Raw genomic sequence first — 57,671 nt, 5'->3', positions numbered from 1 at the left:
AACCTCTGGCTAATGCAGCGTAAGATTGATCATATGGGACAAGCTGCTTCAGAGAACCGAACTGTTCGGACTTTAGGAACCTTTTCAAGGTTTGCTGCTGCAGGTCTAGCCATTCTTATTGCACTTCAATATTCACAACATTTCCACTTAATTGCAGTCGTTATTGGATTAATGACAACGTACGTTGTTATTATGATAGAATTTTTAATCTCTAGATTTAGAGATACACAAGATTAGCCCGAGGAAGAGAGGTGAAGAATTTGGATCACAAACAACCTATGGTTACAGATGTACTTGGCATATCCTGGCTGGATTTCAACATGTCCAACGTGCTAATGATTATTGTCAGCGCTGTTATTGTTTTCATTTTGGCTGTGTCAGCAACGTCCAGCTTAAAACGGAAGCCAACAGGGATGCAGAACTTTATGGAATGGATTATTGATTTCGTGAAGGGGATCATTGGGAGCAACATGGACTGGAAGACAGGGAAGCAATTTTTGCCTTTGGGATTAACATTGCTACTGTTCATCTTTGTGTCAAACGTGCTTGGGGTTGTGACAATGATTAGTGTTGATCACACAATTTATTGGAAATCACCAACGGCGGATCCTGGATTAGCACTTACACTCGCAACAATGGTAGTTGTTCTTTCACACTACTACGGAATTAAGATGAAAGGGGTAAAAGAGTACGGGAAAGATTTTCTCCGTCCGATGCCTTTCTTATTTCCACTAAAGATTATTGAGGAGTTTGCTAACACCTTAACACTTGGACTCCGTCTATTTGGTAATATTTTTGCTGGGGAAATCTTGTTAGGATTACTTGCAGGATTGATGACCTCTGGTATAGGAGGGTTCTTTGGCGGACTGATTCCGATGCTTGCTTGGCAAGGATTCAGTGTGTTCGTCGGCGCAATTCAGGCCTTTATTTTTGTTATGTTAACAATGGTTTATATGTCTCACAAAGTGAGTCATGACCATTAATTTATAAAATTTTAAGTAATGCATTATCTAATACTTTAGAGGAGGAATTTTTAAATGGGAGCTTTAGCAGCTGCAATCGCAGTAGGTCTATCAGCATTTGGTGCTAGTATTGGTAACGGTTTAATCGTAAGTCGCACAGTAGAGGGGATTGCTCGTCAACCAGAACTACGTAGTGCCCTTCAAACAACAATGTTCATCGGTGTTGCACTAGTAGAGGCAATTCCAATCATCGGCGTTGTTATCGCATTTATCGTAATGGGAAGCTAATAGATTTTGAATCAAATGGCGGAGTACGACCAGGATTGTCTTCGCCATTCCTTATACCTTTAAAGAATTGAATAGAATATAAGATACATAGAAAACTCCGACTTTTCACCCTTATGGGGAGTGAAAAGCTGAGTTTTTCTAATGTAATGCCTGTTACAGATAAGTGTGAAAGGAGTGAATGGTGTGCAGTCATTAACTGGATTTTTAATTCTAGGCGCTGAGGCAGAAGCTACCGGCGTTGCATGGGGAGATATGGCCACGCTTCTTTTCACGTTCATTATCCTTTTAGTCCTTCTTCGCATTTTTGCTTGGGGACCTTTAATGAACGTTATGAAAGAACGCCAAGATCACATTTCCAATGAAATTGATACGGCTGAGAAGAACCGCCAAGATGCTGAGCGTATGTCGAGTGAAGCTCAAGAAGAGCTTAAGAAGACGCGTCAAGAAGCACATCAAATTATCGAAGATGCTAAGCAAACTGCCAAAGAGCAGGAACAAGATATTATTACAGCTGCCCGCACTGAGGGTGAGCGTATTAAAGAATCAGCTCGTCAAGAAATTGAGACTGAGAAAGAAAAAGCGATTCAAGCCCTTCAAGACCAAGTGGCTTCCTTGTCCGTACGTATTGCAAGCAAGGTAATTGAGAAAGAATTATCTGAGCAAGACCAAGAGAAATTGATCAATGAGTACGTTAAAGAAGTAGGAGAAGGGCGATGAGTAACGAAGTAGTGGCAAAGCGTTATGCAGTGGCTCTTTTTCAACTCGGACAAGAAAAATCGAAACTCGAAACTTTTGAAGAAGAACTTCGTACGATTCGAGAAGTTTTTCGTAACAATAAGCAACTATATTCTTTCCTGAAGCATCCGCGTATTAAAAAGGATAAGAAGAAACAGCTTCTTAGCGAAGTGTTTCAAGGGTACTCCGAAGAAGTGACGAACACGCTTGAAATGACAATCGATCGTCACCGTGAGCAAATGATTCCGGCTATGGTTGATGCGTTTATTGAGCGAAACAACGAAGCGCGCGGGATTGCAGAAGCAGAAGTCTATTCAGTTCGAGCGTTGGGTCCAGATGAAGAGAAGATGGTTCAGGATGTTTTCTCTAAAAAACTTAACAAACAGTCTCTACGCATTCACAACGTGATTGATCCTTCCTTACTTGGTGGCATTAAGCTACGTATCGGGAACCGGATCTATGACGGAAGTGTGAGCGGAAAGTTAGAGCGAATTGAGCGGAAATTGGTTTCTGCGAACAAATGATGATAGGGGTGAAATTGCATGAGCATCAAAGCTGAAGAGATCAGTGCGCTGATTAAGCAGCAAATTGAAAATTATGATTCTGAAATTGAAGTCAACGATGTAGGTACAGTCATCCAGGTTGGTGACGGTATTGCTCGTGCCCATGGCCTTGATAACGTCATGTCTGGTGAGCTCGTTGAATTCGCAAACGGCGTTATGGGTATGGCCCAGAACCTTGAGGAAAACAACGTCGGTATCGTTATCCTTGGTGAATTCACAGAAATTCGTGAAGGTGACGAAGTTCGTCGTACTGGACGTATCATGCAGGTACCGGTAGGGGAGGAACTACTAGGACGTGTTGTGAACCCACTTGGACAACCTGTAGACGGAAGAGGACCAGTTGAAACAAGCAAAACTCGTCCAATCGAATCTCCAGCACCAGGTGTAATGGATCGTAAATCCGTTGACGAACCACTTCAAACAGGTATTAAAGCGATTGACGCTCTTGTACCAATCGGTCGTGGTCAGCGTGAGTTAATTATCGGAGACCGTCAGACGGGTAAAACAACGGTTGCCGTTGACTCCATTATTAACCAAAAAGATCAGGATATGATCTGTATTTATGTAGCGATTGGCCAGAAGGAATCAACAGTACGTGGTACGGTTGAAACACTTCGCAAGCACGGAGCGCTAGATTACACAATCGTTGTAACAGCAAGTGCTTCTCAGCCAGCTCCGCTTCTTTACCTTGCTCCATATGCGGGTGTATCTATGGGTGAAGAATTCATGTACAACGGCAAGAACGTTCTTGTTGTATATGATGACCTTTCTAAACAAGCGGCTGCATACCGTGAACTTTCCTTGCTACTTCGTCGTCCTCCAGGCCGTGAAGCATTCCCTGGTGATGTTTTCTACCTTCACTCTCGTTTACTTGAGCGTGCAGCGAAGCTTAGTGACGCAAAAGGTGGCGGTTCATTAACAGCCCTTCCATTTATCGAAACACAAGCAGGCGATATCTCAGCTTATATCCCTACAAACGTAATTTCCATCACAGATGGACAGATCTTCTTGCAATCTGACTTGTTCTTCTCAGGTGTACGCCCAGCCATTAACGCTGGTCAGTCCGTATCCCGAGTTGGTGGTTCTGCCCAGATTAAAGCGATGAAGAAAGTTGCAGGTACCCTTCGTCTGGATCTTGCATCGTTCCGTGAGCTGGAAGCATTCGCGCAGTTCGGTTCTGACCTTGATAAAGCAACACAAGCGAAACTGAACCGTGGTGAGCGTACAGTAGAAGTGCTGAAGCAGGGTCTTCATAAACCACTTGTTGTTGAGAAGCAGGTTGCCATTATTTACGCACTTGTTAATGGCTATCTTGATGATATCCCAGTAGACAACATCCAGCGTTTTGAAGATGAACTTCAAACTTGGATTGGCAAGAACAATCCAGAACTTTATGAGCATATCCGCACAACAGGAAAACTTCCTGAAAAAGAAGACTTCAACAGCGCGATCGAAGGCTTTAAAAAGACATTCGTCGTTTCTGAATAATATTATAACCGGTCTTTAAAGTGGCCTATTAGGCTGCTTTAAAGATCAGATAAGCAACCTTTGAAGAAAGGGTGGTGAAACAGCGTGGCATCCCTTAGAGATATAAAGAATCGGATCAGTTCTACGAAGAAAACGAAGCAGATCACAAAAGCGATGGAGATGGTTTCAGCTTCTAAATTGAATCGGGCTGAGCAAAACGCAAAGTCGTTCAATCCATATATGGATAAGATTCAAGAAGTTGTGGCTTCAATTGCAAATGGTGGTGGTGATGTGAGTCACCCGATGTTAAACACACGGCCTGTCAAGAAAACAGGTTACCTTGTGATTACATCAGACCGTGGTCTTGCAGGAGCTTACAACAGTAGCGTGCTTCGTAAGGTGTATCAAAAGATCCAAGATACACATAGCTCAAAGGATGAATATACAGTTATTCCAATGGGACGTGTTGGACGTGATTTCTTCTCAAAACGCGATATGCCGATTGAGCGTGAGATCACAGGAGTAGCGGACCAGCCAGCTTTTGCTGACATTAAAGATGTTGCAAGCGAAGCAGTCCAGCTTTATACCGACGGTGTTATTGATGAATTGTATATTTACTACAACCATTATGTAAGTGCAATTACGCAGGAAGTAACGGAAACGAAATTACTTCCATTAACAGATATCTCAACAGAAGGTAAGAAGCTAAGTTCATATGAGTATGAGCCAGACCAGGATCAAATCTTGAAGTCACTTCTTCCTCAATACGCTGAAAGTTTAATCTTCGGAGCCTTGTTAGACGGTAAAGCCAGTGAACATGCTGCTCGTATGACAGCCATGAAAGCTGCAACAGATAATGCGGACGATCTTATCGGAGATCTTACGTTATCCTACAACCGTGCACGTCAGGCATCCATCACCCAGGAGATCACCGAAATTGTCGGTGGAGCTGCAGCCTTAGAGTAGGCGAGCCCTGGATGAACGTGAAAGTAAGTTAGGAGGGAAATCATGAGTAAAGGACGCATTACACAGGTAATGGGACCCGTTGTAGACGTTCAGTTCGAAGATGGCCATTTGCCTGAGATCTATAACGCCTTAACGGTCCATCACGAAGCAAAAGATGAATCCGAAAGTAGCGTAGACCTTACGCTAGAAGTAGCACTTCACCTTGGAGATAATGCGGTTCGTACAGTAGCGATGGCTTCTACAGAAGGTCTGACTCGTGGACTAGGAGTCGTTGATACAGGTGCGCCAATCTCCGTTCCAGTAGGTGACGTTACACTTGGACGTGTCTTTAACGTATTAGGTGACAAAATTGATTTAGACGAACCACTTCAAGAAGGGATTCGTCGTGACCCAATTCACCGCGCGGCACCAACATTTGAACAACTATCTACAGAGACAGAAATTCTTGAAACAGGAATTAAAGTTGTAGACTTACTAGCTCCTTACATCAAGGGTGGTAAGATCGGTCTATTCGGTGGTGCCGGTGTAGGTAAAACCGTATTAATTCAGGAGTTAATCAACAACATCGCTCAGGAGCACGGTGGTATTTCCGTATTCGCAGGTGTTGGAGAGCGTACTCGTGAAGGGAACGACCTTTACTACGAAATGACAGATTCAGGAGTTATCAAGAAGACAGCCATGGTATTCGGTCAGATGAACGAACCACCTGGTGCACGTATGCGTGTTGCGCTTTCTGGTCTTACAATGGCGGAGTACTTCCGTGATGAGCAAGGTCAGGACGTTCTATTCTTCATCGATAACATCTTCCGCTTTACACAAGGTGGTCTTGAGGTATCCGCTCTCCTTGGTCGTATGCCTTCAGCCGTAGGTTACCAGCCAACTCTAGCAACAGAGATGGGTCAACTTCAGGAACGTATCACATCAACTGAAAAAGGTTCCGTAACCTCTATTCAGGCGATCTACGTACCTGCCGATGACTACACGGACCCGGCGCCAGCCACTACGTTCGCACACTTAGATGCGACAACAAACCTTGAGCGTAAGCTTTCTGAGCAAGGTATCTACCCAGCCGTAGACCCACTTGCTTCAACATCTCGTGCCCTTGACCCAGCTGTTGTTGGTGAAGAGCATTATGAAGTAGCGCGTCAAGTTCAAAGTACATTACAGCGTTATAAAGAGCTTCAGGATATTATCGCGATCCTTGGTATGGACGAATTATCTGATGAAGATAAGATGACTGTATCTCGCGCGCGTCGTATTCAGTTCTTCTTGTCTCAGAACTTCCACGTTGCTGAGCAGTTCACAGGTCAGAAAGGTTCTTACGTGCCAGTTGCTGAGACTGTTAAAGGATTCAAAGAGATCCTAGAAGGTAAGTACGATGACCTTCCAGAGGACGCATTCCGCCTAGTTGGACGCATTGAAGATGTAGTTGAAAAAGCAAAATCAATGGAACAATAATAAAAAAGCGGCATTCTGTTACCAACAAATGCCGCTTCATTCCAGCCCAAAGGGGGGGTAATCTTGAACACACTAACTGTGAGTGTTGTCACTCCTGATGGCCCGGTTTTAGAAGATTCATTTGAGATGGTAAGTTGTAAGGCGGAAAGTGGCGAGTTAGGGATTATGCCAGGGCACATACCACTAGTTGCACCATTAGCAATCAGTGCAGTACGCCTGAAAGGTAACAAATCCTCTGAGATGATTGCCGTAAGCGGAGGTTTTGTAGAGGTTCGTTCTGATAAGGTAACTATCCTTGCCCAATCAGCAGAAACTCCTTCTGACATTGACCCAGAACGTGCTCGCAAAGCGAAAGAACGTGCTGAACGCCGTAAAAACTCCAAACAAGATGACGTCGATCTAGTCCGAGCCGAGTTAGCACTAAAACGTGCCCTCAACCGATTAGATCTTATAGAAAAGTCTTAAGCTGACAAGATGTTAGCTTAAGACTTTTTTTGTGTTCCTTTAATCCTCAATAGGGAGGGTCCGTTGCCAGGTAGGGGCTAGGGCTTGCTGTGGGACAACTCGCTTTCCTGCGGGGGGCTGGTAAGCCTCCTCCTTCGCTGGCGCTCAGTCCGGGGTCTTACCTAGGCTCCTCACCCCGCGGGAGTCTGGTCGTCCCACAGCAAGCCCTGACGTTAATAAGGTGAACGGACCGCGTATTATAAGTGCTCTGAAGCCCACCATGCATGGCACATTTCCTTCTCTCTATTTGGCAAAGGTGATTCAATATAATCACTGGCATTCCGCAGCACCACACGACGTGGGGGCGCTCGATTTTGTGTATTGATGTGAGGGTCTTAGGGCTTTAATAGGGAGGCTTCAACTTTTGCAGCAAGCTGGTAATTTCCTGAACCACCTTTACCATTTAGGAAGTAACGGAAACGAGAGAGGTGTATGGAACCTTTATTGGCCTTTAGCTGCGGGGCCGTGTGTACATTATAGCCAGGGGTGTCTGGGGAACGGGGAGACTCCTGCGGGAGAAAGAGGTCGACGAGACCCCGCAGGGTGGTCTTCCCGAGGAGGCTCGACAGCTCGCCCGCGGAAAGCGAGTCGTTCCCCAGACACCCCAAGCACTCTAAAACGTAAAGGCCCCCACTCCCACTAAAGTGGTCAGAGCTTCATATAGAATAAATCCCATAAACTTCAAAATATTAACATAACACCCGATGGTAAAAAAAGGGAATTAACTTTTCTCTAGCCTAATAGGTTTAGTGGGCTTCAGAAAGAGGAATGGTATACCTAGTCGCGCCCCCGGATTGACAATTATCAGTGCGAATGTCACAGTTTAAATGACAAAGCATTGAATGGTCTTGAAAGGTGTGACGACAGATGGATTTAGTAGGATATCAATCGCTTACGAACATGATTTCCCATATTGTTTTTATTTTGATTACTTGGCGTCTCTTACAAGCAATTAACTTAGATGGCATAATCAAGAAGGGAAGGATATTCGAAGCGCGAGTGCTTCTTATGTTTCTTACGATTACGATTGGAACAGCTGTAAGTAACTTCTTCTTAGATTACTTGCAATGGTCTCAGAATTTAAAGTTTTTATTATAAGAAGAACTGCCACATGAGGCAGTTTTTCTCTCGAGAACTGTCGAAGGGTTTCAAGTATGTTTGCCCCCTCTCCTGTTGATACTGGGAATATGATTTTTTCCAGGGGGAGAGGTAGAAATGCTAAACAAAACGAAACCATTTTTTATTGTAATTTTATTGGCAGTTACACTGAACTCATACGTTTTTCAAATAAGTGCTGGGGGGAGACCCCAGTCGCCATTGCAACCACTTCATGATATATCCACATTCCTTTCTGAAGAAGGGCTTTCTATGACACAATGGGAAATTGTCATGAAGGAACGAATTCAGGAGAAAAACCTTCCTACGCTTATGAAGCAACTTAAAGAAACAGAACCTAATTTAACCATTTCAAAAGAAGAGACGGAAACTGCAAGAAAAATAGTCGCAAAGAACCATCAAAAAACAATGATTAAATCCGAAGAGTTTATAGTGATTGTATCTAAAGAGGCAGCCCCGTATGCGGAGATCATTTATAAAATGACCGGCCAAACATGGGACGAAGAAATAGAGCAATTTGTGACACGTCGACTAAATCAGACTAAAACTGCCTATTTTCAAGAAAATACCACAACTTTTACTTGTGTGAAAGCGGATAATAATGATAAAATGAATGGTGTTTTACTGCTTGAAAAATTTAGTACAAGACTAGAAATCAAGAAATTACAAACAATAACAGAACCAGGTTTTATTTCAGTAACCGGATTTACAAATGAATGGAATCAGGCGCTTCCTTACTCGGACAATGGGGCGATGAATGTTCAGTATGCCCTTCGGCAAGGAATGGGCGCAAAGACAACCCTCATATTTGGAACGCCGATAATAACGAGTGAATATTAATATAGAGAAAATGGACGCGGAGGGGAATGACCTTGGAAAAAATCATCGTCCGCGGTGGCAGCAAGTTAACAGGCACTGTAAAAGTTGAAGGTGCAAAGAATGCTGTTCTGCCTGTCATCGCAGCAGGTTTAATCGCTAGTGAAGGAAAAAGCATCTTAAAAGACGTACCCGCTCTTGCTGATGTTCATACAATTAGTGAAGTTTTACGATATATGAATGCTGACGTAAATGTAGAAAACAACACTGTTACAATTGATGCATCAAAAGAGCTGACAACAGAAGCGCCGTTTGAGTATGTTCGCAAGATGAGAGCTTCTGTCCTTGTATTAGGCCCATTATTAGCACGCTATGGGCATGCAAAAGTAGCACTACCAGGAGGGTGTGCAATTGGTTCTCGACCAATTGATCAGCACCTGAAAGGGTTCGAAGCTATGGGAGCGAAAGTAAATGTCGGAAACGGCTTCATTGAAGCGTATACCGAAGGCCGCCTACAAGGCGCTCGTATTTACTTTGATGTTCCTAGTGTTGGTGCAACGGAGAACGTGATGATGGCCGCTGCTTTAGCAGAAGGCAAAACCGTTCTTGAAAACTGCGCCAAAGAGCCAGAAATCGTTGATTTAGCTAACTACCTGAATAAGATGGGAGCAAAAGTCATCGGTGCAGGTACAGAAACGATCCGCATTACAGGTGTTGATAAGCTTGTAGGCGCGGAGCACAACATTATTCCTGACCGTATTGAAGCAGGAACATTTATGGTTGCTGCTGCGATTACGAAAGGTAACGTACTCGTAAAAGGTGCTGAACAAGAGCATCTAAGGTCCCTTGTGGCCAAAATGGAAGAAATGGGTGTCATTATCGAAGAGGAAGACGAAGGTCTGCGTGTTATTGGACCTGAGAAGTTAAAAGCCGTTGACCTTAAGACAATGCCGCATCCAGGCTTCCCGACAGATATGCAGTCACAAATGATGGCCCTTATGCTGCAAGCAGAAGGCACAAGTGTCATTACAGAAACTGTCTTTGAGAACCGTTTCATGCACGTAGAAGAATTCCGTCGCATGAACGCGAACCTGAAGATTGAAGGCCGTTCTGTTATTGTAGAAGGCCCTTCATCCCTGCAAGGTGCCGAAGTATCTGCTACAGATCTTCGCGCAGCCGCTGCTCTTATCGTAGCTGGTTTAGTAGCGGACGGTCACACACGCGTCACCGACTTGAAGCACTTAGACCGCGGCTATGTCGACTTTGAAGGCAAATTAGCAGCACTTGGTGCAGATGTTGAACGCATTGATGACGAAATTGATGAAGAAGAAGAGCATCCAGAAACTGACGTTAAATCATCGTTATCTTCTTAATTAGATATCAAGTCTTTAAGAGACTACCTCACATGTTGAGGTAGTCTTTTTTATTGTGCTTGGCTCTAAGGTATGGTTGGGTTGTCTCAGGGCTCTCAAATGCAATCTAGCTTTGCTGAATACAATTTGGCGTCCCTACACGCAAGGCGGCTGTCACTCCTCATGAACTTTTCAAACCGCTATTATCTCTTCTTCTTATTCAACTGTAGTTCAATTCATCACATAAATTTGTAGCTTTTTTTATAGGTGTTGTTCTACTAAAGGCAAAATCTGTATAGATTAGATAGTAGAGTAACTAGAAAAGGGGGCTTCTTATGAAGATGTGGAAGGGGCCGAGTTTTTTATTCATAAGTGTATTAATTCTTATGATCCTCGTACTCCCGACGTTAATTGTCTTACCATTTATCCAACATGAACCTATGGAAGTAGCCACAGACCAAACTGCGTCGACAGAAGTAGTAGACGAGTACAATTTGGAGGATAACCCGGCCTTCGTCGTATCGGTCCTTCGCAATCAAGCCAATCAAGTTGAAGAGGTACCGCTCGAATTGTATGTTTCGCGAGTAGTAGCCTCTGAAATGCCAGCAGACTTTGAACTTGAAGCATTGAAGGCACAAGCCCTGGCGGCACGAACGTATATTGTACGATACCTTGTGGAAGGCGGAGAGAAGCTGCAGGGCGGAGCGGACGTCACAGACACCGTCCAGCATCAAGTCTATAAGAATGATGCAGAACTGCGCCAAGTATGGGGAGGGGACTACGACTGGAAGATGTCTAAGATTCGTCAAGCCGTCGGAGAAACGACAGGCGAGATCTTAACATTTGAAGGGGATCCCATTTTTGCAGCATTCTTCTCAACTTCTAACGGGAAAACGGAAAACTCGGAAGATTACTGGCAAAATGAAATCCCTTATTTACGGAGTGTCGCAAGTCCGTGGGATGAAACATCGCCGAAGTATCTAGATCAGAAGGTGTTCTCAGAAGCGCAGATGGAGCAGCTGTTAGCCGTAACGATCGACCCTTCCAAGCCTGTCTTAGCAAACGTTGAGAAGACAGACAGTAATCGTATCTCAAAAGCAACGATTGGTGACAAAACCCTGACTGGCAGAGAGATTAGAGAATCACTTGACCTTCAATCCTCTGATTTCACTGTTGAACATAAAGACGGCCACTTCGTTTTTACGACGAAAGGCTATGGTCATGGTGTAGGCATGAGCCAATTTGGAGCGAACGGTATGGCGCAAGAAGGCAAGTCATATAAAGAGATTGTAACCCACTTTTATAAAGGCGTAGCCATAGAAGAAGTGGATTCTTATTTGCCTAAAATGGCATCCAAATAAAAAAAGCGTATAAGATTTTTAGTTTGTCGAAAAATAAGTTTAAAAAATTTTTTATGAAAAATGTATAGTTCTTCCTCTTTCTGATCAGAATGATTCCTGAGGTGATGATGAAATGAGAGAGGAAGAAAACAAAAACGTTTCAAAAAACAATTGGAAGCGTGTTTTCCGCAAAAAATGGTTTTTCCCAAGTGTTTATCTAGTTGCTGCAGCTTTGATTTTGACAGGTGTACTTGTTTTCCAAAGTATGAACACAGGTGTTGATAATGTACAACCTGAAGAAGGCCAACAAGAAGGTGGCATTGAGTACTCTTACGAGGATGACAATTCCGTACCAGTAATGGATCTGAAAGAGAACTTAAATATGCCGGTTCTAAATCAGGACCAAGCTGTCATCAAAACAAAGTTCTACGATCATGACAGCAGCAGCGAAGAGAAAGAACAGGCCATCATTCAATTCAACAACAAATTTTACCAAAGCAACGGAATTGACATTGCAAGAGAAGATGGCGAATCTTTTGATGTAGTAGCTTCTGCAACTGGAACTGTAACGGAAGTAAAAGAAGATGCGCTATATGGCAAATACATCGAAATCACTCACGAAGATGACATTAAAACGCGTTACATGAGTCTTGGTGATGTGCTTGTAGAAGTAGGAGCCAAAGTAAATCAAGACGATGTTATTGGAACATCTGGACGTAGTCTGGCAGGTCAGGCAAGTGGCTTACACGTACACTTTGAAGTACGTAATGGCGCCCAAGCTCTTAACCCAGAAGATTACTTCTTCCAACCACTAAGCAAACTTAAAGATAGCGACAAAACGGACGCTGATGCTGAAGCGGATCAAGAAGAAGGTTCTGAAGTTGAAGGCGGCGAAAGCCAAGAGCAAGGTGAGGACCTAGAACAAGTCGAAGACCCAGGTCAAACGGAAGACGGTTCTGAAGGTCAAGAGGATGGAGAATCCACTGACACTGAAGAAGACAAACAACCTGAAACAGAACAACCAAACCAAGACGACGAAGAATCCTCAATTTCTATGACAAACGCATAAAGAACACAAAAAACCACCATTCCATGGTGGTTTTTTTGCATTACCACACTAAAGGGTGCCAGGCACGCACTGATGCAGCAGCGTACTAAAGGGTGCCAGGCACGCGCTGATACAGCAGCGTACTAAAGGGTGCCAGACACGCGCTGATGCAACAGAGCACTAAAGGGTGCCAGACACGCGCTGATTCAACAGAGCACTAAAGGGTGCCAGACACGCATTGATGCAGCAGAGCGCTAAAGGGTGTCAGGCACGCTCTAGTGCAGCAGAGGGGTGAAGGTAACCTAAAAGCGGTGCTTGAAATGGAGGTTTTGTCGATTTAGTACTTGTTTTGTAGAAAGGGTATAAATTAAATTGAAAATTTGGTAATTTTAGTTTGACCTTGTTTGAGGGTGTCGCAATTTGTACAGAATGAAGGGGTGATATCAATGGCTGCTAAAGAGATGATCAACGGTTTGTCTTCACAAAATGTTTCCTTACATATGCTAAAGAATACGTTGTATAAGATTCATGGTAGAGATTCTGCACTACATATCCTTAAAGAAATCTGTTTGGAACGAAAAACTCCCGAAGCTCGCCAGCATGGGATGGAATTTTTGTTCGTTAACGACCTGATTACTGAGCTGAAATGGTTAATCCAAGAAAATAAGCATTCTACGGATATCATGGATCAATCATGGGGGCAGTTGTATGATGTTTACCTCAATTATAAATTACAGAACACAAGCGTTTCCGAAGCTTTTGACCAATTAAAGTCTGTTGTGTTGGTAACGGGGGAACAAGAGTGTTATGTAGATTTAATTCAATCGATCCTTTATTTTGATTCTCATCGTTTTAGTATGTTTGCTGTATACATAGATCGCTTTAAAGACAAATTGAGTGAATTAGAGCCTTCTCTTTTGAAAGATTATCTGGATGTACGTCATAAATATCTGTTATTCCGTTATCACTGGAGGAATAACGAGTTAATCATCGCTCGTAAATATGCCTTTAAAATTCTGCAAGAAGACCTTTCCCCGGCAAGAATAGGGAAGGTTCATTCATCCCTGTCTCTTACTTACCTCTTTGAAGGATATGACGCCGCATTTTATCACATTGCCGAAGCGCAAGCGGTTGCAGAAAAATATAATATTAGTGCACTCAAATTTGCATTAGAGAATAACAATATTCCATTCATATCAGCTGAAAATGGAAGGGTTGAAGGGATCTCTACACTAGATTCCTCAGAAATAGCTCATCTGGCCATCGCTCGAGGTGAGAAAGATAAAGCTATAAGTATTTTAGAACGTATTCAAGAGCCTACCCCTTTTCAGCTGTATTACCTGGGGCTTGCGAAAGAGGACAAGTCTATACTATTAGAATCATATTTTAGGTTTGTAAATGAACAGAGTCACTACTTCTTCGCAAGACTCCCACTCAGAGCAATGAGTGCTCTGAATATGGAGATTGTACAATAGCCCAACTCAGAAACCGAACATCGACGGTAACGCCGCCGATGTTCGGTTTCGTTATGTCTTTATGGCTTTAACGAGTGAAAGGGTGCCAGACACCCGTCATTGCATTACCGCACAAAAGCGTGTCTGACACCCTTTTATGCTTTAAAGGGGTGGTTTTAGGTGGTTTATGAAAGAAATGTGGCTAAAGTCCTTGTCCGTTGTGATGTTTTAAGCATAAAGGGTTTTTGTGAAACATATTCTGTTACAAACCGAGTTATAGAAAGGTTTGGGGTGAGAGTCTTTAGAGGTTTATCTTAATGGACATAGAAGAGCCTGCATCTTAGAAGCTGCATACTAAACATATACTTATAACCTAGTGCCTTGTCTCATTTCACACCTTTGACATCCAATCATCAGGAGGCGAGTGGTGTGCACGATTACATCAAAGAGCGAACAATCAAGATTGGGAAATATATCGTGGAGACGAAGAAAACCGTCCGAGTCATTGCGAAGGAATTTGGAGTGTCTAAGAGTACTGTACACAAAGATTTGACGGAGCGGTTGCCAGAGATTAATCCTGAATTAGCTAGCGAGGTAAAGGGGATTTTGGATTATCATAAAGCAATTCGTCACCTTCGTGGAGGGGAAGCGACGAAGAAGAAGTATAAAACGCAATCAAGTCAGGAAGAACCGGCAAATACGGCCGGATAAAAGTGTGGTCCTCCCAAAGTCCTATTTCTTTTGGTATGGAAACTTTTTTCTCTAATAATGACTAAAAATGTGGAAATTTGTGATAAAATATATCATTAGAAGAAATCTGTTTTCGGAAGTATCAGAAGAGCAGGGAGGATCAATATCTCATGTTTGCAAGAGATATCGGAATAGACTTGGGTACGGCAAACGTACTCATTCACGTAAAAGGTAAAGGTATCGTACTTAATGAACCATCCGTTGTAGCGATGGATCGCAACAGTGGCAGAGTGTTAGAAGTCGGGGATGAAGCCCGTCGTATGGTAGGGCGTACTCCTGGGAATATAGAAGCAATTCGCCCCTTGAAAGATGGGGTTATTGCTGATTTTGACGTAACAGAAGCAATGCTTAAGCACTTTATAAATAAGATTAACGTACGAGGGTTCTTGTCTAAGCCTCGTATGCTCATTTGCTGCCCGACAAACATAACGAAAGTTGAGCAAAAAGCCATCAAAGAAGCGGCTGAAAAGAGTGGCGGAAAGCGTGTTCTTCTTGAAGAAGAGCCTAAAGTCGCTGCAATTGGGGCCGGCATGGACATCTTCCAACCAAGCGGTAATATGGTAGTAGATATCGGCGGTGGGACCACGGATATCGCAGTTCTATCTATGGGCGACATTGTCACCGCCTCATCTATTAAAATGGCCGGAGATAAATTTGATCATGAGATCCTTCAATACATCAAGCGAAACTACAAGCTCCTCATTGGTGAACGTACAGCAGAAGATATCAAGGTGAATATCGCAACGGTCTTCTCTGGTTCACGTAAAGAACAGATCGACATTCGTGGCCGTGATATGGTTTCAGGTCTGCCACGCACGATTACAGTGTACTCAGAAGAAATCGAAGGAGCGCTGAAAGAATCGGTTACAGTCATCGTTCAATCAGCTAAACAAGTGCTAGAACGTACTCCTCCTGAACTATCTGCGGATATTATCGACCGTGGTGTTATTCTAACAGGCGGTGGAGCTTTACTTCACGGACTTGACCAACTGCTAGCTGAAGAACTTAAAGTTCCTGTTCTTGTGGCAGAAGAGCCAATGAACTGTGTAGCTAAAGGCACAGGAATTATGCTTGAGAACATCGATAAATTACCGAAAAACAACATTGTCTAAACCTAAAGGAGGACAAGGCTCGTGTTAAGAGGATTCTACTCAGCAGCTTCTGGCATGATCGCCCAGCAGCGTCAGCAAGAAGCGCTCTCCAATAATCTAGCCAACTCGACAACACCTGGATACAAGGCGGATCAGTCAACGATGCGTGCTTTCCCAGAACTATTAATGCAAAAGATGGGCAGCAAAGAGATCCCCACGCAATCTGGTGGTCTCAACCTCCCTATGAACCAGGATATCGGAAGTATGAACACTGGCGTTTACGTTCAAGAAGAGATTCCGAATTTTGCTCAGGGCGATATTAGAGAAACAGGAATCCTCTCCGACATGGCGCTTGTAAACGGGAACCTCCCGGATGAGACCGGGGCGCTATTCTTTACCGTGCAAGGTGCAGACGGTGAACAGCGCTACACTCGGAACGGGAATTTCACCGTGGATGGACAAGGCTTCCTGACTACTCAGTCGGGAAACTACGTGCTCGATTCTAACAGTAACAGAATCCAGACTGGCGGTATGGATTTCAATGTTACTGAAGATGGCGTGCTAGAAGCGGGTGGACAAGCTACACCACTCGGTATTACATATACGGAAGACATGAACCAAATGGTCAAAGATGGCGGCAACTTATTCCGATTTGAAGGAGAAGAGGGTCAGGTTGTTCAAAATGCACGAACAACAAATGGCGTTACCTTCTCTATTCAACAAAACTTCCTGGAGCGGTCCAACGTGGATACCTCTCAAACGATGGTGGAGATGATGAATTCTTACCGTCTATTCGAAACGAATCAGAAAGTACTGAAAGCCTATGACCAAAGCATGGACAAGGCTGTAAATGAAATTGCGAGAGTTCGTTAGGGGGATCTCAAGAAATGCTAAGATCGTCAATGCAAGCGGCTGTCACGATGGGGCAACTTCAGCAAAAGCTTGATTTAATCGGGAACAACTTAGCCAACATGGAAACACCAGGTTACAAAACAAGAAACTCCGAGTTTGCCTCCCTTCTCTATCAACAGATCGACAACATTGAAGACGAAGGTGAAAATCCGAATCGTTTAACACCCGATGGACTGCGCATGGGTTCAGGTGCTAAACTGGCTCATACGGATATTAATCTGTCGCAAGGTTCTATTAAAGAAACGGGCAGAGCGTTAGATGTAGCTCTACAAGATGAGAAGCATCTATTCCAAGTTGAAGTAACCGTTAACGGACAAGCGGAGACCCGTTATACTCGTGACGGTTCATTCGCATTCTCTCCAGTAAACGATGGAGAAGTCATGCTTGTGACGTCAAATGGGAATCCTGTTCTTGGTGAAGATGGACCCATTGTGATGGACGATACGTTTGATGAAATGACTATACGAAAAGACGGTTCCATTTTCCTAACTCAAAACGGTGAGCAAAATGAAGTGGGTCGTTTAGCGATTGTAAATGCAGAACGCCCCCGTTTATTAGAAGCCGCTGGTCAAAATGTGTTTCGGATCCCACAAGAGGGAATAGAAGATATAACAGTAGATGAAATCGTCGCAGCAGTCGCCCCTGAGAACATAAATACAAAACAGGGAGCACTTGAAACATCGAACGTAGACATGTCAAAGCAAATGACAGATATGCTTACGATGCAACGCGCTTATCAGTTTAACAGTCGTTCCATCGCCATGGGCGACCAAATGATGGGACTTGTGAACCAGTTACGTTAAACGCGTAGTAGCGCCAAACGAATGGATAAGGAGTCTGTAGGTATGCCAGAAAAGAAACAAACAGAGCCAACCAGTCGCGGTGAACGACGCGAACTAGAACAACAGAAGCAAGAGAAGAAGACGAAAAGCCAAGCCTCAAAAGAGACCGATAAAGTAAAAAAGCAGGACAAAGAGAAGAAGTCTAAAAAACGCTATCGTCGTCGTATCTTTCCAATCTGGTTGCGAATTATTGTCGTTCTGGTCATTAGTGCAGCTGCTCTAGTTGGTGGCGCAATGATTGGATACGGTGTAATAGGAGATGGAACTCCAACAAACGTCTTGAAACTTGAAACGTGGCAACATATTATAGATATCGTAACGAAAACTGAATAGGAGGCTTCCTATCTATGCTAGATATCGAACAAATTAAAGACATCATCCCGCACCGCTATCCTTTCCTTCTAGTTGATCAAATTACAGAACTAGAAGAAGGCAAGCGCGCCGTCGGGAAAAAGAACGTAACAGCCAATGAACCCTTCTTCCAAGGCCACTTCCCAAGCTATAACGTCATGCCAGGCGTTTTGATTGTAGAAGCCCTTGCTCAAGTAGGCGCAGTGGCAATGCTGAAAAAAGAAGAAAACCAAGGTCGCCTTGCTTTCTTCACAGGCATCGACAAATGCCGTTTCAAACGCCAAGTCCGCCCTGGAGACACGCTTGTGCTAGAAGTGGAAATCATCCGCGCTAAAGCAAGCATCGGCAAAGGAAAAGCCACAGCCAAAACCATCGAAGGTGAAACGGTGTGTGAAGCTGAAATCATGTTCGCCCTAGGCGATAAAGAAGACTAACCCCAAAACGCCCCAGAGTTTAAACTCTGGGGCGTTTTGTGCATCGCTGGGCCGTTACTCTTATTGAGTGGTTGGGGTGGCTGGGGAACGACTCGCTTTCCACGGGCGAGCTGTCGAGCCTCCTCACTCACTCCGTTCGCTCCGGGGTCTCGTCGCCCCCTTTCTCCCGTAGGAGTCTCCCCGTTCCCCAGCCACCCCTTGCAATGTTTTGTGCAAACGGCCGCCCAGTATAGGCTGGTGAGCATAAAGCTTCTTCCCCTTAGTTTATATGGCATGTTTCCGTTTCTTGTCCATATGGCAAAGGTGGTTCGGGAAATTGCGAGACTCCTGCGGCAATAGGAGCCTAGGGGAGACCCCGGAAAGCGCGTAGCGATTGAGGAGGCTCCCCAGCTCGCCGCGGAAAGCGAGTGATTTCCCGAACCACCTTACGCTCATCTAAAGCAGAGGGAAACATTCTCTCAACAAACTTAAAAATAAAACCCAAAAAGTGTAAAAATCGATGCATACTTTTCCAAAATACGCTCATTCTAACAAATAGTACAACGGACCTCCTATCAGATGCATGCTGACGAGGAGCGTCCACTATACTTAGGAGGAATGAACATGAAAAAGAGTTGGTTATTTAAATTAGGTGCTTCGGCGCTGGCGCTTTCGCTAATGGCGGCTTGTGGTGATACTGAAGAGGAAACGCCTGAAGAGGAACAGCAGCAACAAGAAGAACAACAGCAAGATGAAGAGCAAATGGAAGAAGAGAAGAACAAAGACGAAATGGAAAATGATGAAAACATGAATGAAGAAGAGAACCAAAACGAAGAAGAAAACATGGAAAAAGAAGATGAAAACATGCAGCAAGGTGATAAAGAAGGCGACACTAACAACACAGATGAAGATATGAACGAATAATAAAAAACCACTACCTCATAGGTAGTGGTTTTTCCGTTTGTAAACTCACCTTATTCAGTGAGGATACGTCAAGCTCCTGCGCCCAGCAACTAGTAGACTTCCCTCACCTCCGGTCGATCAGTCAACATCGACTCGCTTACGCTCGTCGTGTTTCCTTGATCTCTACTTAGGCTCAGTCCAGTCTATACGTTGCTAAACGGGCACCTACGCTTTTGTGTCAATAACGGCGCCGAGGGTTGGGTGTTCGGGCTCGCGAAGCGATTCCTCCATCATCTTCACTTCCTCAGAGCCTTTTGTCTCCATACGTGTTAACGCTCGGTCCATCAATGAAAGATTAGCCTGGCGCTTCACACCGTATGTACCAATGGCAGGACGCATCTCCCCCATGTCAGCAATCCCTCCCAATAAATGGTGTTTAAATTATATCAGATAAGTGCCAGAAACGACTGAAAAATGATTCCAAAATACTAGGTTTGTAAAATTTTTCTTAAATTGAACAAAAAATTCTAAAAATTAAAGCCTTATTCCGGTATAATATAATCACATAAATGTAAAAATATTCTATAAGGAGGAAGTAATGGGGGAAGAAATAAGAGAGGATTATATAATTAATGCGAATACAATGGGTGTCTTCTCTAATCTCCATCCAACGCGCCTATCTAAAATCCTTGAACCAAACCGTGTGATCTATTGTACAAAAACGCCTAAACAGATTATATCCGAGTCCTGTTTAACAGGCGGATCCACGTTTGTTGGAAGACAGTTAGCGATGGAGAAGATACTACAGACAAAAAGTAAGCTTCCGATACCTGTAAACCCGAGTGAAGGGACATTTATGTTTCCAACAATGTCCCCCAGAAATATGTACTGTGGCTGGATCTCGTTCTACCACGTTAAGCAATACGAAGAGAATAAAGGAGAAGGAGGGAGTAAGGTTGTCTTCACAGATGAGTCGATCATGGACATTGCCACATCAGGCTACTCCATCAAGCGCCAAATGCAACTAACCGGCCTCGCCATCGCCACCTTCTCCCGTCCCTTATATCTAAAATCCTAGAAAAGCCTGCACCTAGCAGGCTTTTCTTTTTTTGGCTGAATTGGTCCGTACCATAAAAGTGCTAGGGCAGGCTTGGGGACCACTCGCTTTCCTGCGGGGAGCTGGTAAGCCTCCTCCCTCGCTATCGCTCAGTCCGGGGTCTTACCTAGGCTCCTCATCCCGCGGGAGTCTCGCAGTCCCCAAGCCTGCCCTGGCGTTAAAGGGTGTACGGGCCGCGCATTATGAATGCCTTTAGGATCAACACACCAGATATGGCACGTTTCCGTTTCTCCCTATTTGGCAAAGGTGGTCCTGGAAATTGCGAGACTCCTGCGGGAGAAAGAGGTCGACGAGATCCCGCAGAGAGCGCAGCGAACGAGGAAGCTCGACAGCTCGCCCGCGGAAAGCGAGTGATTTCCAGGACCACCTTACACTCTATAAAAGCTAACGGAAACGTATCTCAATCTACAGCAAAAACGAATTCTCTCAAACATTCCCGCACATACTAAAAAAGACCATCACAAAGCGTGCTCGAACGGTGGAAGGTATTGTAAAACCACCCCGAATATAGTATAGTATCCATGGCGTGACTGACCAGTCATGTCCAATCCTCTATCTTACCCCGACGCAGGATGGTATGCTAGAGGCAGAGAGGATGAAGCACATGAATGAAAAGAAACAACGCATCATTGAAACCGGAATGAAGCTATTCGCAACGAAGGGCTTTCATTCGACATCCATACAAGAAATCGCCGATCAAAGTGGGGTCTCAAAAGGAGCTTTTTACTTACACTTCTCATCAAAAGAAGACCTTACCTTACAAATTCACCACTATTACTATAACGATCTCGTAGAGCGGATTGCTGAGATGCGAAAGCTAGATCTCCCGCCTAAGGAATCGCTAGCCCGCCAGATTCAAGTGTACATTGAAGCATTTCAAGATAATAAAGAATTCATCATTATGCACATGCGAGACAACGTCGATATTAAGTCAGAAGCCAACAGTTTTATGATGGAAATGCGTAAGCAAACGTTCAGGTGGAGCAATGAAAACCTTCTTAATATTTATGGCGATGCCCTTTTGCCTAAGATTGTAGACGCATCGATTCTGTTAGAAGGCATGATGCAGAGTTACTTCAAATGGCTCGTTATCGACAACTTGCCGCTAGATTCAGAGCGTTTGGCGCACTTCATCGTAAGACGCGTTGATGATGCTGTAAATGGCATGATGGAAGAAGAGGATGCTCCGCAAATTTCAAGAGATCAAGTGGAATCGATATCGATGGGGTTCAATACTCCTTCACAAGAACAAACGATCGAAGACCAGCTGAGCGACATGAAAGAAAAAGTAGCCGCCTTATCTCTACATAAAACACGCATCGACGAACTAATACACGCACTTGAAATCATAGAGACAGAAGTAAATAAACAGAAGCCTGAAAGAGTCGTAATCCAGGGCATGCTTGCCCACTTTAAAGACCTGCCGGAAATGGAGCAAGACTGCCAGGAGATCGCGGATCACCTGAACATTTCCTTATTGTAAGAGACAACAGAGGGGAGTACGAGAATAATGAATAAGAAAGTATTAGCCGGGGCGTTTGCTGTACTTACACTCGTAATGGGAGCATGCTCAGACGATTCAGCTGAAGACACGGAGTCACAAGTAGAGCAAGTCACACCTGTTGAGGTGGCACCCGTAAGTAAGGGAGACCTCGTCGTTGAGCGAGAAGTATTTGGACGAGCGGTACCGAGTAAGAACGCTCCAATTTTGCCGAAGTCGACGGGTGAACTAGTCGAAGTAAACGTCTCAAAAGGGGACACCGTGCAACGAGGAGATGTTATTGGCCGAGTTAGCGCATCAAACGTAAATGATCAAATTCGCATCCAAGAAATCTCAGTTCAATCAGCAGAGAAGCAGCTTGAGTCTGCCCGCAATCAGCGCAATACAGCTGAAGAAGCCCTTGGGAATGCGCGTGACCAGCTAGAAGATGCGAAAGAACAACAAGAAGGGCTGTCAGGAATAGCGAAAGAAAGCGCCGAACAAGCAGTACGCCAAGCGGAAGCTGGAGTGACACAAGCAGAATCTCAACTAGAAAGTGCGGAAGTCGGCGTCGAACAAGCACAATTACAAGTTCAACAAGCCCAAGCGCAGCTTGAACAAACAAGAGGCCAACTGAATAACGCAGCAATTGTAGCCACCGTCTCTGGCGAAGTCACTTCTGTTAACGGTGAGGTAGGGGACATGGTATCAGGCCAACAGCCATTTGCCACGATCGTATCCATTAGTCCGATTAACCTGCAAGTATCCGTTACAGCAAAAGAACTTTCCCTTTTTGAAAAAGAACAAGAGATTCCTGCTTATGTGAGTTCACTAGAGAAAGAAGTGACCTCTAAAGTATCCTATATTTCTTCTGTCACAAACGACACCGGTTTGTATCCAGTTGAGGCAACGGTTACGAATGCAGACGGGAACATCAAACCTGGCATGATGGCGAAGCTACAGCTGCCAGAGATGACCGTATCTGATCATATCCTTGTTCCAACTTCTGCTGTTGTGGAGGAGAATACCGAAACGTTTGTTTATGTCATTGAAGAAGAACGCGCCAAGAAAGTAGCTGTTGAAGTCGTACGAGCTCAGTCTGATTTAACAGCAATCAAAGGCGACGTATCGGAAGGAGATCAAGTCGTTACAAAAGGGCAGCTCACTCTGTCCGATGACAACAAGATCCGCATCATGAAGGAGGTAGACTAGTGAAACTCGTCGAAACCTCCGTCAAACGGCCTGTTGGCGTCTTTATGATCGTCGTGGCGATTGTCGCTCTAGGGTTTGTATCCCTTAGAAACTTGACGATCGACCTTTATCCAGAAATCGATCTTCCAATCGCAGTCGTTTCGACCAGCTACCCAGACGCCGCTCCTCAGGAAGTGGAGAAGCTCATTAGCCGACCCGTCGAATCGTCCGTCAGTTCAATAGAAGGAATTAATACCGTTCAGTCTCAGTCACAGCCAGGCTCATCGCTTGTTATCCTGATGTTTGAGAACGGAACGAATTTAGATAATGCCCTTTTAGACGTCAGGGAGAAGGTCGATCAGATTAAGAGCATACTTCCAGAAGATGCAGGGGACCCGAGCATTCTGCGCTTTGACCCGCAGCAGATTCCAGTCATGTGGGTTGGGCTATCCGGTAAAGATGCCTCAAGTCTCCAAGGGATTGCAGAAGACAACATTGTCCCGTACTTTGAACGGCAAGGAGGCGTCGGTTCTGTCAGCATTGAAGGAGGCCGCACGCGTGAGGTTCAAGTCCAAATCGATCGCGCTCAAATGGCCCAATATGGTTTAAACAGCCAGACGCTCGTTCAAGCCATTAACGCTGCCAACCAATCGACCTCAGCCGGCGTACTTGAAAAGGGCGATCAGGACCTCCAAGTACGAATCCAAGGCGAGTTTGAGTCGATTGAAGACGTAAGAGAAACGATTATCACATCGCCAACAGGAGCTCAACTCGAACTGCAAGACGTGACGACCGTTGAAGATACCTTCAAAGATGTCACAACCATTTCCCGTGTAAATGGACAGCCCTCTGTTGTGCTGTCTGTCTTAAAGAAGTCAGACGGGAATACGGTTGAAGTGGCCAACAATGTGGCAGCAGCAATGGATGATGTTGAGGAGGACTTACCGAGCGATGTAAGCATGGACATTGTCTTTGACACGTCCACCTTCATTAAACAATCGATCCGATCTGTTGTACAAAACATTATTCTCGGTGGCATATTCTCCGTGTTTATTTTGCTTTTATTCCTGAAAAGCGTGCGCGCAACGATTGTTATTGGGATATCGATTCCGATTGCGATTATATCCACGTTCACGCTCATGTACTTTACAGGCAACACGTTGAACGTCTTAACGATGGGAGGGCTCGCCTTAGGGATCGGAATGATGGTCGACAGTTCGATCGTTATTTTAGAAAATATAGTCGCCTACAGGCAGCAAGGCTATTCGTTAAAAGAAGCGGCCAAAGAAGGAGCATCAGAACTAGCCCCAGCTGTTATTGCATCCACAACGACAACACTTGTGGTATTCTTGCCAATCGTATTCGTTGAAGGAATTGCATCAGAACTATTTACGCCGCTCGCGTTAACCGTGTCGTTTTCTCTGATCGCTTCACTCATCGTTTCGATTACGCTCATTCCAATGCTGTCATCGAAACTATTAACGAAGGCTATGAAAGACAACGGCCGACGCTACTGGTTCGACCGGTTCTTGGATAAAATCAACAATGGCTATCGCTCTATGTTAAGAGGTGTGCTAAGGCATCGCCTGATCACGGTTATAGTAACCATCCTTGCCATTGTAGGTAGCGCGTTCCTTGTGCCGCAGCTTGGAACAGAGTTCATCCCTCCTTCTGATCAAGGTCAGATCGAGGTAACGGTTGAAGCACCGTCAGGCACATCGTTACAAGGAACCGAATCGATTACAAAACAAATTGATGAAAAATTAGAGCCATATGAAGAGATTATCTCCTCCAATTACTTAAGCATCGGTGGAGGAGGGTTTGAAGGATTTTCATCCACTTCAAACGAAGCCTCTTATACCATTCAGCTCATCCCGCCAGAAGAGCGAGAGAGAACAACGTCGACCGTGATGCAGCAAATTGATGAAGACCTCTCCGATATTGTCGGAGCTGAGATTACCGTTAGTGAAATGTCAGCAGGATTAGGTGGCGGATCACCTGTACAGATTCAGCTGAACGGTGAAGAATATGAAGTACTACGAGAGCTGGCTGATCAAATCGTCTGGACGATCGATCAGGTGGAAGGGGTCCACAATCCGGAATCCTCAGCATCAGAAGGACGCCCTGAAATCCAGGTCAATGTGGACCGGGATAAAGCAGCTCAGTACGGCCTTTCCTATCAACAGGTTATGAGCCAGGTACAGCTTGGCTTTAGTGGTCAAACAGCCACGAGGTTCCGTGAAGCGGGTGACGAAGTAGATGTCCGCATCATTCTTCCTGAAGAAGAACGCCGCAGTATTAGTGACTTAGAGTCCATGAAAATACAAACCGGTTCAGGCGAAATGATTCCGTTAGCAACAGTGGCCGAACTTGAGCAAGTTCAAGGACCAGCAACATTGCTACGAGAAAATCAACAAAAGCAAGTCAACGTCTCAAGTGAGGTAGTGAATCGAGACCTTGGAAGCATTACAGAAGATATCCGATCCGAGCTCGATCGCATTAACTTCCCTGAAGGCTATTCCTATTCCATTGGCGGTCAGGCAGAAGATATGGCCGACTCATTCGGAGACCTTGCATTAGCCCTGATCTTCTCGATCTTCCTAGTATACGCCGTTATGGCCATTCAATTTGAGAACTTCCTGTACCCATTTGTCATTATGTTCTCCATGCCAGCGACCATTATCGGAGTACTAGGCGGGCTGTACATTACAGATAAACCAATTAGTGTACCAGCCATAATTGGGGTCATCATGCTCGCCGGGATCGTCGTAAACAACGCGATTGTGCTCGTGGATTACATTAACATCGTCAGACGAAAAGGCGTCGACCGTTATGAAGCCATATTAGAAGCAGGACCAAGTCGCCTCCGTCCGATCTTAATGACCACACTCACAACTGTACTCGGAATGATTCCACTAGCCTTAGGACTAGGACAAGGAGCAGAAGCACAGCAACCGATGGCGATTACGATCATATTCGGACTCACCGTCTCAAGCTTCTTTACACTCCTACTCATTCCAGTTGTCTACACGTATTTCGACGACCTCTCACAACGCATTGTTCGTCTCTTTAGTAGAGGCAACAAGAAAGCAGCAAAAACCGAATCGTAACCAAAAAGGACAGGCCGCACAGGCCTGTCCTTTTCATTTCTGGAAGCTGGGAGAATGTTTCCGTTTGCTGTAATTGAGTGTAAGGTGGTTCGGGAAATCACTCGCTTTCCGCGGCGAGCTGGGAAGCCTCCTCAATCGCTACGCGCTTTCCGGGGTCTCCCCTAGGCTCCTCCTGCCGCAGGAGTCTCGCAATTTCCCGAACCACCTTTGCCATATAAGGGGAAACGGAAACATGCCATAGATGGTGGATATGTGGCTATAACCTCCGCCGTATGAAAGCTTCCGGGCCGTTAATCCAGACGCCCCATCCACTCAACTAAAGCAACAGCCCATCCAGACACAAAAACACCTCCCGCATAAGCGGGAGGTGCATAGTGCATATTAGCCTTGTTTCATACTCTTGCGATCGCGCACTAGGCGCATGAGCTGGCCGAAGCCTTCGCGGTAGAAGATATAAAGACCAACTACGTAAAAGACAACGCCCACTGGAATGAGAATAAGAAGTTCCCATAGGGCATAAAGCGACTCGATATCTGTAAATGTTTGAATCAAGTAAATCGGAATCGCCATGATGATCGTTGGAATCAGCACTTTGAAGAACAGCGCAGGAACCTTCATCAATTCGCTCTTATCATAATCCTGATACACAGCATAAGTAACGGCTGATACGTAATATACGGCAACGACTGAGCTTGATAACGCAAGTCCTGGGTAGCCCATTGGCTGGATGAAGACGTAGTTGAGCACAGCGTTTAAGATAATCGTCGTTGAGCTGATGCTAAGTAACTTCTTCGTCTTCTCCTGGGCGTATAATCCCTTCACCCCAATAACAAGGAGACCTTGCGTCAGGATGATCGGAATGTAAAGTTGCAGCACGTAATACGTATTCGCTGTATCTTCAGGGGTGAACTTACCACCTTCATAAATAAAGGAGATGGCAGCTTTACCAACGAGGAATGTTCCTACAGCAATCGGTAATAGCGTCATCATCCCGATTTGGTACCCCATATAAAGGGTGTTTTTGAACTTTTCTTTCTGCTGAGCTTGTTCGGATAACAATGTGAAAATAATTGCAACAATCGTTGTTGTAAAGATCGTACTGGGGATACTCATCAGAAGCGATGCGTTGTTTAAATACGTCGTTGCTCCTGTATCAATACGTGCGGCGAACATTTTGTTCACGAACACGTTAATGTGACCGACGGATGAGTGAAGGAGGGCGGGAGCGAGCAAGATTAAGAAATTGCGCCCAAACTCATCATCAAACTTCAAGCTCGGCATCCATTTGAACCCGCCTCGCTTCAAGGATACAAACTGAATCACAACACCAAGGAATGTACCAAATACAAACCCGTAAGCCATGCTGTAAATGCCCCACTGATCGGCGAAGAAGACCAAGAAGAGCGTAGCCATGAGTGTTCCCATAATTTTCGAAATCTGTGTCGGAACGAAAATGCGTCGTGCCTGTAAATAAGACTCGAGCACACCGCTTAAGGCGATTACGACCATAAAGATAAAGAACACTTGCGTCAGTTCAATCGTAATCTCTAACGTTAACTCTGATCTGTCTCCATATAAGAACGGAACGATATAAGGAGCAAGGAAATACGCTGCCACCGATCCGATTAGGAAAAAGATCGTCGTATAGTTTAATATGCTGTTAGCATTTCGTTCAGCTTTCTCTACATCTGCCTTACGATGCTTCACGTAATGGGGGAGGAAAACGGAATTAAATCCGTTTGCGATCAGCGCTAAAATCAGCGTGACAAAAGTAAAGGAAAGCAAGAAGCCGTCGGTGCTTTCGCTTACACCAAATTCTCTGGCCATCATGCTCTCCCTTACAAACCCTAGTAATTTCAACAATAGTGATAGCATCGTAATCCAGATTGCGGTTTTCTTTAATCCAGACATGTTGAATACCTTCTTCTTTCTTCATATACTTGTTATTTACTTAAGAGCTGGATTCGTTACGGTATAAGAGAGAGGGGGAGGGCAGATGGACTCGCTTTCCATGGACGAACAATCGAGCCTCCTCGCTTCGCTGTGGGGTCTCGCTCATTCGTTTTTCCATAGGAGTCTCGCCCATCTGCCCTCCCCCAATCGAATAAGGAGAACGAATCCTTCAATAAAAGGGGGCGTAATTGATCAAAGGATAAAACCTTCAATTACCTAAAACCCTCAAAGATAAAAAACATCTATCTACTAAGCGTACTGCAATATCTTTTCGTAAATGCTTGAGTAGGATGTGGCGGCTGATACGTGAGAATATTCTTGTTCGATTTTTAGCCGAGCTTGTAACGCGATACGGTCTCCGAACGTCTGATTAGATAGTAAGGTAATCACTGCATCGGCGAGGGCTTCGGTGTCTTTTTCGGGTACGAGTAGGCCGTTTTCGCCGTGTTCGATAATTTCTTTTAGTCCGCCTACTTTAGAGGCGATGACGGGTACGCCGCTGCCCATGGCTTCGAGGGCTGAGATGGATGTGGCTTCTTCAACGCCGGCTGAGTGGACAGATGGGATGATGGTGATGTCGCTCATGGCGTAATAGTCTTTCATAACTTCATGAGGAATGTCACCTAGGAAGTGCACATCGCTTTCTGTACCGCCGGCTTTAGCCGCGTCCCTGACTGCTTGTTCTTCTTCACCGCTCCCGGCATAAATGATTTTAGCAGTAGGGAACGTTTGCTGAATGAGAGATAGAGACTTCGCAGGGTAAATGACCCCGTTTTTCTTCGTTAAACGGCGAGGGATAAAGATAAGCTTATCCTCTTCCTTGAAGCCGAACTTATTACGGAGTTCTTGCTTACGATCCGTTTGTGGAAGGAATTGATCGACATCGATGAAATTGTGGACGCGGATCCCTTCTACACCAGCAAGGTCACGGACATAGTTGCGGATGCGGTAGTCTACCGTGATGACCTGTCGCGTTTTCTGATAGGCTTCTGTTTCCTTCAACTGTAGGACTTTCGCTTCTTCGCTCTCGGACTTAATCGATCCGCGGCTAATGGCTTCAAAGGTCATGTATCCATGTACCGTCGTAACGGTATTTAAGCCGGCCTCAAGGGATGCGAACGTGGCGTATATATCCTGGGCGTTCACGAGATCATAGGGTTTCTGCTCATGCTTTTTCTTAATCATTTCCTTCAGCATGTTCTGGCGCAATTTATGCCCAAGTAAAATACCCTTCCCAGGAGACATCCGGTTCATAAAGAAACTAGGCCCTTTTGCGAAGAGTTGTTGCTTATAATAAGGCAGATCGCTAAAGGACAGCGTCTCCACGTCATGTCCTAAAGCTTGAAGCCCTGATTGTAAAGTTGTCATATGGGTCGATAGCCCCCCTGTGTGGGGGTAATTGAATACTGTTGCGAGTAGAATACGCATAATGTTCCTCCGAGTCAACGAAATCACGTGTTGGTCTATGTACAAAGTGTAAAAAGGTAAAGAAGTGCCCTTTACCTTTTGAACCGTTCAATATCTATTTCTTATAAACTATCAATTATGTAAAGTTTTGGCCTAGTGTTATTGTAAGCCATACACGAGCAAAAGAAAATGCCTAAGCTTTAGAGAGGAACCAATCTACACGAAATGTTTCTTCATTAATGCCAGGTTCTCAAGCGCTGCATCCCGTAACGATTGACGCTCAACCTCTAACTCGGCAACTAATCGCTCACGATCATCTAAGAGCTGAAGCACATTCGGATAGAGGTCTTCAGCTGTGAAATCATCAAGTGTCGTGGAATATTCCCACATGCCTGTCCGTTTCGTCAGGCTCTCAACCTTTTTATCGTAACTAATTCCGGCATACGGAACAGAAGCAAGCGTTGCAAAGATCAACGAATGCAATCGCATCCCAATCACCGCCCTACATTCTTTCATAAACTGTAGATACTGATTCGGTGTGAAGTCCGTTCCTAGTATATACGTTTGTTCACCATGCTCCATCTGCTCTTGAATGGCGCGGGATACAGCTGCATCGTGTTCTCCTTCCATAGGAATGAACACAGGCGTAATGCCTCGCTCCTTGATCAAACGATCGAGCAAGACAGCCATTTCTTTCTGGTAAGACGTTTCCCCGAACCAGGGACGAACGCTAATGCCGACGATCGACTGGTTCTCTTCTATAGGAAGAGACTCGATGCACGAGCGGTCATTATGTCCTTGATAAGCAAATACAATATCAGATGTAACAACCGTCTCAGGACGCGTAACGCCAAGCTTATGAAGGTAGTTCTTGGAATAGTCATCTCTTACCGTAATAAAATCGGCCAGGTTACCGAACGTTTTCATAAGAAGCTTACCGTATTTACTTGTGACAGGACCAACCCCTTGAGAGAAAAACATCACTTTAGTGCCACAGAGCTTGGCTAATAACACGATAAGTAAATAATATGGAAGAGGTCCGAAAATAATACGAGTAGGATATGTATCTTGAAGGAGGCCACCACCGCCACTTAATAGAAGGTCAGCTTCACGAAGGGCACGAACCTTTTTCTTAAAATCATGGCGCCAGCCTCTGTAAATACTTGTTACTGAATGTTTAGTTGCGGTTTCGTCAGGGGAAAGGGAGAAAACAGTGAGGTAAGGGTCATCGAGCGATGATCGTAAGTTGTCAATCATAGCATCAAGGATGGCTTCATCTCCTGTATTACCTAATCCATAAAAACCGGAAATCACAATTTTCATAAGTTCATTTCCATTCCTTTTCTGCTTTAGAAACTCAATTTTCATAGTAGCACCTTTTGTCAGAAAATGAAATAATCATTCAAGATTCAGACGCAAATAACTATTCGCAAAGGTTGGCATTGTTTGCTATACTCTAAACAAATAACAAAGGAGAAAGAAGAGACCGTTATGACTAAAATTTGTGTAATCGGCCTAGGCTACATTGGGCTTCCGACGTCAGCTGTGTTCGCAAAAGCTGGCTACGATGTAGTAGGCATTGACGTAAATAAGAAAGTAGTAGATACATTAAACGAAGGAAAGATTCACATAGAAGAACCAGGCTTACCAGAAGTCGTGAAGGAAGCGGTTGAGTCCGGGAAGTTAACAGCCTCAACTGAAGTTCAAAAAGCAGATGTCTTTATCATTGCTGTGCCAACCCCTGTCCACGAAGACAAGACAGCCAATACGGACTATGTGGCGAAGGCAACAGAAAGCATCCTGCCTGTTCTTGAGAAAGGCAACACAATTATTGTGGAATCAACGATTCCACCGCGTACGATCGATGACGTTGTTGCTCCTGTTCTGCGCGATGCTGGCTGGAACTTAGAAGAGAATGATCTATACGTATCCCACTGCCCAGAGCGTGTGATTCCAGGTAAGATCATGGAAGAACTGATCCATAATACACGCGTAGTCGGCGGACTGACGCCAGAAGGCGCGAAGAAAGCAGCTGACGTCTACCGCTTAGTTGTTCAGGGAGACATCCACGAAACAACAGCCGTTACAGCTGAGATGTCGAAGCTAATGGAGAATACGTTCCGTGATGTGAACATTGCCCTAGCCAATGAACTTGCGAAAGTATCCGATAAATTAGACGTGAACGCACACGAAGTGATTAACTTTGCAAACATGCACCCACGTGTAAATATCCTGCAACCAGGACCAGGCGTAGGGGGACACTGTATCGCAGTTGATCCGTACTTCATTATTGAGAAAGCGCAAGAAGAAACGCCACTCATGCAAACATCTCGTCAGATTAATGACTCGATGCCTTCTTTCGTTGTAGAGAAGATCGAAACGTTAACCGAGAATGTCCAAAATCCAAAGATCGCGGTATTCGGCCTATCTTATAAAGCGAACGTAGACGATGTTCGCGAAAGCCCGGCTGTAACGATTACAAGAAGCCTACAAAGTCATAAAAAAGGCTTTAACGTAGCAGCACATGATCCATTTGTGAAGCAAGACATGACAGACATCCCGCTACACAGCGTGGAAGAAGCCCTGCAGGATGCAGACGTTGCGCTCGTATTAGCGGACCACCGTCAGTTTAAAGAAATGGATCCAAGCTTGTTCGCACAATTCATGAAGACACCGGTTGTCTTAGATACTCGTAACTGCGTACCTGATCACCAAGACATGACGCTTTACCAAATTGGACACCTAACCGGACTAAAGCCAATAGACTAAGAGGGATCATTAATGAAGAATGAACAATACATGGGAGTTGAAGTCTCCCCATTGTCATACGACGAGATTACAGATCAACTGAAGACACGCGTTCAGGCAGGAGAACAATCCACCATTATTGCGGTTAATCCGGAGAAGATCATGAAGGCGCAGGAAGATGCGACCCTTCGTGATCTCATTAACGGTTCAACTTTCCAGATTCCAGATGGGGTAGGCGTATTACTCGCCTCCCGTTTAAAAGGAGGACAAGTTCGCTCCCGTGTGACGGGTGTGGATATGATGGATCATCTGCTGAAGCTCTCAGCCGATCAAGGGTATCGTGTTTTCTTTTATGGAGCGAAGGAAGAAGTGGTCTCAAAAGCGATTGAAAACATTCAAGCCAAATACCCAGCCATGCAGGTGGCCGGTTACGATAATGGCTATGTACAAGACCAAGAAGCATTAATCGAGAAGATTCAAGGATCAAAAGCTGACGTCATGTTCATCGCCCTTGGTTCCCCGAAACAAGAACTATGGATTCGCGAGAACAAAGACCGACTTCCGGTTAAAGTGTTCCAGGGGGTTGGTGGAAGTTTCGACGTTTTCGCAGGTCATGTGAAACGCGCGCCAGCTCCGTTTCGTAAAGTAGGCATGGAATGGTTTTACCGTTTAGCGACAGATCCGAAGCGTTTCAAACGCCAGCTTGCGTTGCCGAAATTCCTCTTTAAGATCGTAACGAAGAAATAAATCGCGAGGCTTGGCAAGCGGTCAGGCCTCTTTGCACTTTATAAAAAGGATGACACTTATGCCAATCAGAACGTACCAGCCAGGAGATGAGCCCAAAATCCAGGCTTTATTTACGAAAGTTTTTCACAAAGAGCGCTCAAACGAAGAATGGGAATGGAAGTTTCTGCAACACCCTAACGCTCACAATCCGTGGATTCTTCTCTTTGAAGAAGAAGGGGAGGTCTTAGGCCATATTTCCCTTTGGATCGCTGACGCTTGGATCGATGGGAAACAAAGAACAGTTGGTCTTCGTGTGGATACGATGGTAGACCCTGACGCTCGAGGTAAAGGGATCTATAAGAAACTAAATGAAAAGCTATTAGAAGAAGCGACCGAGCAAGGAATCGATTTCCTTTACGGCTTCCCAGCTGAAAAAGCGAAGGAACTGTTCCTCCGCTATACCGGCGCAACTCATCTCACAGATATGCCGCGTTATGTCCTTATGCAGCGTCCTGTCGCCCTTTTATCTAGTAAGCTGACACCACTCAAGCTATTCAAAATGCTTGATGCACCGATATCGAAATGGCAGACTCGTAAACTAAAGCCGCATGGCGGAACGATAGAGGACGTCTCAGAATTTGATCAAGCGTTTGACCAACTCGCTGAAGATACCAAGCACCAGGCAAAGGCCCATCTCATCCGCAATGCCGAGTACTTAAACTGGCGCTATACCAAGCATCCAGAGAAAACGTACAAAACATTTGCCTATTACAAAGAAGAAACGCTAAGAGGGTACCTCACGTACTCGATTGAACAGAAACCGGACTACACCAATGGATTTATCATTGATTGGCTAGCACGTGAGGAAGAGGATTGGGACATCCTTCTAAAAGAAGCGGCCCAGCGACTGAAAGAGGTAGATGTCATTCAGACGTGGTCTTTAAAAGCAACCTCTTCTGCCAAGGCACTTGAGAAACACGGTTTCATCCATAAAGACAGTCCGATGCCCCTTGTTGGAAAGGACATCGCTCATGATACGGCCCACCTTCACAATGATGAAGCGTGGTACATTACCCCGGGAGATATAGACTCGTTCTAGGTTAAAGGAGATTACATTTATGAAGCGAAAGATACTACAATCGATCTCACCGATCATCCATCCGATTACAGATCTTGTATTGGAACGTTATTATAAAGGTCAGCTCGAGTGTGCTCCCCTTAAAGAGGAGCGCGTATTGTTGTTGGCTCCACACGTTGATGATGAAACGATTGGTGCCGGGGGTACCATCCATCAGCATATTAGAAGCGGTGCCGAAACAACTGTAATCTTCTTAACGAACGGAGCCGGTAGTGTCTCTGATTTAGATCAGTCTGAACTCATCGAGCGTCGCCGTAAGGAAGCCTACAACGTACAGGAGCTTCTTGGTATCCAGGACATTCGTTTCTTCGACGAACCAGACGGCGCGCTAGCTAGCACAAGCAGCTTACAAGCTCGTCTGAAACAAGTGATCGAAGAAGTGCAACCGGATGTTGTCTACGCTCCCGTTTTTGTGGATTGCCACAGCGATCATATTGAAACAGGCCACCTGCTTCGTGATACGCTTGAGCAAGTACCTCAAAGTCCTAAAGTACGCTTGTATGAAATCAACACTGCGCTTCCAAAAGAAGAAATCAACTGCGTCGTGGATATCACAAAGAGCTTTGATGTGAAGACAGGAGCGGTCGATATATTCAAATCTCAGACCATCGACTTTGATGGTTTTCTCGCACTAGCCCGCTACAAATCCCGGCTCGTCGAACAGCCTAATGTTGAAGTCGTCGAGACGTTCTTAGAACTTGACCAAGAAACATTTACGAAACGATTCGACGCGGTGTATGGCCAATATGCCTACTCCGAGTATTTCAAGCAAGTGAATAAAGCGGCAACCTTACTACTAGCCCTTTTCAAAAACTTAAGTTTCAAACAACGTGTCTATCAGGAAAGTAAAGGAGGCACTTCGTCATCATGAGAGTTGTTCACTTAATCTCCGGTGGGGAAACAGGCGGGTCGAAGAACCACCTCCTCACATTACTCTCCCAATTTAATAAACAAGACGTTTCCCTTTTGGTTATGCAAAAAGGAGCTCTATACGAAGAAGCGCTTGAGAAAGGAATCGACGTTCATCTTCTTGACCAGAGCTCGCGCTATGACGTGCGCGTGATCAGTAAGCTGAAGCGGTTCCTTAAAGATGGTGGGTATGACCTATTACATACGCATGGACCAAGAGCGAACCTTTATGGAGCCTTGGTCAAACGATCAACCAATATTCCATGGATCACAACGATTCATAGTGATCCGAAGCTCGACTTCTTAAAGGGTGGCATAAAAGGGAAGATCTTTACGAAAATCAATCTGTGGGCGATTAGCCGGATTGATCATTTTTTTGCCGTTTCAGAGCGATTTAAAGAAGATCTGATCTCTTTAGGGATCCAAGGTGACAAAATCACCACCGTTTATAACGGGATCGATTTCTCTAAAGGGTCTTATGCAAAAGGGAACCTCTCCCGTAAAGATTTGAACCTGAACGGATCAGACTTCGTCGCCGCTATGGTGGCTCGTCTTCATCCGATTAAAGGACACGAAGAAGTGTTTGAAGCTGTAAAGTCTTTACAAGATCCCTCTTTCCAATTACTCTTGGTTGGTGGAGGACCCGAAGAGGAGTCTTTGAAGAGTCGCGTGAAGGAACTAGAGATCGAGGACCAGGTCCACTTCCTTGGCTTCAGAAGCGATGTGCCGGATCTCTACCAGATCTCTGACGTTGGGCTTCTTGCTTCGTATAGTGAAAGCTTTCCACTCGCTTTACTGGAAGCGGGACGCGAAGACACACCTGTTATTGCGACAGATGTCGGTGGCGTCCAGCATATGGTGAGCGACTATGGCTGGGTTGTTCCGATTAAAGATTCGGAGGCTCTGAAGAGCGCCTTCACAAAAGCGATCAATAAGAAAGAAACAGGAGAACTTGCCCCAATGGGTCGCCAGTTCCACGAGTATGCCGCTAGCAACTTTTCCTTAGAACAACTTGCTGAGGCAACGGAAAATAGGTATAAAACATTTCTAGAAGCGTGAAACTTTAGAGAAGGGTTTCGTCTGTACGATCTGGATGAAGCCTTCTCTTTCTTTGTTTCCTCGCTTACGTACGATTTGCAAAATATAAAGAGGAGTGTACCACCACATGGCACAGAAACATTCAATAACGTTTTACCTGGTGCTCTTGCACCTGATCATCATGCCACTTGTCCCATTAAAAGTGTACGCAGGACCCTTACCAATCTCTGCTGAAGTTGTGTTAATCCCGGTCCTGACGGTTGTTGCGGCGTATGAATGGTATACAAAGCGAATCAAACTACACGACGACCTCTCTATGAAAACATTTATGGTCTTATTCGGCTTATTCTTCTTAATCCAGGTCATTTCCTTAACCCAGGCAGAATCCTTATTCCCGGGTATTAAAGAGATGGTTCGTTACCTATCCTATGCAGTCCTATTCTATATCGTCACGAAGGTAAACTTCTCACGGAGCGAATTCAAGACGATCGGAATCACGTTCTCCATCGTCCTTGCGCTCGTTGGAATATGGGGCATCTTAACGTATGTCTTCGCCATCAACCTAAATACAGCTGGCGTGTACGCACTTGAAGAAGCTTACGGGCGCGTCATGGCAACGATGGGGAACCCGAACTACTACGCAGGCTTTATTAACTTCGTCATTCCAGGACTCCTGCTCGTAGGTGTCGCGTATTTCAAAGAGCGAAAGTGGCAGCTGATGTTCTTTGCTCTATTCGGAATTTATGTCATCAACCAAATCTTCACCTATACACGTTCAGCTTGGCTCATTATGGCGCTTGCGATTATCTTGACGTCACTCCTTGTACCGAAGCGATTCTACAAGAAACTATTCACGATCCACATGATCGTCGCAAGCATCGTCCTAGCTATCGTTGTCTATAATCTTCCGGATGTGCAAGACCGAACGAAATCGGCCATGTTTGTTGTTCAATCGTTCTTCCCTGAAGACACAACGTCGCCAGGTGGTGGTGTAGATCGCGATGGTGATGGAGTGGAAGATGACGATAGCGGCAAGCTAAATGAGAAGGATGAGAAGAACAAATCCTTCACAAACAAAGCCGTTGTCTCAAGAACAACCCTTTGGAAAACGGGTTACTATATGTATAAGGACAACCCTGTCCTCGGTGTAGGGATCGGGAACTACGACGTGCGCTATAAAGAATATGTAACGAAGTATCCTCAGCTTTATATCGGACACGATCAGTACTCTGTTCATAACTCGTATCTGAAAGTCGCTTCAGAAACAGGAACGATCGGACTCCTAAGCTTCCTGGCCATCTATGTGTACTATTACATCTTTATGGTGAAGCAATATATAATACACCGCGAAGATCTGTTGAAGAAGCTCATGCTAGTTGGACTATTTGTAGGCGCAGGCACCTTTGCCGGCCAGAACATTGCCAACAACCTTATCTTTATTCCGCAGGTGAATGTCTTATTCTGGTTAATTTCAGGACTTGTCTTTAATTATGTGCATTCGAAACATAGTCGTGCATAAGCTGGTAAAGTTGTGGGGAAAACCTACATTGGAAATACCGGGAAAAAATACTTGTCAGGGTAAAAAATTACATGATATACTAAATAACGTAATTGCAAGAAAACTTGCAAAAATTAAGAGGGAAGTTTCGACACTTCCCTCTTTTTTATGACAAATTCCTTAGTCTTTTAACATTTTCGTAAAAATACATACAATTATTTCATTTATTAGTTGAAAAAAGTCGCAGTTTTGTTAGAATGACTAATGTGAGTATTTCCATTTTAGGCAAACTTATCTACTAATTCCATATTAGTGTAACGTTTGCAGTTATTTTTTGAAAAAGGGCTGGTAGATTTATAGTCTCCTAGTCTTAGATATAACCATGTACTTTTTGTACATAATTTAAGGGAGGAAAATTTTACATGGCATTTCAACCAAAGTCTTATCGCAAGTTCGTCGTTGCATCAGCATCTGCAGCTCTAGTTGGAGCAGCAGTGGCACCAGCATCTGCAGGCGCAGCAGAAGCTACTACAGCCGCTGAAGCATTCACTGATGTAACAGTAGACACGCCTCATTACGAATACATCAACGCACTTTACCAAGAAGGCGTTATCAACGGTTTCGAAGATGGTGAATTCAAGCGTGATGAGTACGTACCACGTAGCCAAGCAGCTGAAATGATCTTCAATGCACTTGGTCTTAAAGAAGTAGATGATCTTTCAAGCTTTACATTCACAGATGTAAACGATCGTCTAAAAGGTGAAATTCAGGCACTAGTAAACGAAGAAGTATTTGACGGTCATTCTGAGACTGACTTCGGTTATGCTGAAAATCTTACTCGTGAGCAAATGGCTAAAATCATTTCAGAAGCATTTGATATTCCACAAAAAGATGTTCCGAATGCAGATTTCACGGACCTTATGGACACTAAATTATATCCATTTATCAACTCTGTAGCAGCAGCTGGTATCGTTGATGGATATGAAGATGGAAGCTTTGGTGTTGGTGACCCAATCAAACGCGGTGACTTCGCTAAAATGCTTTATAAAGCTTGGGAATTTGCTAACGGTGGAGAGCCTGAACCTACTCCAGACCTTACATTAGCAGAAGTTGGTTCTGCAGAATCTACTCTACCAGGAGTTTACTCTGTATCTGTTCCAGTAAGTGGCCTTGAAGGTGCTACTAAAGATTCAATGGTGACGCTAACAGTTGGGGAAGAAACTATAGAACTTGCTTATGATGAGGAATTAGATTCATTCGCAGACTTCCAGGTTTCCGGTTACACTCTAGCAGAACTAAATGCAGGAACTGTAGAATTTGAAACTCCAGAAGTTAAGACAGTTGCTGACCTAAACGGTACGGCTAGCTCTACTCTACCAGGTGTATTCGCAGTAGAAATCGGTCTTGATGAACTTCAAGCTGAAGGTGTAACAAGTGAAGATACAGTGACTCTTATGATCGGTGAAGATTCTGTAGAGTTAACATATGATGAAGAGCTTGACGCATTTGCAAACTTCCAGGTTTCTGGCTACACAATGGAAGAATTAATGGCCGCTACAGTTTCTAACTAAGAGGGTGAAGAACATGAAACAATCAACGAAATGGATGTCAATATCAGCCATTGCCGCGACGATTGCAATCACCCCTGTACACGCGACAACAGTAGATGCAGCAGAAGTTTCTATTGAGAATCTATCATTCTCTTATGATGGTCAAGACCTTTATAAGTCTTATAATGATTTCTCGAGAGCACTTATTACTAAAAGTGGCGGTATGTACAAGTTCGTATCTGAGCAGGATCCGGTTATCCAGTCTATTGGTTTAGGGGATGGCACGTATGTTGATTATACGAAATTCGCTAAACAGGTCATTACGACGTCTAAGGATCCTCTTACTATCCTAGAGGAACTTTCTCAGGACCCTGAAAGTACTGTTCCATCTAGTGACGTTTCAAATTACGAGGAAATCACGGGATTCGATCCTGAAGGTGTTCCTTATACAGGCGAAGCAGTCGTACCTGTAGTGACAGACATTTACTAAAGAGATAAATATTCCAAGGAGGAATTTTAACTATGAAGAAGAGCCAAATTAAAGTTATGACATCAGCGGCTTTAGCAGCAGCAGTAGCAGTTCCAGCAGCAGCAGCGGTACCAGCAGTAACAGTAGACGCAGCAGAGGTAACTGTAGAGTATGTAGCAATCGAAGTAGACGGCACTGTAACGGTTGTAACATACGAAGATCTTGCTAAGCAGTCTATCAAAGGTAGTGGCGATGTATACAACCTACTACAAGAAGGTGAAATCGTATCTGTAGGTGTTGATGAAAATACATTTGTTAGCTATGAGGCACTAGCTAAAGCTGTTATCACAACAGACGATAAAGATACGTTCGAAATTCTTGCAGAATTAATTCTTGACGAAACAGCACTTGTTCCAGTACCTGGAGATAAAGAAGCACCAGTTCTAACACTTGACGGTGAGTCTACTATTTCTCTTGAAAATGGTGGAGAACTAACTCTTCCAACTGTAACAGCTACAGATAACGTTGATGAGGAAGTAGAAGTAACTTCTGTTATCACTGATTCTGAAGGTAATACAGTAGAAGAAATTGACACAACAGTAGCTGGTACATACACAGTTACTTACACAGCAACAGATGCAGCAGGCAACGTATCTGAAGAAGAAGTTGTAACAGTAGAAGTAGCTGAAGCAATTACTGTTGACTCTGTAAGTGCGATTGACGCTACGACTCTAGAAGTTACTTGGTCTAACGGTGAGACTACTGAAGTAACTCTTGAAGAAGCTCTTCTTGACGGTGCAACTACAGTATCATTCTCTTACGACGGTGAAGAGTACACAGATGTAGAACTTTCTGAAGCTTATGTAGCTCCTGATACTGAAGCACCAGTTGTAACAGTAGACGGTCTTACAACTGACTCCACTGTATTCGGTTCTTCTCTAACATTCTCTGTTGATGCTACAGACAACGTAGACGAAGAAGTAACTCCAGTAGTTATGTTCGGTGACGAAGAAGTTGATATGAACGAAGACGGTACTTACACTGTTGAACTTACAGAGGGCGAAAACACAATCTCTGTTAAAGCAATGGACGCAGCAGGTAACGAAACAGAAGTTCAAGACTTCACTGTAAGCTATGATGCTTCTGTAACAAATGCAACTGAAGCGGTAGTAGCTTTTGAAGATACTTCAATCGAAACATTCGCTGATGTAGCTACAGCAACAGATGCTCAAACATCTGCTGAAGAAGCAATTGCTCTTGTAGCTGATGAAGAAGTACAAGCTGAACTTCAAACTCGTGTAGATGCTCAAACTGAAGCTAATGCTGAAACACTAGAAGCTGTTGTAGATGCAGTAAACGCTGCAACGAATCAGGTTCAGTTAAACAATGCACTTGCATTCTTTGATGGTGTTGATACTGATCTACTTGTAGAGTATGATACAGCAATTGGTACAGCTGATTCAGTAGAAGGTATTCAAACTGCTATTAATGAAGTTAACTTCTTAGATGCATTTGTTGAAGCAGCACCAGCATCGGCAACTAATTCAAATGAAATCAATCAATTGGCGCTTAATGATGCATTTGAGTATGCAGTAGAAAACGAACTTTTAACAAATGTTGATTTGGAAACATTCTTTAATGCATATGTTTCTAATGCTGTAGCACTGACAAATGACGTTACTTCTGTTGAAGAAGTTCAAACGTTAGTAATTGATCCTGCAGAAGAAAATCTTGTAACTAGTGCTGTAAGTGCAGTAGAAACTGCTGAAGCATTTGAAGGAGACCTTGCTCAAACTGCAACTGAAATTGAAACTGCTCAAGATGCAATCGACCTTGTACCTGCTAATGCAACTGACGAAGATGGTGAGCTAATAAAACCTGCTCTTCAGGAACGTATTGATAACGTACAGGTTGTTTACAATGTTAAAGATACAGACAATCAAATTGAACTTCTAGCAGCATTAGAAGCTGGTTTTGACCGTGTAAACGCTGATTGGATTGGTAATTATGATGGTAGTGTTGATGCAAACACTGTAGCAGCTATTCAAGATAACATTGATGCAGTTAACCAGACGCAACTTCTAGCTGTAGTTCAAGGTGCAGAAATGACACTTGATAGTGATTCAGTTGAAGATGCTCGTACACTTGTAACTGCGTTTGCTGAAGATGCAGCAGAAGGCGAAATCGGACCAAAGGAATATGCCCTTGATATTCTTGAACTAGAAGACGCTAAAATCGCTGTAAATGAAGCATCTACAAATGCTGATCTGAAAGCTGCACTTGAAAGCTTAGATGAGCTTGAAAACAGTTTAGTTGAAAAGTATGAGGGAATAACTAAAGATCAGCTAGTTGCAGGTCTAGCTTCTGAAGCAGTCTTTACAGATGAGCTTGATCTTGAAACAGTACTTGATTCTGAACTTGCTAACTATAGAGCTGAAATTGAAGCTGAAGAAGTTGATGATAAGAACCAAGCTAGTGATATTCAAGCAATCATTTCTAGTGTGAATGATCAGTTTGGTAGTTTTGCTGCTTTCGGTGATGAGCCTACAACGGTAGAAGCTTCCAATACTGCTGCACCTACGATTAAAGTACAAGCTCTTGAAGTTGATGGTGATAATGACTCTGATTACGCTACGGAAGACCTAAGCGTTGATGTAACTATAGACGGAGAAACAAAAACTTACACAGCGGCATTCAGTGGTGGAGTTTTAGAACTTTCTGGTAAATCATTTGATCTTTCAGAAGTTCAATCAACAACTGCTGATGTTCAATTCGACATTGGTGAAGAATCTTACCAAGTAGAAGTTCCACTTGAAGTGACTTCTGGTAACATTAATGCAGGTGAGTCTACATTAGTTTTCAATAATGATCCTGCTGAATACGTGTCAGGTGATACAATTGAAATGACTGTTACACTTCAAGATGCGAACGGTACTTTAGTAACTAAAGATGACGGTACTTACGCATCAACAATTAATGTTGATGGTGATACTTACTACCGTAATGTAACAGTTGAAGATGGGGTAGCTACAATAAGTGTTCCTGCTCGTACTGCTGTAACTAGCGGAGATGTATCAGTAAAAATTGCTGGGGTAACTATTACTGAAGCTGATGTTATCACTATTGAAGAAGGAACTGCTTCTACTCTTGATGTAGCTTTTGATGATGCTAATGACGAATTTACTTTAACTGTATCAGATGGAGTGAATACACTTGATGGCTATGATGACGATAAGCTAGTTAACTTCGAGGTAGTAGATGAAGATGGTTCTTCAGTTGCGAATGCAATTGTAAATGCTGATTCTGAAGGAAATCTAGTTGTAGATTTTGAGAATGGTGTGGATAACCAAAGTATTGCATTAGCTGACAGCATTGCTGATGGTGAGTACACAGTAACAGTAACCGTTGATGGTTTAACTGATACTCTAACTTTTGATGAAACAACTACTCCTTAATAAAACTAAACGAAACGTTACTTTATAAGTTCATGAATCTATGAACGAAATAAGTAGAGATATTGACCTCAAGGATGGCTTTACAAAAGTTATATCCTTGGGGTTTTTTCTTTAACTGGAACATCCATTTATTAGGTGAGATTCCTGATCATAACAACAGCTTCCAAGTTATGTGTCTAATCCTCCTGCATCCAATGAGACTCTAACCGGTCAAAGGGGTGAAGTCAGGTGAAGTCGTACTCAAGATATGAGGCGGGACTCTTTAAAAGGTGGCTATGGCTAGGAGACGAATCCATGTTGATCCCATTACAGCTAGCAAGTCCTATGTAAAACTGGGCTAGGGGTTTAGGACTTTCCTTATGATTTTTAATAATTATAAGCTTTTCGGTACAATTCAAGCTGTTAAACGAAAAGTTCTGTTATGGAATAGTGGGAGCCTAAGGTCATCAAAAAAAGGGATGGGTGTAGTGGAACGTTTGAAGTCTTACTAGATGAGGTTGGTTAGAACCATAGAGGCTAGGAAGGTCGCAGCGGATTCATAGTAGTGTAGATGGCTGACCGTTTGAATTTGTACGGTAACGTGCGAAGAGGAGAAAATCAGTCGGAGCGAAGGAATCCAGTCAGTGGTGTACTCTTAGAGTCCCTTAATAATGTTAAGTCCTGTCATTTAATAATGGCAGGACTTCTATTCATTACTATATGTAAGATAATAAAAATCGTTAAGGGTAAGACCATTGACGGATCGCCGAGTGCGGTGAAAGTCGCTTGCTTGGTGAATACTCGTTAAAAATCCTTTTGAGGAATAAGGCGAGAATAGCTATACGGGATTACAATTACAAACATCTTTGCTTAATGCTATGCAAGTGAGAAATTATGAATCTAATGACACATGGGATGATGGAATAGTGGTAGAGGATTCAGTTCGCCAAGGGTGGATAGAAAACAACGTGGATTTCTTGTTAAAACCTAATTCATCATATCAAATTGGTTTCGCTGAGGATGTAACTTCTTCCCTTAGTGATCAAACTGTTAGTGTATTTTTGGATTCAGTTTCTAGTGAAGATGCTCAAGTTGCATATGAAGACTATAAAAGCCATCCTAATATTTCAGATCGTCAATTTCTAGAACAACTAGCAGTAAAGAATGCTGTAACACAGATTAATGAAGGAAGCGCAAGTGGATATGGTGGGTATTTATTAGAAACATTGAACCTCACATTTAATAGTGACACAGGGACATTTAGTGAATCAACTGAAAAGAAGCCAATTGCTTATGTAGATATTAATAATGGCAAGGTTACGATGAGAGACGCAGCAGAGGTTGAACAAAATAATGCTACTATCCCTGGATTAAGAATTACCACACCACTTTCAGACCGAAGAGTTATCTTAAATTACAAAATTAAAGGTGAAAATTATACTATAGGAGTATGGTTAGGTGTTGATGAGGTCTTCTAGCATATAGTCCAATCAGTTTGGGACCAGTGAAAAAGGTAATTTCTCATTGTAAAAAGCAAATCATCTATTGTATATAGATGGTTTGCTTCTTTTGATTGTCGCCTTCAAACGTTTAGTTGTTTTGAGTAAGGTTTGATTTTTTAAGCGATTATCTTTTAAGTATGATATTAAACACTGAGAACGTGAGTCATCTTTAATTTGATGTCGTTAACGTTTCCCAGAAGGTCTAGTGGTCCCGGAATAAAAGTTAGTCCGTAGATACCTTGGTGAAGTTGGCTAGTCTTGCAACTTTAATATTAAGAAGTGGCTTAATTTTGGAACAGGAAAACATTTAACAATAAAATGAATTAAATGTGAATCATGATGGAAGTAGTGAATGAAGAGGACCCCTGTCGGCTTCAAAAATTAAATCCGACAAAAAATGAGGTTCAAATCTATCATTATTGTCTGAAATTGTAGATTGATAGTATTGTTTGAAAGAAAATATGTAGATAGCTGATGGGGAGAATGAGTTGGGTTCGGAAAGATGGCATACAAAATAAACCTTTTCAAAGTGATATTTCAAAAAGGCTAAGATCGTTCGGATATTATATGGAACTAGGAGACTCTTTTGTAGGTATGGTATAAGCCACCAAATACAGGAGTCTCTTTTAATTTGCTATTTTCTACACTAATTGGCAAATAGGTTGGACAGAGATTAGGTGTCTTCCTGTTGATACCTTGATGTGTGCGATCATTGTTGTAGTAAAGAATATATTCCGCTAGTTTCTTTTCTAAATGTGTATCATGTAGTGGAATTAGATAATCCAGCACTTCTCTTCTCAACGTACCATTTACTCTTTCTACATAAGCATTTTGCCATGGAGAACGATAAGAAGTCGGCTTCGATCGAATACCGGTGATCTTTAAAAAATCTTGAATTTCTCTGGACCGGAAAACAGGATCATTATCATGAATAAGGTACTTAGGCTTTTGGCCATATGGTGTTGCATTGCGTAATTGTTGTTTCACCCACGATGAATTAGGATTCTTTGTAACCCCGAACTGAATAATTTTCCGAGTCTTATGGTGAATGATGACAAACACATATAAGATCTCCATCTTGATGGTAGGAACAGTTACAAAGTCCATAGCCCATGTCTCTGAAAGATGGTTATGTATAAATGTTTTCCAAGAATCGAGCTGTTTATTGGTTGGGGTATTACGGATATTAGGAAGGTACTTAGCGATGGTGTTAGGAGCTGGGACATTTTCCAATCCCAAAAGCGCCAGTTGGTCATGAATCTTTTCCGGCGAATGTAAGGGGTTTTCTTTATGTACTCTTTTGATTGTCGAAATCCATTCGTTTGATAATGTAGGCCGACCGAGTTTTTGTGATTTACGTTTTCAAAACCGTTTAAAGGCTGTACGATGCCATTTAATCACAGTTTCGGGATTCACAAGGATGAGGTGATTTTTCCAACCACTATGTATCTTCGAAAGAATAACCCATAACTGCCTGAAGGATTGGTTTGGTCTTGGCTTTGGTAGCTGACTCTTTTGATAATGATGGTGATAAATGGACAGCTGGCTTTTGAGTGCAATATTTTCTAATCGAAGTTCATGTGAACTCTTGAAGTGAAGCTTTACGAATTGTAAGAGAAATGCTAATATGCTTAGAAAACTTTGTATGAAATTCATTTTGTAACTCCTAATTTTTAGTAAGCATAATAAGATAAAGCAGGAGATTTTGCAAGAAATTAGTATGTTTTTAATTCTTCAATGGAGAATGAGGATAGTTGAGATAAGATAGTGGAGATGATAGGAGCTCATGAGGTGTTTTTATTATTAAAAAAACGCCCGCTAAACTGGGCGTTTTTAGATAATTCTATTGAGATTTCTCTTCTGGTGTATCATTATTTTGATGAAAAGAAGTATTCATATAGGATTTAAGATATTTAACATTACCTACTGAGTATACTTCTTCAATCTTTTTCGAGAACAACTCAATATGTTCTGTAAAATAATTCTTTACATCCACCCCTCGTACTTGCAAAAAGCAAATTCCTAAGTCATAGTAGTGTTGCTTCTTTTGGCGGTCGTTAATCTGGTTTGAAGGTTCATTGTGAACTTTCCCCTGAACGTCAATCAAAAGTACGATATTACCTTCAAAGTCCTTTAGGGTTAAATCCACTTCATAAAATCCATTTACCTCCTTTAAATTGACAGAAATAAGAAGGGGATTCCAAATGAATGTTGCAGCATAATAAACAACCACTTCAGTCGGGGATTTAAATTTATCCCAACTACTTAGGAACTCCTTAAGACCCAATACTTTAACCAGTTCGCGAGTACATAACATCATCTTGACATAATCTTCTTTGGTCATATTAAATTCAGAGCAATGTTTACGTTTTAGCTGCTGGTGCTTTTTCTCTAACATTGGGATATCTGGATCCTTGCAGTGCGTGTCAAAGTGTGCAACATAAATCCAATACGCATCGCTTGAACACTCACGATAATATTTGACCATCTCTCCATTTAACTTTTTCTTATTTTTTACCATTCTCTGCTTCCTTTCGGTCCAGGAAAACAAAGATGCCCTACCGAAAGGAAGCCCAAGGTGAGGGGCTCCAAACAGTAGAGCATCAACCTGGCTCTATTTAGTTTTTAATTTTATCAAAGGCCTATATCTTATCTTGCCTTTGTTATTATTTATGCAGAGGCTAATGGTGATATGACAAAGCCCGTTTCTTTTTATGAAGAGAATTTGATCAACATTTTATTTTTAGCCCTTTGACTGAATACATTAGCGTTACTGCAGAACTAAATAGCTATACATTAATCGTTTAATTTATAAAATATTGTCTGAAAGAATCTACATTATATATACTCTTCCTTCTGAATCAAAGTCCGTTTTACATTATTTAGTAAAAGTCCCTTTTAACCGAACCCTTCATCTTAAATTTGGTGGAAGAGATTATTAAATTGTTCAAGGCATCTTTATACCTAACTGTTGTTTCAGACGAAAGGAGAGGTTACGGATATCAGCGTCCATGAAATGTTCTTCATAAGAAGGATTTTTCTCAGCCCTTTCAAATATGCTGTGGAGATCTGTTTGTAGCTCTTTATAATCCTCAGAAACAGCCTCCTTGTATGCTAATCTCGCCCAAGCTTTAGCGTATTTTAAAAAGTCACCTAAATGTGCCTTAGCTCTTTGAAGAGCTAGTTCATCGTTGCCACAGAGCTTGTGTATGTATTCTAACATCATTGAATCAACAGAACAGATTTGTTTTACTGGTGATCCGTTATCGTACTGAATATCTTTGACCGGATTGCTGTCAGGAGAAACAAAAGATTTATACCGTATCACACCTCTTTCTTCAATGAGAAAATGCTTCTTTGTATAATCCTCCTTTATGGCTGCTACAGCCACTTCTTCTATAAATCTTTTTTCATCTGCTTGCAAGTAATGATTATAATATTGTTTCACTGGTCAGTATCCCTCCTTACCGAAATGTTTCTTCTTTAATATTTAAATCCCCTTCAATATATTGGAATTGTGCAGAAATTGAAAAACTGTATTTTAATTTTAAGCAATTATGGTTATAATGAGAACAAATGTTCGTATAATTGTGTAAGGAGGGATGACCATGGATGGAATGCTAGAAAACGCAAAACAAAATCGAGAGACACTTGAAATGATTTACTTATCAAAAGATGGCCAACTTTCTCAGAGGAATATAAGGATCCTGAATGCAGGAGAGGCGTATATCTTAGCTTATTGTTATAATCGAAAAAAGGTAAGGAAGTTTAACCGTAGCAGTATTCTTTCCATTGGTCCTATCCGGAAGAAGGTGGGATAACCATGACTGACGACCGATTACGAGATAGAGGGACCATTAAATGGACTTCGTTAATGCTTCCAGAGCATGTAGAGATGTTAAAAAAAGTATGGAAAGAGGATGAGCGTGTAGAGAAAGGGTTACTTGCCGAAGATCAAGCTGCGGAGATTGACTTAAAGTTGAGGTTAGCCTTTAAAGATGATCTAACTGTTGAAGTAAAATTTCACAATGGAACTAATTATACTTCTGATAAAATTAAAGTGTTAGATATTGATACGACGGCCGGGAAGTTAGTTGGTAGAGCTATTCGTTCAAAAGAAAGCATTAATATTATGTTCGTGGATATATTAGAGCTGTATATTATATAAATTAGAAAACAGGTCTAAGTCAAAGTAGTTTGTTTTTGTGGGGAAATATTCGAAATAGCAACCTAATTAGCAGACCAAATCACGTATGATTTGGTCTCTTTTTCTTGCTTTTTTTCCTCGGTTATTGGATATTAGCGCTAGAGGTATCATACAACATCGTACATTAAACACCATGTTTGGCATTTAAGTCATTGGTTTGAAGAAGTTATAGATAATGAAAGTTTATTAAATTAATCCTACTCTAATTTTGTATAGCTGCCTGTTTTTTTATTTATATCATGTAATAATCGTACGACCTCTGAAAATCCAATAATCAACACTCCAGATACTAATGTACTTAAAAACCATGTGAAGAAGATTGTAAAATTAAACTGTGTTTCATGGTCGAATGCGCCTTCAGCTTCTCCTTGACTAAAGACAATTCCACAAATAAATCCCGCAACAATCTGTATAATACCTATTGCTAATAATAATTTTGCTATTACATTTTCTTCAGATTCTGGGAAATTTGTTTCGGTATTCATGACCTCAATTTTAGTTTCTTCTTTATCTTTTAAAGACTCGTTTTCTTCAAGAGTTTTATAATCTTTCTTATCATTACGTTCACCATTCTTTAGAATGAAAATTGTAATAAGTACAACAATAGTCGCAATACCCATAAAAATGAGAGTTGAGTTCATAATATCCTCCTAAAATAATGAATTTTTTAATTTTCACCTACGTGTTTCATGGCTTGATTACTGTACCGTTCATTTTAAGTGTGGATGTATCCTCAGTAATTTCTAAAAGATTTTTATATTATCTTTGAGAACGTTAAATAATTTACAACAAAATAAGTATTTAGACTATATTGAACTTAAAAAATAAATGCTTATTTTTGATTTTATTCGCCCCTTCTATCTTAATTCCTCTAAATTGAAAAGCTTATGTTTAAGGACATTTATTAGGTTGTGAAGTACAAAACACAATGGGGGTAATATAACTAACGGAGCATTAGTTAAAATCGATGAAATAGGACGGCACATATTAGATAGGTCTAACGTGTGCCGTCCTATTTATATCAAATATTCCACCTATAACAGTTATTGTTATCGCACGAATTAAGGTGCTAGTTCACTTGTTTTTAACATGCTAAAATCAAAGGATTTATAACATTATGTGGTAAAATGTAATTAATGATTATGATAATTCAGTTCTTCACCTATCTAAGAAAAAAGGGGATGAGGTTGATAATGCTGAAGTTCGTAAAGTAATTGGAACTACCCTTAAGTAAACCTATTTTAACATCCCGAGTTTTTTAGAATGAACAATATGAAACTATTATAGGAGAGTCCTAAAATGAAAATGAGGTATTTTGTTTTATTTTTAACGGTCATCTTTATGGTTGGTTGTACTGAAGTAGAAGATACATTCACTGCAGATAAAGAAACAAGTTCACAAGAAGCAGTTACGGTTAATGCAGATAAAAACGAAGAACAAGAAGAACAAGAAGAGAAAGAAGATTCCACCACTGCGAGTGCTGATGAATCATCAGTAAATGAAACGCCAACCGAAACAAATGATGATCTTTTTTCAGGATACAAACTTATTGAAGTTGATGGTGGTGATTTATCTGGGCATCGCGAATCCAAAGTTGTTGTTGATATTGGTTATGGCGACCGTGAATATTGGGCTTTTACGAATGAGCATGGGCAACTAGTACGTGTCGTTGCAGATGAAATCATTTTACAAGATGACAATAAGGAACCTGTATTATCGTCAGGCCGGTACTATTCTGATGAGGCGAAGGTTCCTGGTGTGGAAAGTGACGTTTTAGATGAAGGGCATGTTATTGCTGATTCTCTTGGAGGGGTATCGAATGCTTATAATATTACCCCACAAGAAAGTACGCTCAACCGACATGGAGATCAAGCCTACATGGAAGACTCCATTCGAAAAGCTGGTGGAGCCACGAATTTTGAAGCCATCATCACATATCCTAATACGGAAACACAGATACCCTCAAGCTATAAGTATACTTATACTTTAATGGGTAACGAAATCGTTGATACATTTGAAAATGTAAATCCTGATGAAGTAAACGAATCACTCGGTTTAACAGAAAGTGAGTCTTATGATTCAACGAGTTCAAACACAGAACGTGATATTTCTACTATTGATACTAATGGTAACGGACAAGTGACCATTAAAGAAGCAAAAGCAGCTGGTTTTAGTATGCCGATAATGAGTGATCATTGGTTATATCACTATATGCGTGATAATGATGGAGATGGGATGGTTGGAGAGTAAGCTTCTAGATCCTGGAGACAAAAATATATTTTTTGGATGATTTATAGCAACTTGTGAAACGGTGTTTTTACATGGACACCTATAGAAAAAGGCTTATATCATTTGAATTTTTATGTTGAGAATTAAATTTTTTCACTGACAGGTGCGATTGTTTTAACTTTGCGCTATTCTTCACTAAGGAAGCAGTGGGGTTTAAAAGAAAAAGTGATTAGAGGATGTTTGTTCAAGATTACTTGAATTACCATGACATTTTATAAAGACTACTAGGTGCGTTAGTTAAAGAGGAAAGAGCATTTTCCGAAAAGGAATTTGCTTTTTTTTTGGATTATACTTTAACCCAAAGTATGCATCAAGGTATCATATATATTAATTTAAATGACTAAGGCTAAAGTAATAAATAGAATATAGCTGAGATAGAATCCATCTACTATAAGTGGTAAAATAGAAATAGTTGGAATTTTTGAACTACTATAGAAAGGAGGGATTAATGTGCTTGAAAAGCTATATGTACTGTTTAGATTTTTAATATATTCACCTCAAATAAAACGAAACTTAAAAGATTTGGAAAAGAAGATAAATGAATTAAAAGAAAGACAAGCAGAAATACAAGACACAAAAATTATGATTTCAAAGGACTACATAGAAGGGGTAAAGGAAGAACATAGCTCTACAATAAATTACATAGAGCATAGGGATTGTTTTGCATTTCATACTAAGGCTCAACAAGTGGCTAAAAATTTATCAGTGGAGAATATTCCAAATAATATTATTTATTTAAAGAATACATACATAGAATTAAGCAACAAATACAATGATGAGTTGGAAAGTTTAATAGAAAAAGTTAAATATATTAACCAGGCTTTGAAGCCATATTATGACGATGTGGAAAGTTTTCATAATGAGATAGCACGTCTTAGACAAGATTATTTCACTAATTCATCAATGCAGAATATTAACGATCAATTTGAAAACATTTTTAACTTCTTCAAGGATACTAAGTATTTAAATAGCGATGTTGAGAAGTTCTTAAAATTATATTCTAATTTATCCTCACTCGTGAGTATATGGAATAAAGAATATGTTAAAGAGCAATTAATAGTAAATAAAGGATTATTCAGCAATGTAGATGGTAAATCTTTAGATCAACAACAAAGAAAAGCCGTTGTTGTTGATGAAGACCACAATTTAGTAGTCGCTGGTGCAGGTGCGGGAAAAACATTAACAATCTCAGGAAAAGTAAAATATCTAGTAGAAAAGAAAGGCATAAAACCAGAAGAGATTTTGTTGGTTACCTTTACAAAAAAAGCTGCAGGTGAAATGGAAGAGAGAATTAGTAAGAGGCTTAATATCAATGTCGTAGCTAGTACTTTCCATAAGTTAGGTATGAACATTATAGGTAAGTTTACAAATAATAAACCAGATGTTCAAGATGAGCCTAGAAAAATAATAAATCAATATTTTGAAAGTAACCTATATGATAACCCAGAGCAGTTAAAGAGAATTATTGAGTATTTTGGTTACTATATCAATGTACCTAAAGACATGGGTGAATTTCAAAACTTGGGTGAGTGCTATGACCACTATAAACAAGTAGACTTTGAAACACTTAAAAGTAAATATGAACAAGACAATTTTATTGATGAAAGTTCACGTAGGCTTAAAGGATATAAAAAGACTTTAAGTGGCGAAAAAGTTAAAAGTCTTGAAGAAGTTATGATCGCAAACTTTCTATTCTTAAATGGTATCACATATAAGTATGAAGAACCTTATAAACACAACACCGCTAATTCTAATAGAAGGCAATACAAACCAGATTTTTATCTCCCTGATTTTGATATTTACATTGAACATTTTGGATTAAATGAGGAAAATCGCGCTCCATGGCTGAACGATTATTATTAGCAAGAGTATTTGGAAGGTGTTCAATGGAAGAGACAAGTACACGCTCAGAACGGAACAACATTAATTGAGACGTTTTCATATTTAACAAAAGAGGGAGCCCTTTTAGATACGTTACGTCAAAAATTGTTGAAAGCTGATGTGAAGTTTCAAGAAGTAGATTTCATTGATATTTTCAATCGAATTTACGATACCGAAAATTCCAATCATTTCACTGAATTCGTGTATTTTGTATCTACATTCATTAACTTAAATCTAACGGCTTTAATTATGAGAAATTTGATGAATTAAAGAAACTAGCTCCTAAAGATCACAGTTTTACATATCATAGGACAAATTTATTTATTGATATTGTAAAACCCGTTTATGAATATTACCAGAGTGTTTTAAAAGAACAAAATCAGATAGATTTTAACGATATGATTAATGAAGCTACAGATTTTGTGAACTCATTTGGAATAATGTTCCCGTATAAATACATCATCATCGATGAGTATCAAGACATATCTGTGAGTCGGTTTAACCTAATAGATTCTATCAAGAAGATAACTAATGCTAAAGTAATGGCTGTTGGAGATGACTGGCAATCGATATTCCGCTTTGCAGGTTCTGATTTAAGTCTGTTTACAAGCTTTAAGCAATACTTTGGGTTTAGTGAAATGTTAAAAATCGAAAATACATATCGTAACTCTCAAGAGCTTATTGACGTTGCTGGTAAGTTCATAATGCAAAACAACCAGCAGATAAGAAAGAACTTAAAGTCATCTAAAAGTGAACAAACTCCTCTAAAGGTAATTAAATATAATGGCCAATATTCAAAAGATAAAGGAACTGACCAAGTAGATGCTGTTATTAAAGTTATAGAACAAATAGTTGAACATTATGGTGAAGATACTGAAATTATGCTACTTGGAAGAACAAATGATGATATCAAGTTCTTAAATCAATACTCAGGTTTTAGAGTTACAAGGGATAATAAACTAACTTATAGTAAGTATCCTAAATTAGCTATGTTCTTTTTAACGGTACACAAATCTAAAGGGTTAGAAGCAGATAATGTAATTATTTTAAACGGCAAAAATGATTTATTAGGTTTCCCGAATCGCATATTGGATGACCCTTTATTGTCCTTAGTACTAACAGATCAAGATCAATACAATTTCGCTGAAGAACGCAGATTATTTTATGTAGCTCTTACTAGAACCAGGAACAAAACGTTTATTTTAGCTCCAGAAGCTAATGAATCAATTTTTGTGAAAGAGTTGATAGATAAGCAGAAGGTTGGACAAGAGTTGGTGAGCGATAGAGTAACTTTAACAAAAAACCCTAAATGTCCTAAGTGTGTCCAGGGTTATCTCGTAACTCGAGAAAATGTCATGCATAAGAGACAGTTTATTGGTTGCAGTAACTATCCTAATTGCGATCATACAATTAATGATGTCAGAGTGATAAATGATCAAGTAATATGTTCAAATTGTAAGGGCTATATGGTAGTGCGGAGTGGGCCTTATGGTGAGTTTTATGGTTGCACTAATTATCCAAGATGTAAAAGTAAGCAGAATTTATCTAGATTATAAGTGGTGATTTTGAAGAGAAGAAGGAATGTGAATTTTAGGGAGGAGGTAGTGGTATGGTCATGACTGGTAACTTCTTCTTATAAATTTATTAAAGATACACTAAGATTAATTTTTACGAGTATTTCTGATTGGAATAGAAAGAAGCCTTATCCTAATACTATTGAGTAAAAAAATTTACTACAATAAAATCTTGATGTACCAATATTCATTAATTGAATAAATTTAGAAATAATATGGCGAAATATAATCGTTTTATCTGATTTAAGAATTTAATAGACATTATCGGGGGAGAGTAAACTTGCTACTAGCAGATAAAGTTAAATGGATTATTAAAGAAAAAAATCGAACTGGACCCAATATGGAAAGAGACATCAACATTGTCCAAACATATTATGGTTTAGGTTCACAGTTGCTACCTACATATCAATCAGTTGCAGATAAATTTGGAATTAGTTCAAGAGAAAGAGTTCGTCAGATTATTAATGGTAAGTTTAGAGATAAAGTGAGCCTTGAAGATATGGCGGAATTATCTCAAATTGCTAACTTTATTAAAAAGAAAGGAGTTATTTTTGTTGATGAACTAATGGAAAGTTTAGTAGAGTCTAGTTTGTTGTCAAAAGAAACTAAAATAGTAGGTTTATTACAACTACTTCATACTTTTAACCTTTGTAAGGAATTTGAATTGTATAATGTAGATTTAAGAAAGCCAACTAATACAGATATTGAAGAGGGTAAACAACTTCTATTAACACATGAAGGTGAGCAAAAATTATTACTAGAGATGTACCAACGAATAAAAACTTACCCTGGAATGCATGGGATTTGTAATTTGTATGATGTTTTTGAAAATGAAAATTTAAATGGAAGTTATTTGCCTATTATAAAAAAACTTATATCGCATTCCGAATACTCCTGGGTCAATCAATCAAATGAAAATCAATATTTTTATTTGTTTGAGAACCGAAGTAATGTAATTAAAAATATGTTGGGAAAGACTTGTAATATTACAAAAAACATACCTATTTACATTTTAGTTGAACTAATTTACAAATATATATCAAAAAGAACACTCACACTAGAACCACCATCAAAAGAAATTATTGAAATTTATATACATAATTCAACATATATGAGCATACAAGGTGGTAATGCCTTTCTAGATTTAGAACCAAAGAAATTAGACCTAATTGAAAAGGACATACTCGATTTTTACAAGAATATTGGTCGAAATACTATTACATATACTGAAGTGAGATCTTATTTAGAGCGTAAAGAATATACTAAGGCATATTATGATAAAGTTTTATTTAGTTCCCCCTTTATCTATATTGATGAGAGCAAAGGTAGAGGAAATTATCAATTCATTCTAGTTAGTAACTTTAATGAATCATCAACTAACGATAAAATGATTGAATATAGTTTGTATAAAGATAAATTAAAAGAACTAAATGGAAAAACAGATAAGCCATATAATGAAATGGTAAGACAGGAGCAGCAAATTTTAAGGAACATGCTTTTTAAGAATAAAAATACTGAAACATGTGCAATTTGTGGAAGGAAATTCTCTGTGAGATCATTAGTGGCTGCACATAAGAAAAAAAGAAAAGATTGTTCTGAATCAGAACGAACTGATCCTCATATCGTATTTCCGTTGTGTCTATTTGGATGCGACTATCTTTATGAAGAGGGTAATATTAGAATTGCATTGGGAGAAGTTATGATTGAACCAAATAATGATCTGCAAGAAACCGAAATAGATTATTTAAACGTCATTAATGGTAATGAAATAGCTAAAAGATGGCAGTTGGGGGAAGAATCTTATTTTCTAAAGTAATATCAAGAACATACACAGTCTTAGTGGCCACGGTGAACTAGCACTTCAAAGAGCTAAGGCACATATTCGTGACTTTTTAAAATACGCTAAGGCATGGGCGAGACCTACAACAATGATCGCACACATCAAGGTATTAACGGGAAAACAGTGTCGAATCTTGGAAAAAGGTGTGAAATGATGAAAGTTTTAGGTGATGATTTAGATGGGGTTATCTATTTTAAAGATAAAAGTATTTATATAATGGATGACCACTCATGGGCTTTTTTTGCATGGGAATTCGAGAGGTTAAAAGGAAATGTTAATGGTGATAGCGCTTTACTTCATTTTGATAATCATTTAGATGACGTACCTGATAGAATTGATGTTAATGGCTTGAAAGATGCTCAAACCAAAGAAGATTTAATCTCCCTCATAGCATCAAAAGAAGAACGTAGGTCGGCTGATTATAGCGGCAAAATTTCAATTGATAACTTTATATGGCCCTCTTTTGTTAGGGGGACTCTTGGTTCAATGTATATAATATCACCTCATAAGCAGGAGAGTTTAGTCAATTGGCTTTTAGCAGAGGAGGAATATGAAGGAGCAAGAAAGGATGATTTTTTTCAATACATACCTAAGGAAAAAATTGAAAAAGTAAAGAGGGTCTACACTTTTGATGAGTTCGATTTAGGAGAATTCAATCAGCTTGCGCAAAATAATTCCAAGATACTGAATATTGATCTCGATTACTTTAACGAATCAGACGATCTATTTGAACCGAGCTTAATGCGGGATAATAAAGTTAAGGGTATTTTGGAACAGCTGATGAACGCTTGTAAATGGGACCTAATTACTGTAGCAATTTCCCCCTTATATTGTGGGGGAGAACCTGAAGCGAGACACTTGCTTCAATTATTTATAGAGAGCGCTGGAATATCTATGGAAGAAGGTGTGAGTGTTAAAGTATAAATATTAGTTATAATATAAAAAAGAGTGTAAATTTGAAAGTCGCTCTCTTATGCTCATGTCTCCTTCGCTGTAGATGTGAACCAAATGAAATGTAATGATCATATGAGGGGTAAACCAATAAACCTGACTTTCAGCTTTCAATTTCCCTTCAATACTATTCTATTTTATAGTGGCAGTAGTTTTCTCGATAATTCTTTATGATAATTTTCGAACCACGAAAGAATGCTGAAGAATTGCAATAAGAAATATAGTGCGAATTCGTAAGTTAATTTAGTGCATTCCTTCAATATCAATGAAAATAAGAGGTTGTAAACGTCAAGTTGATTTTTACACTTTCTGCTCATTGAACTTTTAC

53 protein-coding genes and 1 pseudogene (1 of these 54 running past the window's edge) are annotated in these 57,671 nt (G+C 41.5%); 45 read left to right on the top strand and 9 right to left on the bottom strand.

Annotation, left to right across the window (positions count from 1 at the left end):
* The 22 genes from N780_RS03150 to N780_RS03040 all read left to right on the top strand — a co-directional run.
* A protein-coding gene (locus N780_RS03150) for an ATP synthase subunit I (protein WP_036779989.1) crosses the window boundary here: on the top strand, nucleotides 1–237 show its 3' portion. Its footprint begins 144 nt before the window's first position; only the last 237 of its 381 coding nucleotides appear in the window; the start codon falls outside the window, past its left edge; the stop codon is at nucleotides 235–237.
* Between the two features lie 23 nt (nucleotides 238–260).
* Nucleotides 261–983 carry a F0F1 ATP synthase subunit A gene (gene atpB / locus N780_RS03145; RefSeq protein ID WP_036779987.1) on the top strand — a complete coding sequence of 241 codons (723 nt, stop codon included), beginning with the start codon at nucleotides 261–263 and terminating at the stop codon, nucleotides 981–983.
* Between the two features lie 54 nt (nucleotides 984–1,037).
* The gene (gene atpE, locus N780_RS03140; RefSeq protein ID WP_036779984.1) at nucleotides 1,038–1,250 is read left to right on the top strand and encodes a F0F1 ATP synthase subunit C; all 213 of its coding nucleotides are present in this window, start codon (nucleotides 1,038–1,040) and stop codon (nucleotides 1,248–1,250) included.
* A 183-nt stretch (nucleotides 1,251–1,433) separates the two neighbouring features.
* The gene (locus N780_RS03135; protein WP_036779981.1) at nucleotides 1,434–1,967 is read left to right on the top strand and encodes a F0F1 ATP synthase subunit B; all 534 of its coding nucleotides are present in this window, start codon (nucleotides 1,434–1,436) and stop codon (nucleotides 1,965–1,967) included.
* Complete coding sequence (locus N780_RS03130; protein ID WP_036779978.1) at nucleotides 1,964–2,509, top strand: F0F1 ATP synthase subunit delta; 546 nt, start codon at nucleotides 1,964–1,966, stop codon at nucleotides 2,507–2,509. Before N780_RS03135 ends, N780_RS03130 begins: the two co-directional genes overlap by 4 nt.
* An 18-nt stretch (nucleotides 2,510–2,527) precedes the next feature.
* Nucleotides 2,528–4,036, top strand: coding sequence for a F0F1 ATP synthase subunit alpha (gene atpA / locus N780_RS03125; protein WP_036779976.1), 1,509 nt, complete (start codon nucleotides 2,528–2,530; stop codon nucleotides 4,034–4,036).
* Nucleotides 4,037–4,120: 84 nt separating this feature from the next.
* Nucleotides 4,121–4,981, top strand: coding sequence for a F0F1 ATP synthase subunit gamma (locus N780_RS03120; protein ID WP_036779974.1), 861 nt, complete (start codon nucleotides 4,121–4,123; stop codon nucleotides 4,979–4,981).
* Between the two features lie 42 nt (nucleotides 4,982–5,023).
* Nucleotides 5,024–6,439 carry a F0F1 ATP synthase subunit beta gene (gene atpD, locus N780_RS03115; protein WP_036779971.1) on the top strand — a complete coding sequence of 472 codons (1,416 nt, stop codon included), beginning with the start codon at nucleotides 5,024–5,026 and terminating at the stop codon, nucleotides 6,437–6,439.
* Nucleotides 6,440–6,502: 63 nt separating this feature from the next.
* The gene (locus N780_RS03110; RefSeq protein ID WP_036779969.1) at nucleotides 6,503–6,904 is read left to right on the top strand and encodes a F0F1 ATP synthase subunit epsilon; all 402 of its coding nucleotides are present in this window, start codon (nucleotides 6,503–6,505) and stop codon (nucleotides 6,902–6,904) included.
* A 906-nt stretch (nucleotides 6,905–7,810) separates the two neighbouring features.
* Nucleotides 7,811–8,041, top strand: coding sequence for a DUF1146 family protein (locus N780_RS03105; RefSeq protein ID WP_036779967.1), 231 nt, complete (start codon nucleotides 7,811–7,813; stop codon nucleotides 8,039–8,041).
* Nucleotides 8,042–8,311: 270 nt separating this feature from the next.
* Nucleotides 8,312–8,899 (top strand): YwmB family TATA-box binding protein, encoded by a 588-nt coding sequence (locus tag N780_RS03100; RefSeq protein ID WP_198135826.1) that lies wholly within the window; start codon nucleotides 8,312–8,314, stop codon nucleotides 8,897–8,899.
* A 32-nt stretch (nucleotides 8,900–8,931) separates the two neighbouring features.
* Entirely contained in the window at nucleotides 8,932–10,248 is a 1,317-nt protein-coding gene (gene murA, locus N780_RS03095; protein ID WP_036779961.1) for a UDP-N-acetylglucosamine 1-carboxyvinyltransferase, read from the top strand.
* A 314-nt stretch (nucleotides 10,249–10,562) separates the two neighbouring features.
* Nucleotides 10,563–11,588, top strand: a complete 1,026-nt coding sequence (spoIID, locus tag N780_RS03090) for a stage II sporulation protein D (protein ID WP_084599297.1) — start codon at nucleotides 10,563–10,565, stop codon at nucleotides 11,586–11,588.
* Between the two features lie 112 nt (nucleotides 11,589–11,700).
* Nucleotides 11,701–12,636, top strand: coding sequence for a stage II sporulation protein SpoIIQ (spoIIQ, locus tag N780_RS03085; protein ID WP_036779959.1), 936 nt, complete (start codon nucleotides 11,701–11,703; stop codon nucleotides 12,634–12,636).
* A 425-nt stretch (nucleotides 12,637–13,061) separates the two neighbouring features.
* Nucleotides 13,062–14,090 carry an AimR family lysis-lysogeny pheromone receptor gene (locus N780_RS03080; RefSeq protein WP_036779956.1) on the top strand — a complete coding sequence of 343 codons (1,029 nt, stop codon included), beginning with the start codon at nucleotides 13,062–13,064 and terminating at the stop codon, nucleotides 14,088–14,090.
* Between the two features lie 408 nt (nucleotides 14,091–14,498).
* Complete coding sequence (gene spoIIID, locus N780_RS03075) at nucleotides 14,499–14,780, top strand: sporulation transcriptional regulator SpoIIID (protein ID WP_036779954.1); 282 nt, start codon at nucleotides 14,499–14,501, stop codon at nucleotides 14,778–14,780.
* 149 nt (nucleotides 14,781–14,929) lie between these two features.
* Nucleotides 14,930–15,931 (top strand): rod shape-determining protein, encoded by a 1,002-nt coding sequence (locus N780_RS03070; RefSeq protein ID WP_036779952.1) that lies wholly within the window; start codon nucleotides 14,930–14,932, stop codon nucleotides 15,929–15,931.
* Nucleotides 15,932–15,952: 21 nt separating this feature from the next.
* Complete coding sequence (locus tag N780_RS03065) at nucleotides 15,953–16,783, top strand: flagellar hook-basal body protein (protein ID WP_036779951.1); 831 nt, start codon at nucleotides 15,953–15,955, stop codon at nucleotides 16,781–16,783.
* Between the two features lie 14 nt (nucleotides 16,784–16,797).
* Nucleotides 16,798–17,625, top strand: coding sequence for a flagellar hook-basal body protein (locus tag N780_RS03060; RefSeq protein WP_036779949.1), 828 nt, complete (start codon nucleotides 16,798–16,800; stop codon nucleotides 17,623–17,625).
* 42 nt (nucleotides 17,626–17,667) lie between these two features.
* Complete coding sequence (locus N780_RS03055; protein WP_036779948.1) at nucleotides 17,668–17,997, top strand: DNA-directed RNA polymerase subunit beta; 330 nt, start codon at nucleotides 17,668–17,670, stop codon at nucleotides 17,995–17,997.
* Nucleotides 17,998–18,011: 14 nt separating this feature from the next.
* Nucleotides 18,012–18,449, top strand: a complete 438-nt coding sequence (gene fabZ / locus N780_RS03050) for a 3-hydroxyacyl-ACP dehydratase FabZ (protein WP_036779945.1) — start codon at nucleotides 18,012–18,014, stop codon at nucleotides 18,447–18,449.
* A gap of 603 nt (nucleotides 18,450–19,052) precedes the next feature.
* Nucleotides 19,053–19,352 carry a hypothetical protein gene (locus tag N780_RS03040; RefSeq protein ID WP_052114858.1) on the top strand — a complete coding sequence of 100 codons (300 nt, stop codon included), beginning with the start codon at nucleotides 19,053–19,055 and terminating at the stop codon, nucleotides 19,350–19,352.
* A 204-nt stretch (nucleotides 19,353–19,556) separates the two neighbouring features.
* Here the strand turns inward: N780_RS03040 and N780_RS03035 are convergent, their stop codons facing one another.
* Entirely contained in the window at nucleotides 19,557–19,739 is a 183-nt protein-coding gene (locus N780_RS03035) for a YjfB family protein (protein WP_036779943.1), read from the bottom strand.
* Nucleotides 19,740–19,929: 190 nt separating this feature from the next.
* On the opposite strand from N780_RS03035, the gene N780_RS03030 reads away from it, so the two are divergent.
* From N780_RS03030 to N780_RS03015, 4 genes are all read left to right on the top strand, one after another.
* Nucleotides 19,930–20,409 (top strand): competence protein ComK, encoded by a 480-nt coding sequence (locus tag N780_RS03030; protein WP_036779942.1) that lies wholly within the window; start codon nucleotides 19,930–19,932, stop codon nucleotides 20,407–20,409.
* 643 nt (nucleotides 20,410–21,052) lie between these two features.
* Entirely contained in the window at nucleotides 21,053–21,931 is an 879-nt protein-coding gene (locus tag N780_RS03025) for a TetR/AcrR family transcriptional regulator (RefSeq protein ID WP_198135825.1), read from the top strand.
* Nucleotides 21,932–21,958: 27 nt separating this feature from the next.
* Nucleotides 21,959–23,140 (top strand): efflux RND transporter periplasmic adaptor subunit, encoded by a 1,182-nt coding sequence (locus N780_RS03020; protein ID WP_036779940.1) that lies wholly within the window; start codon nucleotides 21,959–21,961, stop codon nucleotides 23,138–23,140.
* Nucleotides 23,140–26,229, top strand: coding sequence for an efflux RND transporter permease subunit (locus tag N780_RS03015; protein ID WP_036779939.1), 3,090 nt, complete (start codon nucleotides 23,140–23,142; stop codon nucleotides 26,227–26,229). Before N780_RS03020 ends, N780_RS03015 begins: the two co-directional genes overlap by 1 nt.
* Before the next feature lie 381 nt (nucleotides 26,230–26,610).
* On the opposite strand, the gene murJ is transcribed toward N780_RS03015, so the two are convergent.
* From murJ to csaB, 3 genes are all read right to left on the bottom strand, one after another.
* Nucleotides 26,611–28,140, bottom strand: coding sequence for a murein biosynthesis integral membrane protein MurJ (murJ, locus tag N780_RS03010; RefSeq protein WP_036779938.1), 1,530 nt, complete (start codon nucleotides 28,138–28,140; stop codon nucleotides 26,611–26,613).
* Nucleotides 28,141–28,431: 291 nt separating this feature from the next.
* Nucleotides 28,432–29,610: a glycosyltransferase family 4 protein gene (locus N780_RS03005; RefSeq protein WP_036779936.1), complete on the bottom strand. Its 1,179-nt coding sequence runs from the start codon at nucleotides 29,608–29,610 to the stop codon at nucleotides 28,432–28,434.
* 195 nt (nucleotides 29,611–29,805) lie between these two features.
* Nucleotides 29,806–30,957 (bottom strand): polysaccharide pyruvyl transferase CsaB, encoded by a 1,152-nt coding sequence (csaB, locus tag N780_RS03000; RefSeq protein ID WP_232299481.1) that lies wholly within the window; start codon nucleotides 30,955–30,957, stop codon nucleotides 29,806–29,808.
* 123 nt (nucleotides 30,958–31,080) lie between these two features.
* On the opposite strand from csaB, the gene N780_RS02995 reads away from it, so the two are divergent.
* The 10 genes from N780_RS02995 to N780_RS02950 all read left to right on the top strand — a co-directional run bounded on the left by N780_RS02995 (nucleotide 31,081) and on the right by N780_RS02950 (nucleotide 44,577).
* Entirely contained in the window at nucleotides 31,081–32,358 is a 1,278-nt protein-coding gene (locus N780_RS02995; protein ID WP_036780670.1) for a nucleotide sugar dehydrogenase, read from the top strand.
* A gap of 12 nt (nucleotides 32,359–32,370) precedes the next feature.
* Nucleotides 32,371–33,084, top strand: coding sequence for a WecB/TagA/CpsF family glycosyltransferase (locus tag N780_RS02990; protein ID WP_036779935.1), 714 nt, complete (start codon nucleotides 32,371–32,373; stop codon nucleotides 33,082–33,084).
* A gap of 58 nt (nucleotides 33,085–33,142) precedes the next feature.
* Entirely contained in the window at nucleotides 33,143–34,162 is a 1,020-nt protein-coding gene (locus N780_RS02985) for a GNAT family N-acetyltransferase (protein WP_036779933.1), read from the top strand.
* 19 nt (nucleotides 34,163–34,181) lie between these two features.
* Nucleotides 34,182–35,072 carry a PIG-L deacetylase family protein gene (locus tag N780_RS02980; protein WP_036779930.1) on the top strand — a complete coding sequence of 297 codons (891 nt, stop codon included), beginning with the start codon at nucleotides 34,182–34,184 and terminating at the stop codon, nucleotides 35,070–35,072.
* The gene (locus N780_RS02975; RefSeq protein WP_036779927.1) at nucleotides 35,069–36,169 is read left to right on the top strand and encodes a glycosyltransferase; all 1,101 of its coding nucleotides are present in this window, start codon (nucleotides 35,069–35,071) and stop codon (nucleotides 36,167–36,169) included. The genes N780_RS02980 and N780_RS02975 overlap by 4 nt, the downstream gene beginning before the upstream one ends.
* A 106-nt stretch (nucleotides 36,170–36,275) precedes the next feature.
* Nucleotides 36,276–37,667 carry an O-antigen ligase family protein gene (locus tag N780_RS02970; protein WP_036779925.1) on the top strand — a complete coding sequence of 464 codons (1,392 nt, stop codon included), beginning with the start codon at nucleotides 36,276–36,278 and terminating at the stop codon, nucleotides 37,665–37,667.
* A gap of 401 nt (nucleotides 37,668–38,068) precedes the next feature.
* The gene (locus tag N780_RS02965) at nucleotides 38,069–39,217 is read left to right on the top strand and encodes an S-layer homology domain-containing protein (protein ID WP_036779923.1); all 1,149 of its coding nucleotides are present in this window, start codon (nucleotides 38,069–38,071) and stop codon (nucleotides 39,215–39,217) included.
* A 13-nt stretch (nucleotides 39,218–39,230) separates the two neighbouring features.
* Nucleotides 39,231–39,686, top strand: a complete 456-nt coding sequence (locus N780_RS02960; protein ID WP_036779921.1) for a hypothetical protein — start codon at nucleotides 39,231–39,233, stop codon at nucleotides 39,684–39,686.
* A 32-nt stretch (nucleotides 39,687–39,718) separates the two neighbouring features.
* Nucleotides 39,719–43,120, top strand: coding sequence for an immunoglobulin-like domain-containing protein (locus tag N780_RS02955; protein ID WP_036779918.1), 3,402 nt, complete (start codon nucleotides 39,719–39,721; stop codon nucleotides 43,118–43,120).
* Between the two features lie 905 nt (nucleotides 43,121–44,025).
* On the top strand, nucleotides 44,026–44,577 hold the full coding sequence (locus N780_RS02950) for a hypothetical protein (RefSeq protein ID WP_036779916.1): 552 nt from the start codon (nucleotides 44,026–44,028) through the stop codon (nucleotides 44,575–44,577).
* 597 nt (nucleotides 44,578–45,174) lie between these two features.
* Here N780_RS02950 and N780_RS20020 read toward each other — a convergent pair.
* The 4 genes from N780_RS20020 to N780_RS02935 form a co-directional block, all read right to left on the bottom strand.
* Nucleotides 45,175–45,834: an integrase core domain-containing protein gene (locus N780_RS20020; protein WP_198135824.1), complete on the bottom strand. Its 660-nt coding sequence runs from the start codon at nucleotides 45,832–45,834 to the stop codon at nucleotides 45,175–45,177.
* A gap of 129 nt (nucleotides 45,835–45,963) precedes the next feature.
* The gene (locus tag N780_RS20015; protein ID WP_198135823.1) at nucleotides 45,964–46,257 is read right to left on the bottom strand and encodes a hypothetical protein; all 294 of its coding nucleotides are present in this window, start codon (nucleotides 46,255–46,257) and stop codon (nucleotides 45,964–45,966) included.
* 187 nt (nucleotides 46,258–46,444) lie between these two features.
* The gene (locus N780_RS02940) at nucleotides 46,445–47,122 is read right to left on the bottom strand and encodes a hypothetical protein (protein WP_036779914.1); all 678 of its coding nucleotides are present in this window, start codon (nucleotides 47,120–47,122) and stop codon (nucleotides 46,445–46,447) included.
* 426 nt (nucleotides 47,123–47,548) lie between these two features.
* The gene (locus N780_RS02935) at nucleotides 47,549–48,049 is read right to left on the bottom strand and encodes a hypothetical protein (RefSeq protein ID WP_036779912.1); all 501 of its coding nucleotides are present in this window, start codon (nucleotides 48,047–48,049) and stop codon (nucleotides 47,549–47,551) included.
* A 160-nt stretch (nucleotides 48,050–48,209) separates the two neighbouring features.
* On the opposite strand from N780_RS02935, the gene N780_RS02930 reads away from it, so the two are divergent.
* Together N780_RS02930 and N780_RS02925 are read left to right on the top strand one after the other, a co-directional pair.
* Entirely contained in the window at nucleotides 48,210–48,422 is a 213-nt protein-coding gene (locus N780_RS02930) for a WYL domain-containing protein (protein WP_036779909.1), read from the top strand.
* 2 nt (nucleotides 48,423–48,424) lie between these two features.
* Nucleotides 48,425–48,769 carry a YolD-like family protein gene (locus N780_RS02925; protein WP_036779907.1) on the top strand — a complete coding sequence of 115 codons (345 nt, stop codon included), beginning with the start codon at nucleotides 48,425–48,427 and terminating at the stop codon, nucleotides 48,767–48,769.
* 236 nt (nucleotides 48,770–49,005) lie between these two features.
* Here N780_RS02925 and N780_RS02920 read toward each other — a convergent pair whose 3' ends face one another.
* Nucleotides 49,006–49,449: a hypothetical protein gene (locus N780_RS02920; RefSeq protein WP_036779904.1), complete on the bottom strand. Its 444-nt coding sequence runs from the start codon at nucleotides 49,447–49,449 to the stop codon at nucleotides 49,006–49,008.
* Between the two features lie 658 nt (nucleotides 49,450–50,107).
* Here N780_RS02920 and N780_RS02915 point away from each other — a divergent pair.
* The 7 genes and pseudogenes from N780_RS02915 (at nucleotide 50,108) to N780_RS02890 (ending at nucleotide 57,316) form a co-directional block, all read left to right on the top strand.
* Complete coding sequence (locus tag N780_RS02915) at nucleotides 50,108–51,058, top strand: DNA/RNA non-specific endonuclease (protein WP_036779902.1); 951 nt, start codon at nucleotides 50,108–50,110, stop codon at nucleotides 51,056–51,058.
* Between the two features lie 489 nt (nucleotides 51,059–51,547).
* Nucleotides 51,548–52,960 carry a UvrD-helicase domain-containing protein gene (locus tag N780_RS02910; protein ID WP_036779898.1) on the top strand — a complete coding sequence of 471 codons (1,413 nt, stop codon included), beginning with the start codon at nucleotides 51,548–51,550 and terminating at the stop codon, nucleotides 52,958–52,960.
* 9 nt (nucleotides 52,961–52,969) lie between these two features.
* Complete coding sequence (locus tag N780_RS02905; RefSeq protein WP_036779896.1) at nucleotides 52,970–53,248, top strand: hypothetical protein; 279 nt, start codon at nucleotides 52,970–52,972, stop codon at nucleotides 53,246–53,248.
* An 11-nt stretch (nucleotides 53,249–53,259) separates the two neighbouring features.
* Nucleotides 53,260–53,592: pseudogene (locus tag N780_RS20310) on the top strand (UvrD-helicase domain-containing protein); the annotation flags it as partial.
* A gap of 24 nt (nucleotides 53,593–53,616) precedes the next feature.
* The gene (locus N780_RS20305; RefSeq protein ID WP_332307801.1) at nucleotides 53,617–54,534 is read left to right on the top strand and encodes a topoisomerase DNA-binding C4 zinc finger domain-containing protein; all 918 of its coding nucleotides are present in this window, start codon (nucleotides 53,617–53,619) and stop codon (nucleotides 54,532–54,534) included.
* Nucleotides 54,535–54,832: 298 nt separating this feature from the next.
* On the top strand, nucleotides 54,833–56,368 hold the full coding sequence (locus tag N780_RS19140; RefSeq protein WP_052114857.1) for a hypothetical protein: 1,536 nt from the start codon (nucleotides 54,833–54,835) through the stop codon (nucleotides 56,366–56,368).
* Nucleotides 56,369–56,542: 174 nt separating this feature from the next.
* A complete protein-coding gene (locus N780_RS02890; protein ID WP_198135822.1) occupies nucleotides 56,543–57,316 on the top strand; it encodes a peptide arginase family protein in 774 nt (257 codons plus the stop codon).
* The last annotated feature ends 355 nt before the right edge of the window (nucleotides 57,317–57,671 follow it).

It is taken from the genome of Pontibacillus chungwhensis BH030062 (assembly GCF_000770675.1).
Taxonomy (GTDB): Bacteria; Bacillota; Bacilli; order Bacillales; family BH030062; genus Pontibacillus; species Pontibacillus chungwhensis.
The sequence above is the reverse complement of the archived record's forward strand: the minus strand, read 5'-3'. Positions and strand labels throughout refer to the sequence as shown.

What these genes read in the sequence shown, in the direction of transcription:
- N780_RS02985 (WP_036779933.1), top strand. Translation starts at nt 33,143, where the DNA reads ATGCCAATCAGAACGTACCAGCCAGGAGATGAGCCCAAAATCCAGGCT.
- N780_RS02990 (WP_036779935.1), top strand. Translation starts at nt 32,371, where the DNA reads ATGAAGAATGAACAATACATGGGAGTTGAAGTCTCCCCATTGTCATAC.
- N780_RS02955 (WP_036779918.1), top strand. Translation starts at nt 39,719, where the DNA reads ATGAAGAAGAGCCAAATTAAAGTTATGACATCAGCGGCTTTAGCAGCA.
- N780_RS03020 (WP_036779940.1), top strand. Translation starts at nt 21,959, where the DNA reads ATGAATAAGAAAGTATTAGCCGGGGCGTTTGCTGTACTTACACTCGTA.
- N780_RS02940 (WP_036779914.1), bottom strand. Translation starts at nt 47,122, where the DNA reads ATGGTAAAAAATAAGAAAAAGTTAAATGGAGAGATGGTCAAATATTAT.
- N780_RS03070 (WP_036779952.1), top strand. Translation starts at nt 14,930, where the DNA reads ATGTTTGCAAGAGATATCGGAATAGACTTGGGTACGGCAAACGTACTC.
- N780_RS02960 (WP_036779921.1), top strand. Translation starts at nt 39,231, where the DNA reads ATGAAACAATCAACGAAATGGATGTCAATATCAGCCATTGCCGCGACG.
- atpD (WP_036779971.1), top strand. Translation starts at nt 5,024, where the DNA reads ATGAGTAAAGGACGCATTACACAGGTAATGGGACCCGTTGTAGACGTT.
- N780_RS02975 (WP_036779927.1), top strand. Translation starts at nt 35,069, where the DNA reads ATGAGAGTTGTTCACTTAATCTCCGGTGGGGAAACAGGCGGGTCGAAG.
- N780_RS02970 (WP_036779925.1), top strand. Translation starts at nt 36,276, where the DNA reads ATGGCACAGAAACATTCAATAACGTTTTACCTGGTGCTCTTGCACCTG.
- N780_RS02930 (WP_036779909.1), top strand. Translation starts at nt 48,210, where the DNA reads ATGGATGGAATGCTAGAAAACGCAAAACAAAATCGAGAGACACTTGAA.
- N780_RS02995 (WP_036780670.1), top strand. Translation starts at nt 31,081, where the DNA reads ATGACTAAAATTTGTGTAATCGGCCTAGGCTACATTGGGCTTCCGACG.
- N780_RS03100 (WP_198135826.1), top strand. Translation starts at nt 8,312, where the DNA reads ATGACACAATGGGAAATTGTCATGAAGGAACGAATTCAGGAGAAAAAC.
- N780_RS20305 (WP_332307801.1), top strand. Translation starts at nt 53,617, where the DNA reads ATGTTAAAAATCGAAAATACATATCGTAACTCTCAAGAGCTTATTGAC.
- N780_RS03025 (WP_198135825.1), top strand. Translation starts at nt 21,053, where the DNA reads ATGAATGAAAAGAAACAACGCATCATTGAAACCGGAATGAAGCTATTC.
- spoIID (WP_084599297.1), top strand. Translation starts at nt 10,563, where the DNA reads ATGAAGATGTGGAAGGGGCCGAGTTTTTTATTCATAAGTGTATTAATT.
- N780_RS03005 (WP_036779936.1), bottom strand. Translation starts at nt 29,610, where the DNA reads ATGCGTATTCTACTCGCAACAGTATTCAATTACCCCCACACAGGGGGG.
- N780_RS03130 (WP_036779978.1), top strand. Translation starts at nt 1,964, where the DNA reads ATGAGTAACGAAGTAGTGGCAAAGCGTTATGCAGTGGCTCTTTTTCAA.
- atpA (WP_036779976.1), top strand. Translation starts at nt 2,528, where the DNA reads ATGAGCATCAAAGCTGAAGAGATCAGTGCGCTGATTAAGCAGCAAATT.
- N780_RS02920 (WP_036779904.1), bottom strand. Translation starts at nt 49,449, where the DNA reads ATGAACTCAACTCTCATTTTTATGGGTATTGCGACTATTGTTGTACTT.
- N780_RS03035 (WP_036779943.1), bottom strand. Translation starts at nt 19,739, where the DNA reads ATGGGGGAGATGCGTCCTGCCATTGGTACATACGGTGTGAAGCGCCAG.
- N780_RS03080 (WP_036779956.1), top strand. Translation starts at nt 13,062, where the DNA reads ATGGCTGCTAAAGAGATGATCAACGGTTTGTCTTCACAAAATGTTTCC.
- N780_RS20015 (WP_198135823.1), bottom strand. Translation starts at nt 46,257, where the DNA reads ATGAATTTCATACAAAGTTTTCTAAGCATATTAGCATTTCTCTTACAA.
- N780_RS02915 (WP_036779902.1), top strand. Translation starts at nt 50,108, where the DNA reads ATGAAAATGAGGTATTTTGTTTTATTTTTAACGGTCATCTTTATGGTT.
- N780_RS03105 (WP_036779967.1), top strand. Translation starts at nt 7,811, where the DNA reads ATGGATTTAGTAGGATATCAATCGCTTACGAACATGATTTCCCATATT.
- spoIIQ (WP_036779959.1), top strand. Translation starts at nt 11,701, where the DNA reads ATGAGAGAGGAAGAAAACAAAAACGTTTCAAAAAACAATTGGAAGCGT.
- N780_RS03055 (WP_036779948.1), top strand. Translation starts at nt 17,668, where the DNA reads ATGCCAGAAAAGAAACAAACAGAGCCAACCAGTCGCGGTGAACGACGC.
- atpE (WP_036779984.1), top strand. Translation starts at nt 1,038, where the DNA reads ATGGGAGCTTTAGCAGCTGCAATCGCAGTAGGTCTATCAGCATTTGGT.
- N780_RS02965 (WP_036779923.1), top strand. Translation starts at nt 38,069, where the DNA reads ATGGCATTTCAACCAAAGTCTTATCGCAAGTTCGTCGTTGCATCAGCA.
- N780_RS02980 (WP_036779930.1), top strand. Translation starts at nt 34,182, where the DNA reads ATGAAGCGAAAGATACTACAATCGATCTCACCGATCATCCATCCGATT.
- N780_RS02890 (WP_198135822.1), top strand. Translation starts at nt 56,543, where the DNA reads ATGATGAAAGTTTTAGGTGATGATTTAGATGGGGTTATCTATTTTAAA.
- N780_RS03060 (WP_036779949.1), top strand. Translation starts at nt 16,798, where the DNA reads ATGCTAAGATCGTCAATGCAAGCGGCTGTCACGATGGGGCAACTTCAG.
- fabZ (WP_036779945.1), top strand. Translation starts at nt 18,012, where the DNA reads ATGCTAGATATCGAACAAATTAAAGACATCATCCCGCACCGCTATCCT.
- N780_RS03030 (WP_036779942.1), top strand. Translation starts at nt 19,930, where the DNA reads ATGGGGGAAGAAATAAGAGAGGATTATATAATTAATGCGAATACAATG.
- N780_RS03040 (WP_052114858.1), top strand. Translation starts at nt 19,053, where the DNA reads ATGAAAAAGAGTTGGTTATTTAAATTAGGTGCTTCGGCGCTGGCGCTT.
- N780_RS02925 (WP_036779907.1), top strand. Translation starts at nt 48,425, where the DNA reads ATGACTGACGACCGATTACGAGATAGAGGGACCATTAAATGGACTTCG.
- csaB (WP_232299481.1), bottom strand. Translation starts at nt 30,957, where the DNA reads ATGAAAATTGAGTTTCTAAAGCAGAAAAGGAATGGAAATGAACTTATG.
- murJ (WP_036779938.1), bottom strand. Translation starts at nt 28,140, where the DNA reads ATGTCTGGATTAAAGAAAACCGCAATCTGGATTACGATGCTATCACTA.